Source organism: Citrobacter sp. GW821-FHT07H02, assembly GCF_059418505.1.
This window is the reverse complement of sequence record NZ_JBWKPZ010000001.1, coordinates 430,935-488,605: the sequence shown is the minus strand read 5'-3', so window position 1 is coordinate 488,605 and position 57,671 is coordinate 430,935. Positions and strand designations below refer to the sequence as shown.

49 protein-coding genes (1 of these 49 only partly in view) are annotated in these 57,671 nt (G+C 54.0%); 32 read left to right on the top strand and 17 right to left on the bottom strand.

Annotation, left to right across the window (positions count from 1 at the left end; all coding sequences use genetic code 11):
- Positions 1-587: 587 nt before the first annotated feature.
- Complete coding sequence (locus AC07NP_RS02265; protein WP_494659440.1) at positions 588-1,097, top strand: GNAT family N-acetyltransferase; 510 nt, start codon at positions 588-590, stop codon at positions 1,095-1,097.
- A 35-nt stretch (positions 1,098-1,132) separates the two neighbouring features.
- Here the strand turns inward: AC07NP_RS02265 and gsiD are convergent, their stop codons facing one another.
- From gsiD to iaaA, 5 genes are read right to left on the bottom strand one after another with little or no spacing between them, the layout of a single operon-like run.
- The gene (gsiD, locus tag AC07NP_RS02260) at positions 1,133-2,044 is read right to left on the bottom strand and encodes a glutathione ABC transporter permease GsiD (RefSeq protein ID WP_494659439.1); all 912 of its coding nucleotides are present in this window, start codon (positions 2,042-2,044) and stop codon (positions 1,133-1,135) included.
- A gap of 2 nt (positions 2,045-2,046) precedes the next feature.
- Positions 2,047-2,967: a glutathione ABC transporter permease GsiC gene (gene gsiC / locus AC07NP_RS02255; protein ID WP_192611691.1), complete on the bottom strand. Its 921-nt coding sequence runs from the start codon at positions 2,965-2,967 to the stop codon at positions 2,047-2,049.
- Positions 2,968-3,014: 47 nt separating this feature from the next.
- Positions 3,015-4,553 (bottom strand): glutathione ABC transporter substrate-binding protein GsiB, encoded by a 1,539-nt coding sequence (gsiB, locus tag AC07NP_RS02250; RefSeq protein ID WP_494659438.1) that lies wholly within the window; start codon positions 4,551-4,553, stop codon positions 3,015-3,017.
- A gap of 32 nt (positions 4,554-4,585) precedes the next feature.
- Entirely contained in the window at positions 4,586-6,457 is a 1,872-nt protein-coding gene (gsiA, locus tag AC07NP_RS02245; RefSeq protein WP_494659437.1) for a glutathione ABC transporter ATP-binding protein GsiA, read from the bottom strand.
- The gene (gene iaaA / locus AC07NP_RS02240) at positions 6,444-7,409 is read right to left on the bottom strand and encodes a beta-aspartyl-peptidase (protein WP_494659436.1); all 966 of its coding nucleotides are present in this window, start codon (positions 7,407-7,409) and stop codon (positions 6,444-6,446) included. Before iaaA ends, gsiA begins: the two co-directional genes overlap by 14 nt.
- A gap of 189 nt (positions 7,410-7,598) precedes the next feature.
- Here iaaA and moeA point away from each other — a divergent pair, with 189 nt between their 5' ends.
- Together moeA and moeB are read left to right on the top strand one after the other, a co-directional pair.
- Positions 7,599-8,834, top strand: coding sequence for a molybdopterin molybdotransferase MoeA (gene moeA / locus AC07NP_RS02235; protein WP_494659435.1), 1,236 nt, complete (start codon positions 7,599-7,601; stop codon positions 8,832-8,834).
- Positions 8,834-9,583 carry a molybdopterin-synthase adenylyltransferase MoeB gene (gene moeB / locus AC07NP_RS02230; protein WP_494659434.1) on the top strand — a complete coding sequence of 250 codons (750 nt, stop codon included), beginning with the start codon at positions 8,834-8,836 and terminating at the stop codon, positions 9,581-9,583. The genes moeA and moeB overlap by 1 nt, the downstream gene beginning before the upstream one ends.
- A 40-nt stretch (positions 9,584-9,623) precedes the next feature.
- Here moeB and fsa read toward each other — a convergent pair whose 3' ends face one another.
- Positions 9,624-10,286 carry a fructose-6-phosphate aldolase gene (gene fsa / locus AC07NP_RS02225; RefSeq protein ID WP_301696285.1) on the bottom strand — a complete coding sequence of 221 codons (663 nt, stop codon included), beginning with the start codon at positions 10,284-10,286 and terminating at the stop codon, positions 9,624-9,626.
- Positions 10,287-10,420: 134 nt separating this feature from the next.
- On the opposite strand from fsa, the gene AC07NP_RS02220 reads away from it, so the two are divergent.
- The 4 genes from AC07NP_RS02220 to AC07NP_RS02205 all read left to right on the top strand — a co-directional run bounded on the left by AC07NP_RS02220 (position 10,421) and on the right by AC07NP_RS02205 (position 16,747).
- On the top strand, positions 10,421-11,320 hold the full coding sequence (locus AC07NP_RS02220; RefSeq protein WP_494659433.1) for a glycyl-radical enzyme activating protein: 900 nt from the start codon (positions 10,421-10,423) through the stop codon (positions 11,318-11,320).
- Positions 11,321-11,325: 5 nt separating this feature from the next.
- The gene (locus tag AC07NP_RS02215) at positions 11,326-13,758 is read left to right on the top strand and encodes a glycyl radical protein (protein WP_203358373.1); all 2,433 of its coding nucleotides are present in this window, start codon (positions 11,326-11,328) and stop codon (positions 13,756-13,758) included.
- A gap of 207 nt (positions 13,759-13,965) precedes the next feature.
- The gene (locus AC07NP_RS02210) at positions 13,966-14,781 is read left to right on the top strand and encodes a Cof-type HAD-IIB family hydrolase (protein ID WP_494659432.1); all 816 of its coding nucleotides are present in this window, start codon (positions 13,966-13,968) and stop codon (positions 14,779-14,781) included.
- A gap of 703 nt (positions 14,782-15,484) precedes the next feature.
- A complete protein-coding gene (locus AC07NP_RS02205) occupies positions 15,485-16,747 on the top strand; it encodes a DUF1479 domain-containing protein (RefSeq protein WP_494659431.1) in 1,263 nt (420 codons plus the stop codon).
- Here the strand turns inward: AC07NP_RS02205 and AC07NP_RS02200 are convergent.
- Positions 16,744-17,817, bottom strand: a complete 1,074-nt coding sequence (locus AC07NP_RS02200) for a LacI family DNA-binding transcriptional regulator (protein ID WP_494659430.1) — start codon at positions 17,815-17,817, stop codon at positions 16,744-16,746. The genes AC07NP_RS02205 and AC07NP_RS02200 overlap by 4 nt on opposite strands.
- Positions 17,818-18,107: 290 nt before the next feature.
- Here AC07NP_RS02200 and AC07NP_RS02195 point away from each other — a divergent pair, with 290 nt between their 5' ends.
- From AC07NP_RS02195 to AC07NP_RS02185, 3 genes are all read left to right on the top strand, one after another.
- Positions 18,108-19,409 carry an MFS transporter gene (locus AC07NP_RS02195; RefSeq protein ID WP_203358377.1) on the top strand — a complete coding sequence of 434 codons (1,302 nt, stop codon included), beginning with the start codon at positions 18,108-18,110 and terminating at the stop codon, positions 19,407-19,409.
- Positions 19,410-19,426: 17 nt separating this feature from the next.
- Complete coding sequence (locus tag AC07NP_RS02190) at positions 19,427-21,820, top strand: glycoside hydrolase family 31 protein (RefSeq protein ID WP_494659429.1); 2,394 nt, start codon at positions 19,427-19,429, stop codon at positions 21,818-21,820.
- 108 nt (positions 21,821-21,928) lie between these two features.
- The gene (locus AC07NP_RS02185) at positions 21,929-23,221 is read left to right on the top strand and encodes a glucuronyl esterase domain-containing protein (RefSeq protein ID WP_494659428.1); all 1,293 of its coding nucleotides are present in this window, start codon (positions 21,929-21,931) and stop codon (positions 23,219-23,221) included.
- A 102-nt stretch (positions 23,222-23,323) separates the two neighbouring features.
- Here AC07NP_RS02185 and AC07NP_RS02180 read toward each other — a convergent pair whose 3' ends face one another.
- Positions 23,324-24,916 carry an ABC-F family ATPase gene (locus tag AC07NP_RS02180; RefSeq protein ID WP_203358380.1) on the bottom strand — a complete coding sequence of 531 codons (1,593 nt, stop codon included), beginning with the start codon at positions 24,914-24,916 and terminating at the stop codon, positions 23,324-23,326.
- Between the two features lie 233 nt (positions 24,917-25,149).
- On the opposite strand from AC07NP_RS02180, the gene ldtB reads away from it, so the two are divergent.
- Complete coding sequence (ldtB, locus tag AC07NP_RS02175) at positions 25,150-26,070, top strand: L,D-transpeptidase (protein WP_276292309.1); 921 nt, start codon at positions 25,150-25,152, stop codon at positions 26,068-26,070.
- A 72-nt stretch (positions 26,071-26,142) separates the two neighbouring features.
- Here the strand turns inward: ldtB and AC07NP_RS02170 are convergent, their stop codons facing one another.
- A complete protein-coding gene (locus AC07NP_RS02170; protein WP_494659427.1) occupies positions 26,143-27,255 on the bottom strand; it encodes an anion transporter in 1,113 nt (370 codons plus the stop codon).
- Positions 27,252-27,725: a manganese-binding transcriptional regulator MntR gene (gene mntR, locus AC07NP_RS02165; protein WP_203358383.1), complete on the bottom strand. Its 474-nt coding sequence runs from the start codon at positions 27,723-27,725 to the stop codon at positions 27,252-27,254. The genes AC07NP_RS02170 and mntR overlap by 4 nt, the downstream gene beginning before the upstream one ends.
- A gap of 186 nt (positions 27,726-27,911) precedes the next feature.
- Here mntR and mntS point away from each other — a divergent pair, with 186 nt between their 5' ends.
- Both mntS and AC07NP_RS02155 read left to right on the top strand, forming a co-directional pair.
- Positions 27,912-28,040, top strand: coding sequence for a manganase accumulation protein MntS (gene mntS / locus AC07NP_RS02160; RefSeq protein ID WP_494659426.1), 129 nt, complete (start codon positions 27,912-27,914; stop codon positions 28,038-28,040).
- A 267-nt stretch (positions 28,041-28,307) separates the two neighbouring features.
- Positions 28,308-29,891: a phosphoethanolamine transferase gene (locus AC07NP_RS02155; RefSeq protein WP_494659425.1), complete on the top strand. Its 1,584-nt coding sequence runs from the start codon at positions 28,308-28,310 to the stop codon at positions 29,889-29,891.
- Positions 29,892-29,989: 98 nt separating this feature from the next.
- On the opposite strand, the gene ompX is transcribed toward AC07NP_RS02155, so the two are convergent.
- Positions 29,990-30,505: an outer membrane protein OmpX gene (ompX, locus tag AC07NP_RS02150; RefSeq protein ID WP_192611671.1), complete on the bottom strand. Its 516-nt coding sequence runs from the start codon at positions 30,503-30,505 to the stop codon at positions 29,990-29,992.
- 354 nt (positions 30,506-30,859) lie between these two features.
- On the opposite strand from ompX, the gene rhtA reads away from it, so the two are divergent.
- The 6 genes from rhtA to ybiO all read left to right on the top strand — a co-directional run bounded on the left by rhtA (position 30,860) and on the right by ybiO (position 37,521).
- Positions 30,860-31,747: a threonine/homoserine exporter RhtA gene (rhtA, locus tag AC07NP_RS02145; protein WP_494659424.1), complete on the top strand. Its 888-nt coding sequence runs from the start codon at positions 30,860-30,862 to the stop codon at positions 31,745-31,747.
- 301 nt (positions 31,748-32,048) lie between these two features.
- Entirely contained in the window at positions 32,049-32,552 is a 504-nt protein-coding gene (dps, locus tag AC07NP_RS02140; protein WP_162383360.1) for a DNA starvation/stationary phase protection protein Dps, read from the top strand.
- 365 nt (positions 32,553-32,917) lie between these two features.
- A complete protein-coding gene (gene glnH / locus AC07NP_RS02135) occupies positions 32,918-33,664 on the top strand; it encodes a glutamine ABC transporter substrate-binding protein GlnH (RefSeq protein ID WP_192611669.1) in 747 nt (248 codons plus the stop codon).
- 126 nt (positions 33,665-33,790) lie between these two features.
- The gene (gene glnP, locus AC07NP_RS02130; RefSeq protein WP_276292317.1) at positions 33,791-34,450 is read left to right on the top strand and encodes a glutamine ABC transporter permease GlnP; all 660 of its coding nucleotides are present in this window, start codon (positions 33,791-33,793) and stop codon (positions 34,448-34,450) included.
- Positions 34,447-35,169 carry a glutamine ABC transporter ATP-binding protein GlnQ gene (glnQ, locus tag AC07NP_RS02125; RefSeq protein ID WP_192611668.1) on the top strand — a complete coding sequence of 241 codons (723 nt, stop codon included), beginning with the start codon at positions 34,447-34,449 and terminating at the stop codon, positions 35,167-35,169. Before glnP ends, glnQ begins: the two co-directional genes overlap by 4 nt.
- A gap of 120 nt (positions 35,170-35,289) precedes the next feature.
- A complete protein-coding gene (gene ybiO, locus AC07NP_RS02120) occupies positions 35,290-37,521 on the top strand; it encodes a mechanosensitive channel protein (protein ID WP_494659423.1) in 2,232 nt (743 codons plus the stop codon).
- 5 nt (positions 37,522-37,526) lie between these two features.
- Here the strand turns inward: ybiO and rlmF are convergent, their stop codons facing one another.
- The gene (gene rlmF / locus AC07NP_RS02115; RefSeq protein ID WP_494659422.1) at positions 37,527-38,453 is read right to left on the bottom strand and encodes a 23S rRNA (adenine(1618)-N(6))-methyltransferase RlmF; all 927 of its coding nucleotides are present in this window, start codon (positions 38,451-38,453) and stop codon (positions 37,527-37,529) included.
- A 287-nt stretch (positions 38,454-38,740) separates the two neighbouring features.
- Here rlmF and mcbA point away from each other — a divergent pair, with 287 nt between their 5' ends.
- The 5 genes from mcbA (at position 38,741) to ybiJ (ending at position 43,208) form a co-directional block, all read left to right on the top strand.
- Positions 38,741-39,001: a DUF1471 family periplasmic protein McbA gene (gene mcbA, locus AC07NP_RS02110; protein WP_203358393.1), complete on the top strand. Its 261-nt coding sequence runs from the start codon at positions 38,741-38,743 to the stop codon at positions 38,999-39,001.
- 303 nt (positions 39,002-39,304) lie between these two features.
- Positions 39,305-41,590, top strand: coding sequence for a catecholate siderophore receptor Fiu (locus tag AC07NP_RS02105; RefSeq protein ID WP_494659421.1), 2,286 nt, complete (start codon positions 39,305-39,307; stop codon positions 41,588-41,590).
- A gap of 45 nt (positions 41,591-41,635) precedes the next feature.
- Positions 41,636-42,313 carry a PKHD-type hydroxylase YbiX gene (gene ybiX / locus AC07NP_RS02100; protein WP_494659420.1) on the top strand — a complete coding sequence of 226 codons (678 nt, stop codon included), beginning with the start codon at positions 41,636-41,638 and terminating at the stop codon, positions 42,311-42,313.
- A gap of 82 nt (positions 42,314-42,395) precedes the next feature.
- Complete coding sequence (locus tag AC07NP_RS02095; protein ID WP_494659419.1) at positions 42,396-42,662, top strand: DksA/TraR family C4-type zinc finger protein; 267 nt, start codon at positions 42,396-42,398, stop codon at positions 42,660-42,662.
- Between the two features lie 285 nt (positions 42,663-42,947).
- Positions 42,948-43,208: a DUF1471 family protein YbiJ gene (gene ybiJ, locus AC07NP_RS02090; protein WP_203358397.1), complete on the top strand. Its 261-nt coding sequence runs from the start codon at positions 42,948-42,950 to the stop codon at positions 43,206-43,208.
- 108 nt (positions 43,209-43,316) lie between these two features.
- Here the strand turns inward: ybiJ and ybiB are convergent, their stop codons facing one another.
- The 3 genes from ybiB to rhlE all read right to left on the bottom strand — a co-directional run bounded on the left by ybiB (position 43,317) and on the right by rhlE (position 47,957).
- Entirely contained in the window at positions 43,317-44,285 is a 969-nt protein-coding gene (gene ybiB / locus AC07NP_RS02085) for a DNA-binding protein YbiB (RefSeq protein ID WP_494659418.1), read from the bottom strand.
- 30 nt (positions 44,286-44,315) lie between these two features.
- Entirely contained in the window at positions 44,316-46,460 is a 2,145-nt protein-coding gene (dinG, locus tag AC07NP_RS02080; RefSeq protein ID WP_494659417.1) for an ATP-dependent DNA helicase DinG, read from the bottom strand.
- Between the two features lie 105 nt (positions 46,461-46,565).
- Positions 46,566-47,957: an ATP-dependent RNA helicase RhlE gene (rhlE, locus tag AC07NP_RS02075; RefSeq protein ID WP_494659416.1), complete on the bottom strand. Its 1,392-nt coding sequence runs from the start codon at positions 47,955-47,957 to the stop codon at positions 46,566-46,568.
- Positions 47,958-48,186: 229 nt separating this feature from the next.
- On the opposite strand from rhlE, the gene cecR reads away from it, so the two are divergent.
- From cecR to AC07NP_RS02050, 5 genes are read left to right on the top strand one after another with little or no spacing between them, the layout of a single operon-like run.
- The gene (gene cecR, locus AC07NP_RS02070; RefSeq protein WP_494659415.1) at positions 48,187-48,864 is read left to right on the top strand and encodes a transcriptional regulator CecR; all 678 of its coding nucleotides are present in this window, start codon (positions 48,187-48,189) and stop codon (positions 48,862-48,864) included.
- The gene (gene hlyD / locus AC07NP_RS02065; protein ID WP_203358402.1) at positions 48,861-49,856 is read left to right on the top strand and encodes a secretion protein HlyD; all 996 of its coding nucleotides are present in this window, start codon (positions 48,861-48,863) and stop codon (positions 49,854-49,856) included. The genes cecR and hlyD overlap by 4 nt, the downstream gene beginning before the upstream one ends.
- A complete protein-coding gene (locus tag AC07NP_RS02060) occupies positions 49,849-51,585 on the top strand; it encodes an ATP-binding cassette domain-containing protein (protein WP_203358403.1) in 1,737 nt (578 codons plus the stop codon). The genes hlyD and AC07NP_RS02060 overlap by 8 nt, the downstream gene beginning before the upstream one ends.
- The gene (locus tag AC07NP_RS02055) at positions 51,578-52,711 is read left to right on the top strand and encodes an ABC transporter permease (RefSeq protein ID WP_276292329.1); all 1,134 of its coding nucleotides are present in this window, start codon (positions 51,578-51,580) and stop codon (positions 52,709-52,711) included. The genes AC07NP_RS02060 and AC07NP_RS02055 overlap by 8 nt, the downstream gene beginning before the upstream one ends.
- 10 nt (positions 52,712-52,721) lie before the next feature.
- On the top strand, positions 52,722-53,828 hold the full coding sequence (locus tag AC07NP_RS02050) for an ABC transporter permease (protein WP_192611653.1): 1,107 nt from the start codon (positions 52,722-52,724) through the stop codon (positions 53,826-53,828).
- Here the strand turns inward: AC07NP_RS02050 and AC07NP_RS02045 are convergent.
- Positions 53,790-54,200 carry a YbhQ family protein gene (locus tag AC07NP_RS02045; RefSeq protein ID WP_203358405.1) on the bottom strand — a complete coding sequence of 137 codons (411 nt, stop codon included), beginning with the start codon at positions 54,198-54,200 and terminating at the stop codon, positions 53,790-53,792. The genes AC07NP_RS02050 and AC07NP_RS02045 overlap by 39 nt on opposite strands.
- Before the next feature lie 133 nt (positions 54,201-54,333).
- Here AC07NP_RS02045 and AC07NP_RS02040 point away from each other — a divergent pair, with 133 nt between their 5' ends.
- Genes AC07NP_RS02040 through AC07NP_RS02030 form a run of 3 tightly spaced genes read left to right on the top strand, consistent with a single transcriptional unit; the run spans position 54,334 to position 57,295 of the window.
- On the top strand, positions 54,334-55,095 hold the full coding sequence (locus AC07NP_RS02040) for an endonuclease/exonuclease/phosphatase family protein (protein ID WP_494659414.1): 762 nt from the start codon (positions 54,334-54,336) through the stop codon (positions 55,093-55,095).
- On the top strand, positions 55,092-56,333 hold the full coding sequence (gene clsB, locus AC07NP_RS02035) for a cardiolipin synthase ClsB (RefSeq protein ID WP_494659413.1): 1,242 nt from the start codon (positions 55,092-55,094) through the stop codon (positions 56,331-56,333). The genes AC07NP_RS02040 and clsB overlap by 4 nt, the downstream gene beginning before the upstream one ends.
- Complete coding sequence (locus AC07NP_RS02030) at positions 56,333-57,295, top strand: lysylphosphatidylglycerol synthase domain-containing protein (RefSeq protein ID WP_494659412.1); 963 nt, start codon at positions 56,333-56,335, stop codon at positions 57,293-57,295. The genes clsB and AC07NP_RS02030 overlap by 1 nt, the downstream gene beginning before the upstream one ends.
- A 48-nt stretch (positions 57,296-57,343) precedes the next feature.
- Here the strand turns inward: AC07NP_RS02030 and AC07NP_RS02025 are convergent, their stop codons facing one another.
- Positions 57,344-57,671, bottom strand: the 3' portion of a protein-coding gene (locus AC07NP_RS02025; protein ID WP_203358409.1) for a Bax inhibitor-1/YccA family protein. Its footprint extends 377 nt past the window's final position; the window shows 328 of its 705 coding nt (coding positions 378-705); its start codon lies off the right edge, out of view — the gene reads right to left on this strand; the stop codon is at positions 57,344-57,346.

The window sequence follows — 57,671 nt, the reverse complement described above, 5'->3', positions numbered from 1 at the left end:
GCATAAACACGACGCCAGCGTTGTCCTGATGAATTACATAGCGCGGCGATACACATGTTTGCTGGCTGAGCTTTTGGTGAAACAGCGACTTCCTGACACCTGGGTTAAAGATGTTAGCATTACGCTTGACTTCGACACTATTGCTGAAGCTACCCAGTTACTTGACAGCCCAACACTGGGTGAGCCTTTCAAATGCCTTTGTCAGATAGTTGATGATAATGGTCATCTCTACTCCTCCGTTATCTATGGTCGGTGCTTACCCCATTCTGCTGTGAGAGAATTGCGATCGCCCCGTGAACAGTTGCCTTAGACCATCCGATACTAAGAGGTATTAGTATTAATTCCCTCATACCCGACAGTAGCATTGCTGTTAGCAGAGTCGTGCCAACAGCGGACGCTAAAAGCATCACATTATGTTAATTATTGGGGAGCAGTCCATATTCTATCTCAACAGGTATAAGGAAAACTTCCAACCTGGTTAGATAACGCCGTAAAAATGCTTTGAAATGCCAAACGCATCTTAGCCACAAATAATGCCGCATTCGACTACATTGGAATGTAATTCACAATAGGGAGTTGACCAGAGAATGATTACAGTACGAAAAGCACATCTGGATGATGCAGCATTATTAAGTCAAATGGGTTATTCCAGCTACACTCACCACTTTGCCCACTTGTGGCATGAACACAACGAATTGCAGGCTTTTCTCTTTCAGGAGTACTCTCTGCCCGCAATACAGGAAGAATTACAAAGCGAAGCCAGTTGCTGGTTTATCGCAGAAGAGACTGCTCCGGTCGGATTCGCCAAAGTATCCTGGCACTGCCCCGTGGATGAAAACGGCCCGACAGGTACATTGCTGCATAAACTCTATCTGTTACCTGGTGAAACCGGCAAGGGCTACGGTGAGACTCTGCTTGCAGAAATAGTGCGTATGGCGCAATACCGTGGTGAAACCTTTTTCTGGCTGGAAGTTTTAGACGCTAACCCGCGGGCGTACCGCTTTTACACCCGCCAGGGGTTAACACATATCAAAGATACAACGTTCAGCACCTCAACCCAGCAAAGCACATTGCATATCCTGGGTAAACGTATCTGAGGGATCTCCTTACCGTTCAATTTGGCCTGCCGCAGCTACCCTTTAATCTTCGGATCCAGCGCGTCGCGCAGCCCATCGCCCAGCAGGTTAAACGCCAGCACCGTCAGGAAAATCGCGACCGCCGGGAACAATGCCACGTGCGGCGCAATCACCATATCCGCCCGCGCTTCATTGAGCATTGCCCCCCACTCCGGCGTCGGCGGCTGTGCGCCTAACCCGAGAAAAGACAAACTGGCCGCCGAGATAATCGAGGTGCCGATACGCATGGTAAAAAAGACCACAATCGAAGAGACCGTTCCTGGAAGGATATGGTTGAAAAGAATGGTGGCATCACTGGCGCCAATACTGCGCGCCGACTCAATAAACGTTTGCTGTTTTAACACCAGGGTATTCGCCCGCACCAGACGGGCAAACGCAGGAATGGAGAAGATTGCCACGGCGATAATCACATTGGCAATGCCGCTGCCCAGCACCGCCACCACCGCAATCGCCAGCAGGATGCCAGGAAAAGCAAACAGCACATCGCAGATACGCATGATCATTCTGTCCCACCAGCCCTCATAGTAGCCCGCCAGTAAACCAAAGACCGTACCTATCGCCGCGCCAATAAACACCGCAAATACCCCAGCCGCCAGGGAGATTTGCGCCCCAACCAGCACGCGACTGAAAATATCCCTACCCAGCGAATCGACGCCAAACCAGTGCAGCATGGAAGGACCGTCATTGAGGCGGTCGTAATCGAAGTAATTTTCCGCATCAAACGGTGTTAACCCACGGGCAAAGATCGCCACCAGGATCAGCAGCAGCACAAAAACACCGGCGATCATGGCCACATGCTGACGACGAAAACGCCGCCAGAACTCATACCACGGCGTGCGTACCCGATCCGGTTTTACCAGAGGCATGGCATTTAAAATCGCCTGACGGCGCCAGTTGAACAGTCGCATCCTTACTTGTACCTGATAGCCGGATTAATGGCGGCGTAGAGCACATCCACCACTAAATTGATAAGAATAAATTCCAGAGAAAACAGCAAGATCTCAGCCTGAATCACCGGATAGTCGCGCATTTCCACCGAGTCTACCAGCAGGCGGCCAAGCCCCGGCCAGTTAAACACTTTCTCGACGACAATAGAGCCGCCAAGCAAAAAGCCAAACTGTAGCCCCATCATGGTGACAACCGGGATCATGGCGTTACGCAAACCGTGTTTTAGCACAACCCAGGTTTCGCTCACCCCTTTCGCGCGGGCGGTACGCATGTAATCTTCACTGAGCACATCGACAAACGACGCGCGAGTGAATCGCGCCATCACCGAGGCGACCGCCGCGCCCAGCGTGACAGACGGCAAAATGTAGTGCAGCCAGGTGTCTGCGCCGACCGTGGGCAACCAGCCCAGTTCGACGGAAAAGACCTGCATTAGCAGCATGCCAAGCGCAAACGCCGGGAAAGAGATCCCCGTGACTGCCAGCGTCATGCTCACTCTGTCCGGCCAACGGTTACGCCAGACTGCGGCAATAATCCCGGCCGTCATCCCAAACATAACGGCCCAAACCATGCTGGTGATGGTCAGCCAAAACGTCGGCATAAAGCGGCTGGCGATCTCTTCTGAGACCGGGCGGCGGGAAACCATCGACGTCCCAAAGTCCCCCTGGAGAACGTGGGTGATGTAATGCCAGAACTGAACATGTAGCGGTTGATCAAGGCCAAGCTGCTGGCGCACCAGTTCAATCACCTGCGCATCGGCCTCCGGTCCGGCAATCAGCCGTGCCGGATCGCCGGGTAACAGATGGACAAATAAAAACACCAGCACCGCGACAATCAACAGGGTTGGAATTAACCCCAGCAGACGCTTGAGAACATAACTAAACATCAGACTCCCTGCGTCTGCCCCTGAACATCAGGGGCAGAATATATGGCTTACTTCAAATCCGCATCTTCAAAACTGAAACCCGTGTCCGGCATAATCCAGAAACCGGTCAAATTTTTACTGTGTGCTGAAACCAGTTTTTCGACAACCAACGGCACCCACGGGGACTCTTTCCAGATGATGTCCTGCGCCTCTTTGTACAGGCGCGCTTTCTCCGTTGGGTCATTGGTTTTCAGCGCGTCCGCCAGATCGCTGTCGACCTGCTTATTGCTGTAGAACGCGGTATTAAACAACGTTGGCGGCCAGTTTTGCGACGCGAACAGCGGCGACAGCGCCCAATCGGCTTCCCCCGTGGAGGCGGTCCAGCCGGTGTAGAACAGTCTTACTCCGCTCTCTTTTTGCCCTTTACCTTCCACTTCCGCCGCGCGCTGCCCGGCATCCATCGCCGTCACCTGCGCTTTAATGCCGACCTGCGCCAGCTGTTGTTGGGTAAACTGCAGCACTTTTTGCGCGGTACTGTGATTATGCGACGACCACAGCGTGGTGCTAAAACCATTCGGATAACCCGCTTCTTTTAACAGTTCACGCGCTTTTGCCGGATCGTACGGCCACGGCGTGTAGCTTTGCGCAAACGCAATCGCTGGAGGCAGCACACCGGTGGCAGGCGTTGCATAACCGGCAAACGCCACTTTCACCAGCGCCTGACGATTAATGGCGTAGTTGAGCGCTTCGCGCACTTTGGCATTATCAAACGGTTTCTGCGTGATATTCATGCTGATGTAACGCTGCATAATAGAGGGACTGGCGACCAACTCCAGGTTTTTGTTTTTTTCCAGCAGCGCGGCCTGCTCGTAAGGGATTGGGAAGGCGAATTGCGCCTCGCCCGTTTGCAGCATGGCCGAGCGCGTGTTGTTGTCCGCCACTGGCCGCCAGGTGATGCTGTCTAACTTAGGTAACCCTTGCTGCCAGTAACCGGTGAATTTCTTCACTTTGACGAAATCAGTCTGGTTCCAGGTATCCAGTTCATACGGGCCAGTACCGACCGGATGGAATCCAATCTCGTTACCGTATTTTTCCAGCGCCTTCGGGGAGATCATCGCCGTCGCCGGATGCGCCAGGATATTGATGAATGCAGAAAACGGTTGTTTCAGCGTGATGTTCACCGTTGCGGGATCCACCACCTCTGTTTTCGCGATGTTCTTGTACAGGTTATAGCGTTTGAGATGGCTTTCCGGATTGCTTGCCCGGTCCAGATTGGCTTTTACCGCCGCCGCATTAAAGTCGGTGCCGTCCTGAAACTTGACCCCCTGACGCAGTTTCACGGTGTAGATCAAACCGTCGTCGGACACGCTGTAGCTTTCTGCCAGCACGTTTTTAAGTTTCATATCCTTATCAAGGCCAAACAGTCCCTGATAAAACGACTTCGCCACCGCCTGCGATAAGGTGTCATTCGCGTCATACGGGTCGAGCGTCGTGAAATTGGAGCCGACCGCCACCACAACATCTTTCGCAGCAAACGCAGGCGACGCCGTCAACGCCGAGGCAACGCCTGCTGCAACCAGCCAATTACGGGCAACAAATTTTGTCATATTATTCTCCTGAAACCCTGTGTGTCTGAGTGTTATAAACGCGAAAGCGCATTTTCCGGCTGCACACGCGCAACGTAATGACCCGGCCCAACCAACTGCAACGACACGGGCGTAATCTGCTCCCCACGCTTACGAATATTACTGGGGATATCATCAGACAGCAGCACTCGTTGTGGCCGATGTCGGGAAGGATCGGCCACCGGGACGGCCGCCATTAACTTCCGGGTATAAGGATGTTGCGGATTCTCAAACAGGGCGCGGCGAGGGCCAATTTCCACGATTTGCCCCATGTACATCACCGCTACGCGATGGCTGATTCTCTCAACCACCGCCATATCGTGGGAGATAAACAGATAAGCGATCCCCATCTCCCGCTGGAGATCGAGCAACAGATTGATGATCTGCCCGCGAATAGAGACATCCAGCGCGGAGACGGCCTCATCGGCAATGATCACCTTTGGATTGAGCGCCAGTGCGCGAGCAATACAGATACGCTGACGCTGACCACCGGAAAACTCGTGCGGATAACGCCAGGCATGTTCCGGACGCAAGCCGACACGTTCAAGCAGCCAGGCCACCCGCGACGCTGCCGCATCGCCTTTTAGCACGCCATGAACGTGCAGCGGCTCCATAATGGAGTATCCCACCGTCTGGCGAGGATCCAGCGAGGCATAAGGATCCTGAAAAATGAACTGGATATCCCGGCGCAGCGGCTGCAATTTACTCGCCGGAAGGGTGTCAATACGCTGACCGTTGAAGGTAATTTCGCCGCGTTGTGATTCCACCAGCCGTAACAGCGCGCGTCCGGTCGTGGATTTGCCACAGCCGGACTCCCCCACCAGCGAAAGCGTCTCCCCCGGCCAGAGATCAAAGCTGACATTTTCTACGGCATGGACTTCCCGGGTCACCCGGTTAAAGATGCCGCTTCGCAACGAAAAACGCGTCACCAGATTACGCACCTGCAAGATAGGTTCGCCTGCGACGACCGTATCCTGCGCTGTCTGCGGTTCGCGCTGTTGTGGATCGTTGGGTGAAATGAGCGGGAAACGACGCGGAAACGCCTGCCCGTTCATCGCCCCCAGTTGCGGTACTGCCGCCAGTAACGCTTTGGTATACGGGTGTTGCGGCGCATGAAAAATCTGCTCAACGCTGCCGGTTTCCACGGCCTCGCCCTGATACATCACCAGTACCCGATCGGCGACGTCAGCCACTACCCCCATATCATGAGTGATAAAAATCACCCCCATCGACATATCCTGCTGCAACACTTTGATCAATTGCAGGATCTGCGCCTGAATCGTGACGTCCAGAGCCGTCGTCGGCTCATCCGCAATCAACACGGCCGGGCGACACGACAGCGCCATCGCGATCATCACACGCTGGCGCATACCACCGGAAAGCTGGTGCGGATAACGGGATAAAATGGCGTTTGCCTCGGGGATACGCACCTGGTCGAGCATCCGTTTGGCTTCCGCCATCGCCTCTTCGCGACTGGCGCCCTGATGCAAGCGGATCGACTCGGCGATTTGCTCTCCCACGGTAAAGACCGGGTTGAGCGAGGTCATCGGCTCCTGAAAGATCATGGCGATATCCGCACCGCGCACGCTCTGCATCTGAGACGCATTTTGCTCGCCCAGCTCAATCACCTGACGATTACGCCGGCGCAGAAGCATTTCATCACACTGAATCTCCCCTCCGGCCTGCTCAATCAGGCGCATCAACGACAGCGCGGTGACCGATTTTCCCGACCCCGACTCGCCGACAATCGCCAGCGTCTCTCCACGCTTGAGGCGAAACGAAAGATTGCGCACCGCGCTTACGCGTTGCTGCTCTTGTGAAAACGCAATATTCAGATTGCTGACGGCCAGTACATCGCTGGCGTCCAGTTCGTCACTGTGTGGCAACGGTGTCCCCTTTTTCCCGGTAGATCCCCGTGGTTGGCGTATCCCCGGCATATCCCCAGGCACGATACATGCCTTCGCAGTTAAACGGCAGGGCGACATTTCCTTCATGATCGATGGCGATTAATCCGCCGCTACCGCCCAGCGCCGGTAATTTTTCCATCACCACCCGCTCGCAGGCGTCGGCAAGGCTGAGTCCGCCGTAATCCATCAGCGCCGCAATATCGTAGGCCGCCAGCGTGCGGATAAACACCTCACCGGTTCCCGTACAGGACACCGCGACGCTGGCATTATTGGCATAGCACCCCGCGCCCACCAGGGGGCTGTCGCCGACGCGTCCAGGCAATTTATTGGTCATGCCGCCGGTTGACGTCGCCGCCGCCAGATTGCCGTATTGATCCAGTGCAACTGCACCGACAGTGCCCATTTTTTTCATTTCATCCAGCGGCGCGCCGCTGTGGTCGAGCGCCGTTTCGCCTGCGGCACGTGCCGCCAGCAACTGTTCGTAACGTTGGGGAGTCGAAAAAATATCAGGTGAAACGCGTGCCATCCCCTGCGAAAACGCAAAATTTTCCGCCCCTTCGCCCATCATCATGACATGTGGGCTATGCTCCATCACCAACCTGGCGGCAAGCACCGGATTACGCAACTGGCTCACCCCGGCGACGGCACCGGCTTTTAGCGTGTTGCCATCCATGACGCTGGCATCCAGTTCGTGGGTTTCATCCCGGGTAAACACCGCGCCAATACCGGCATTAAATAAAGGGCACTCTTCGAGCAAGCGCACCGCTTCCGTCACCACATCAAGCGCGTTTTCCCCCGCTTCGAGCATCCTTTGCCCTGCTTCAACAATATCGGACAGCGCCCGGATGTAGCGCTGCTCTTGCTCCTGGCTCAATTGCGCGCGGGAAATGGCGCCTGCGCCGCCGTGAATCGCAATGACTGCTTTGCCCATTTTTGTCGTCCATTAACGGTGGCACACACTTTTGCTATAAATATCAGAATTATTGTGAATTCTTCATTCGATTTTTGAATATAGAAAGATGCAAGCAGCATGTAAAGGTTAAGCCCGAGGTGGCATACAGTCTGCTGGCATTTTCTGACATAATAGACGGATTCGAATTTGCCCCGCAGGAGTATTTCCATGGAATTTACCGCCGGATTAATGCCGCTTGAATCGGCACTCACGCAAATGTTATCGCGCATTACCCCTCTTACTGCTGTCGAAACGCTGCCGCTGGTTCAGTGTTTTGGTCGCATTTTGGCAAACGACGTTGTCTCTCCCCTCGATGTGCCGGGATTTGATAACTCGGCGATGGACGGCTATGCGGTTCGTTTAGGCGATCTGGCCTCCGGTAAGCCGCTTCCTGTGGCCGGTAAAGCCTTTGCCGGGCAGCCTTTTCAGGGTGAATGGCCTGCACATACCTGTATCCGTATTATGACTGGCGCTCCCGTCCCCGCAGGCTGCGAAGCGGTGGTAATGCAGGAACAAACAGAACAAACGGACGAAGGCGTACGCTTTACGGCGGAAGTCCGCGACGGGCAAAACATTCGCCATCGCGGAGAAGATATTACCGCTGACGCCACTGTATTTGCGGCGGGAACGCGCCTGACCACCGCAGAACTGCCGGTACTGGCCTCGCTGGGTATCGCCGACGTCCCGGTGGTACGTAAAGTGCGCGTGGCGCTGTTCTCGACAGGCGATGAACTGCAACTGCCGGGTCAGCCGCTGGGCGACGGGCAAATTTATGACACCAACCGTTTAACGGTGCATCTGATGCTGGAACAGCTCGGTTGCGACGTTATCAACTTAGGCATTATCCGCGACGACCCGCACGCCTTACGCGCCGCATTTGCGGAAGCGGACAGCCAGGCAGATGTGGTGATAAGCTCCGGCGGCGTCTCCGTTGGCGAAGCGGACTACACCAAAACGATTCTGGAAGAGCTGGGCGAAATTACGTTCTGGAAACTGGCCATTAAGCCCGGTAAACCGTTCGCCTTTGGCAAACTCAACAATAGCTGGTTCTGCGGTCTGCCGGGAAACCCGGTCTCCGCCGCGCTGACGTTTTATCAACTTGTTCAGCCACTGCTGGCCAAACTCAGCGGCAATACCGCATGCGGACTGCCCGCGCGCCAGCGGGTGCGCACCGCCTCTCGTCTGAAGAAAACCCCCGGGCGTCTCGATTTTCAGCGCGGCGTGCTACAGCGCACCGCCGAGGGCGAACTGGAAGTCACCACCACCGGACATCAGGGTTCGCATATTTTCAGCTCCTTTAGCCTGGGGAACTGCTTTATTGTACTGGAGCGCGATCGCGGCAATGTTGAAGCGGGCGAATGGGTGGAAGTCGAGCCGTTTAACGCGCTGTTTGGAGGTCTGTAATGGCTGAGCTCAGCGACCAGGAGATGATGCGCTATAACCGGCAAATCATTCTGCGTGGCTTCGATTTTGACGGGCAAGAAGCCTTAAAAGCGGCGCGCGTGCTGGTGGTCGGGCTGGGTGGACTGGGATGTGCGGCCACGCAATATCTGGCAAGTGCAGGGGTCGGCAATCTGACATTGCTCGATTTTGATACGGTGTCGGTCTCCAATTTGCAGCGTCAGACGCTGCACAGTGACGCGACGGTCGGGCAACCCAAAGTCGAATCCGCCCGTGACGCGCTGATGCGTATTAATCCGCATATCATTATCTCCCCGCTTAACGCCCTGCTGGAGGATGAAGCCCTCCATGCGCTGATCGCTGAGCATGACCTGGTGCTGGACTGTACCGATAACGTCACGGTGCGTAATCAGCTCAACGCAGGTTGCTTCGCCGCAAAAGTGCCGCTGGTTTCCGGCGCGGCTATCCGCATGGAAGGCCAAATTACCGTCTTCACCTGGCAAGACGGTGAACCTTGCTATCGCTGTCTGAGTCGTTTGTTCGGCGAGAACGCGCTGACCTGCGTGGAAGCGGGCGTTATGGCGCCGCTGATCGGCGTGATTGGCTCGTTGCAGGCCATGGAGGCGATTAAATTACTGGCGCAGTACGGAAAGCCTGCTTCCGGCAAAATCGTCATGTATGACGCCATGACCTGCCAGTTCCGCGAAATGAAGTTGATGCGCAATCCGGGCTGTGAGGTGTGCGGGAAGTAAATAAGACCGGGTGAGCATGACGCCCACCCGGTATCAGAACTTACAGAGAGGTCCGCCCGAAGGCTCCCTGCCAGTCGTGCTCAAATTTCTTCACCGCAGCATCCACCGCCGGAGAGCTGATCAGCTGCTGGGCGACATCCAGTGGAAGAGTAATAGACTCACACCCTACCAACAGGCAATCCAGCGCCTGACGCGGCGTTTTGAAGCTGGCCGCCAGGACTTTAGCGTGCGGCGCATGCATGTGCAGCAGTTGCTGAAGTTCATTGACCGTCTGAATACCATCACCGCCCTGCGCATCGAGACGGTTCACGTACGGCGCAACGTAATCCGCTCCAGCCAGCGCTGCCAGCAGCCCTTGCGCAGCACTGTAAACCGCCGTACCCAGCGTAGGGATACCTTCAGATTTCAGCAATTTAATGGCGGCCAGACCTTCTGAGGTGACCGGGATCTTCACCACGATGTCAGGGATAATCGCCCGCAGCAGGCGCGCATCGCTGACCATTCCTTCTGCCGTGGTGGCCATCACCTGGGCAAACAAACGTCCTTTACCGCCCATCGCTTCATATAACTCAGGCAATAACACGTCCAGCGACGTTTTACCTGCGGCCACAATGCTGGGGTTGGTGGTGACACCCGCCAGCGGAAAAACGCGCGCCAGGGCTTTCACGGCATCGACATCAGAAGTGTCCAGATAGAGTTCCATAATCATTCCTCAAACTGTGAGATTTAGCATGGATTCACGATACCACGGCAAAACTGCTCAGTTAGTTGACCTGCGTCAATATAACTTTCATTCGAAAGTAATTTAATCTTTATACGAAACAAGAGGGCCGTTTTATGATTTTCAACATTCAGCGCTATTCCACTCACGATGGCCCAGGTATACGAACCGTGGTGTTCCTCAAAGGCTGCTCCCTGAGCTGCCGCTGGTGCCAGAACCCGGAGAGCCGCGCACGTACGCAGGATCTTTTATACGATGCGCGTTTGTGCCTGGAAGGGTGCGATCTTTGCGCTCAGGCAGCCCCAGGTGTGTGCGAGCGTACGCTGAATGGCCTGCTGATCCACCGTGAAAAACTGAACGACGCCCATATCAATGCGCTCACCGACTGCTGCCCGACACAGGCGTTAACCGTGTGCGGCGAGATGAAAAGCGTGGAAGAGATCATGGCCACCGTGTTGCGCGATAAACCCTTTTACGATCGCAGCGGCGGTGGAATTACCCTCTCCGGCGGCGAACCGTTTATGCAGCCGGAACTGGCGGCCGCGCTTTTCAAAGCCAGCCATGATGCAGGCATTCATACTGCCGTTGAAACCTGCCTGCATGTGCCCTGGAAATACATTGCGCCCTCATTACCGAATATCGATCTGTTTCTGGCAGACCTGAAGCATGTAGCCGACGCGCCGTTCAAACAATGGACCGATGGCAACGCCGCCCGGGTGCTGGAAAATCTGAAAAAAGTGGCTGCCGCAGGGAAAAAAATCATTATTCGCGTGCCGCTGATTCAGGGCTTTAATGCCGATGAAGAGGCGATAAAAGCCATTACCGATTTTGCCGCCGACGAGCTGCACGTCGGTGAAATCCATTTTCTGCCCTACCACACGCTGGGCATCAACAAATACCACTTACTCAGTCAACCCTACAACGCCCCAGACAAACCGCTTGATGCGCCTGCGCTGCTCGACTTTGCGCAACAGTACGCCAGCACGAAAGGTTTGACCGCGACTTTACGAGGATAATTCCCATGACCACACTGAAACTGGATACACTCAGCGACCGCATCAAGGCACACAAAACTGCGCTGATCCATATTGTGAAACCGCCGGTATGTACCGAACGCGCCCAGCACTACACCGAGATGTACCAGCAGCATTTGAATAAGCCTATCCCGGTTCGTCGTGCTCTGGCGCTGGCGCATCATCTGGCGGAACGTACCATCTGGATCAAACACGACGAGCTGATCATCGGCAACCAGGCAAGTGAAGTCCGCGCTGCGCCTATCTTCCCGGAATACACCGTCTCGTGGATTGAAAAAGAGATCGATGACCTCGCCGATCGTCCGGGTGCGGGTTTTGCGGTCAGCGAAGAGAACAAACGCGTGCTGCATGAAGTCTGCCCCTGGTGGCGCGGACAGACCGTTCAGGATCGCTGCTACGGCATGTTTACCGATGAGCAAAAAGGTCTGCTGGAAACGGGGATCATCAAGGCCGAAGGCAACATGACCTCCGGCGATGCGCATCTGGCGGTCAACTTCCCGCTGGTGCTGGAAAAAGGGCTCGATGGCCTGCGCCACAAAGTCGACGAACGTCGTTCCCGCATTAACCTCACCTGTCTGGAAGATCTGCACGGCGATCAGTTCCTGAAAGCGATTGATATCGTTCTCGACGCGGTGAGTCTGCACATCGAGCGCTTTGCCGACCTGGCGCGCGAAATGGCGGCCACCGAAACGCGCGAAAGCCGCCGCGACGAACTGCTGGCCATGGCGGAAAACTGCGATGTGATCGCTCACGAACCGCCAAAAACCTTCTGGCAGGCGTTACAACTGTGCTACTTCATCCAGCTCATTCTGCAAATTGAGTCTAACGGCCACTCCGTCTCGTTCGGTCGTATGGACCAGTATCTCTATCCGTACTACCGTCGCGACGTCGAGCTGAACCAGACGCTGGATCGCGAGCACGCCATTGAACTTCTGCACAGCTGCTGGCTGAAACTGCTGGAGGTGAACAAAATCCGCTCCGGCTCCCACTCCAAAGCGTCTGCCGGTAGCCCGCTGTATCAGAACGTCACCATTGGCGGTCAGAATCTGGTTAACGACCAGCCTATGGATGCGGTTAACCCGCTCTCCTACGCTATTCTGGAATCCTGTGGTCGTCTGCGTTCAACGCAGCCAAACCTCAGCGTGCGCTACCACGCCGGGATGAGCAATGACTTCCTCGACGCCTGCGTACAGGTGATTCGCTGTGGTTTTGGGATGCCAGCCTTTAACAACGACGAAATCGTTATTCCGGAATTTATTAAACTCGGCATCGACCCGCAGGACGCCTACGACTACGCGGCAATCGGCTGTATCGAAACCGCCGTTGGCGGCAAATGGGGTTACCGCTGCACCGGGATGAGCTTTATTAACTTTGCGCGCGTGATGCTGGCGGCGCTGGAAGGCGGTCGTGACGCCACCAGCGGGAAAGTCTTCCTGCCGCAGGAAAAAGCGCTCTCTGCCGGTAACTTCAACAATTTCGACGAGGTGATGGAAGCCTGGGATACCCAGATCCGCTACTACACCCGTAAATCGATCGAAATTGAGTATGTGGTCGATACCATGCTGGAAGAGAACGTACATGACATTCTCTGTTCGGCGCTGGTCGATGACTGCATCGAGCGGGCGAAAAGCATCAAGCAAGGCGGCGCGAAGTATGACTGGGTTTCGGGTCTGCAGGTGGGTATCGCCAACCTGGGCAACAGCCTGGCCGCAGTGAAAAAACTGGTCTTTGACCAGGGTGCGATTGGTCAACAACAGCTGGCGGCGGCACTGGCTGACGATTTCGAAGGGCTGACCCACGAGCAGCTGCGTCAGCGTCTGATCAACGGCGCGCCGAAGTACGGTAATGATGATGATAGCGTCGATACTCTGCTGGCCCGTGCTTACCAGACCTATATCGACGAACTGAAACAGTACCATAACCCGCGTTACGGTCGTGGCCCGACGGGTGGCAACTACTACGCCGGTACGTCCTCTATCTCTGCCAACGTGCCTTTTGGCGCCGCGACAATGGCAACGCCGGATGGCCGCAAAGCCCACACGCCGCTGGCGGAAGGTGCAAGCCCCTCTTCTGGTACTGACCACCTCGGACCTACGGCGGTGATTGGATCCGTCGGCAAACTGCCGACCGGCTCCATTCTCGGCGGTGTGCTGCTCAACCAGAAGTTGAATCCAGCCACCCTGGAAAACGAGTCCGACAAGCAGAAGCTGATGATCCTGCTGCGCACCTTCTTTGAAGAGCACAAAGGCTGGCATATTCAGTACAACATCGTTTCGCGTGAAACCTTGCTGGAAGCGAAAAAGCACCCGGACCAGTATCGCGACCTGGTCGTGCGTGTGGCAGGCTATTCCGCCTTCTTCACCGCACTCTCTCCGGATGCCCAGGACGATATCATCGCCCGTACCGAACATATGCTGTAAACGGACGATGGCATAAGAGTTGTAGGCCGGATTAGGCGTTCACGCCGACATCCGGCAGCCACTCCTCACGATTGCCGGATGGCGCTGACGCTTATCCGGCCTACAGCGTCTGTACCCCTCTCACTTTCATTCGTAATTAAATTTGTGCTTCAGGTCACATTGTTATTAGAATGTTGCTAGTCGCAGTAATATTCTGGAGAGTAATGTATGACCGTAAAAGTTATCGTCACCGATATGGACGGGACTTTTCTCGACGACGCCAAGCAGTACGATCATGCGCGTTTTATGGCGCAGTATCAGGAACTGAAAAAACGCGATATTGAATTTGTCGTCGCCAGCGGCAATCAGTATTACCAACTCATCTCCTTCTTCCCCGAGCTCAAAGATGAAATCTCTTTTGTCGCCGAAAACGGTGCGCTGGTTTTTGAGCATGGCAAACAGCTGTTTCACGGCGAATTGACCCGCCACGAGTCGCGCATCGTGATTGGTGAATTGTTAAAAGATAAACAGCTCAATTTCGTCGCCTGTGGTTTGCAAAGCGCGTACATCAGCGAAAACGCCCCCGACGCCTTTGTGGCGCTGATGTCAAAACACTATCACCGCCTGAAACCGGTGAAGGATTATCACCACATCGATGACGTGCTGTTTAAATTCTCACTGAATTTACCGGATCAGCAGATCCCTATGATGATCGACACGCTGCATACCGCACTGGACGGTATTATGAAACCGGTCACCAGCGGATTCGGCTTTATAGACCTGATCATTCCGGGTCTGCATAAAGCCAACGGCATTAGCCGCCTGTTAAAACGCTGGAATTTGTCACCGCAAAATGTGGTCGCCATCGGTGACAGCGGCAACGACGCGGAAATGCTGAAAATGGCACGCTACTCGTTTGCCATGAAGAACGCCGCAGACAGCATCAAAGCCCTCTCTCGCTATGCAACTGACGATAATAATCACCAGGGCGCGTTGAACGTTATTCAGGCCGTACTGGATAAAACCGCCCCGTTCAATGAATGACTCATCAATCCGGAGCGTTGTGATTTAATGCTGGTTGGTTCAGCACTGACCAACCAAAAAGCAATAAGGCATTTACCCTGCAGATTCAACATGCTGGTTTTGCGAAGGGTTCCGTTCACTTTATGTTCCTCGCTTCTCTGGCATTTCATGTCCCGTGAACGGGTTAAGGGTGCTATCGCCGCACCCTTAACAATCCCGGCTCCCGGCAGGAAAATTGCCGCTTCGCGGTGTACCTCCGCTTATTCCTCCAGGCTACCGGGTCGGGCGCGAGGTAACGTCCGTGTAAAACGCGCCCTGAACCCGCATCCCTGCGGGTTCCCCGGCCTTACGGAAACACGTCGACAATTTTCGGCCGGACTCTCCCCACACCTGACCATCTGAGTTGTTGTTTAAACAGCCAGACGGAAACCACTGAAAGTCAGAATGCTGAAGCGACACCACGGTCCGGCTGAAAATCGATGCGACGTTGACGACTGGCCGGGGCGGCCCGCAGGGAGGCGGCGGTGAGTCACCATTCACCAGAGTAAAAGGTTCTCCCTAATTCCAGAACGCCCCCCCTTAGCGTATTGCGCTCAAATTTTTCTTCCTCTCTCTGCATTCTTTTCACACTGTCGAAAATTTCAACTTGCATTAACTTATTTTTAACTTAAAGTATCATTTGTAAGTTACATTTCTTTCGAATGAAAGTTTAAGTGAGGTGTTTATGGCTCTTACCTTTACCAGCGATACGTTACCCGCCGACCACAAATCCGCTATCCGGCAGATGAAAAAAGCGCTGCGAGCACAAATCGGTGATGTTCAGCAGGTTTTTGACAAACTCAGTGATGTGATTGCAACCCGCGTGGCGGACATTAATGCGCGTAAAGCATGCGGCGAAACTGTCTGGCCTGAACTCACTTACGCCGACATGAAAGCAGGTCGCATCACAAACGCCCAGCGAGAAGAGATTAAACAACACGGCTGCGTGGTCATTAAGCAGCATTTCCCGCGGGAACAGGCGCTGGACTGGGATCAGTCCATGCTCGACTACCTGGATCGCAACCATTTTGACGAGGTGTATAAAGGCCCGGGCGATAACTTTTTCGGGACACTGTCCGCCTCCCGACCGGAAATTTATCCGATCTACTGGTCACAGGCGCAAATGCAGGCGCGTCAAAGCGAGGAGATGGCTAACGCCCAGTCGTTCCTCAACCGTTTGTGGACCTTTGAAAGCGACGGTAAGCAGTGGTTTAACCCGGATGTGAGCGTTATCTACCCGGATCGTATTCGCCGCCGCCCGCCGGGAACAACCTCAAAAGGGCTTGGCGCGCATACCGACTCTGGCGCCCTGGAACGCTGGCTGCTCCCTGCGTATCAACAGGTCTTCGCGCAGATGTTTGGCGGCAATGTCGATCAGTACGATCCGTGGAACGCTGCGCACCGTACCGACGTGGAAGAGTACACTGTAGAGAACACCACCAAATGTTCGGTGTTCCGTACTTTCCAGGGCTGGACCGCGCTTTCCGATATGTTGCCCGGTCAGGGATTGCTGCACGTGGTGCCGATCCCGGAAGCGATGGCGTATGTCCTGTTACGCCCTCTGCTGGATGATGTTCCGGAAGATGAACTGTGCGGCGTCGCGCCAGGCAGAGTATTGCCCATTTCTGAACAATGGCATCCGTTGTTGATTGAAGCGTTAACCAGCATTCCACAACTGGAAGCCGGTGACTCTGTCTGGTGGCATTGCGACGTCATTCACTCCGTGGCACCCGTTGAAAACCAGCAAGGCTGGGGTAACGTGATGTACATCCCCGCAGCGCCTTTGTGCGAAAAAAATCTGGCTTACGCGCACAAAGTCAAAGCAGCACTGGAGAAAGGCGCCTCGCCGGGCGACTTCCCCCGCGAGGATTATGAAACCAACTGGGAAGGACGCTTTACGCTCGATGATTTGAATATTCACGGTAAGCGCGCGCTGGGTATGGCTTAATCGTCATACAGCCCTTCTCTCTCTACGGCGGTGCGTCGTTTTCCCTGACGTATCCGCCGGACAGATTCGCGGATTGCCAGCGAACCATTGAGCAACAGCGTACCGACCGGCGCATCGGGGCGCATCAGCCGCTGCTGGAGCATATGCACGGCCTCTATTGCCAGCGCATCGCGCGGGACATGAACAGCAGTTAAGAGAACATCCTGAATCGTCGCCAGATTAAATCCGTCGATACTCATTACCGAGACATCCTGCGGCACACGCAACCCCTGCTTTTGCAGTGCGCTGATCGTCCCTGCGGCCATAAAATCACCGCCCACCAGAAACGCTGTCGGCAGCGCTTTGGCTGGCGTGTGCTTCAACCATTCGCTTACCTGCAGCTCCGTTTCTTTCGCGCTGAAACTGGGCACCACTAGCAAATCGCGTTGATCATTAAACGTCAGATTATGCGACTGCCAGGCATCGCGAACGCCCGCCAGCCGAAGTTCCATCGTGTAACGACGAAGACAGAACACGTTCATGATTTCCCGGTGGCCCATCTCAAACAGATAGTCAGCCGCCAGCTCGCCAATCGCGCGATGGTCAGGCGCGACCGCAGGCAAACGCTGTCTTCTGTCGCGACAGTTGATCAACATACAGGGTTTCCCGACATCCACCACCAGATCATGAATATGCGGATCATCGATACCCAGCAGCATGACTGCCTGCGTTTCCGGCTCGTTAATACGCGTCAGAAAAAGCTGGGCATCGCTGTCCAGCTCTTCCAGCGCGCAATAGCGTAGCCTGACCTCATGGGAAACCAGCCCTTTACTTAAACTTTGGAGCACCCGGTAGTAAAAGATGTCGGACCGCTCATCAAACGCCCGTTGTGGCGCAAAAACCAACAGGTTATTGAGCAGCAGCCGCCCCGCCGCCATACCGTCCATCACCCCCAGTTCCCGCGCGCAGGCCAGTACCTTACTGCGTGCTTTTTCACTGGTGTTGGCCTTCCCCGCGAGCACCCGGGAAACGGTGCTGATGGAGAGCTGCGTACGGGCGGCAATTTCGGCGATTTTGAGCCTTTTATCCATTTTGTGATCTCGCTCCATCGGGCAAATGAAAAAATTTTCATAACCCTGAGATTAAGCAGTAACGGGTGTCCGGCGCATCATGACAAATAAAAGACAATCGTTATGAGAAAGCTTGCACAAAATCCGCTATTACCCACCTCTTTTCTCCCTTAAGGTGAATTTGTTACACCACTCCCATACTAGTTGTATGTCAGCTTTAGACCATAAAACAGATACATATCAAATCGATACAAATCTGTATGACAACTGGAATGAATTTTCCCTATATCGTCCGTCTTGTGGAGAAAGAAATGAGTCAGGACATTAACAACACAGTTACGGCAAGCAAAACCCGCCGTGTCATGAAAAACTTGCGCTGGTATATGCTGGTGCTGTTTTTACTTGGCGTCACAGTTAACTACATCACGCGAAACTCGTTAGGTATTCTGGCCCCGGAGCTCAAAGACAGTCTGGGTATTACCACCGAACAATACTCCTGGATCGTTGGCGCCTTCCAGCTCGCTTACACCCTTTTCCAGCCCCTGTGCGGCTGGCTGATTGATGTGATCGGCCTGAAGCTCGGCTTTATGATCTGCGCCTGTTTGTGGGCCATTGCCTGTATCGCTCACGCTGGCGCCGGGAACTGGCTGCATCTGGCTATTCTGCGCTTCTTTATGGGCGGTGCCGAAGCCGCTGCCACCCCGGCCAACGCCAAAACCCTTGGCGAATGGTTCCCGAAAACCGAACGCCCGATTGCCGCTGGCTGGGCAGGTGTGGGTTTCTCAATTGGTGCGATGTTAGCGCCGCCAATTATTTACTTTGCCCACGCTTCTTTTGGCTGGCAGGGTGCATTTATGTTCACCGGCGTGCTGGCGCTGCTGTGGGTGATTCTGTGGTGGGCGTTCTACCATAACCCGGAAAAACACCCGAATCTCGGCAAGGACGAGCTGGCCTGGATCAAGCAGGACAACGAGCCCGCGCCCGTAAAACAGCCCTTCTTCACCGCGCTGAAAGGCGTCGCTAAAAACAAACGTTTTTATGGTATCGCCATCCCGGCATTTATGGCGGAACCGGCATGGGCAGTGTTCAGTTTCTGGATGCCGCTCTACTTCGCCAAAGAATACAATATGGATCTCAAGCAGATCGCCTTATTTGCCTGGCTGCCGTTTCTCGCCGCTGATCTGGGCAGCGTGGCAAGTGGCTATCTGACCAAACTCTATACCCGCCTGTTCGGCTACTCACGCGTTAACTCAACCATCGCCAGCTCCGTCACCGGCGCATTTATGATGATTTCGCTCGCCGCGGTGGCGATCACCCGGGATCCGATTGTTGCCGTGATCCTGATGTCCATCGGCGGCTTCGGGCATCAGATCATCTCCTGCATGCTGAGTGCGCTGGTCGTGGAGTCATTTGATAAAGGTCAGATGGCGACCGTCAACGGCATGCGCGGTTCGGCGGCGTGGATCGCCAGTTTCCTGTTCTCCCTTTTGATTGGTGTTACCGCTGACAAAATCGGCTTTAACCCACTCTTCATCGCCATGGGCTTCTTCGACCTGATTGGCGCTATTTTCCTGGTGGCATTTATTGCTGAACGTCGCGCCAAGCGCGCTTGATAGTGGATGTATTGCATATGAAAACCCTGAAGAACTGGATCGTTGATAAGCAATCAGCGCATCATCTGGAGCTGCTGGTGGATAACCAGCACCGCGTATGCCTGTATGTACTGGAAGAGAATCTGTTCCGCGTACTGATTAAGCGTAAAGGCGCGCTGGCGCTGGACAGAACCTGGAGCATCGCACCTAAACAAGATGTGCCCTGGGAGGGGCGCCATCGCGATGACCTCAGCGGCTTTAGCTGCCCGGCGTGGACCCTGGAGCAGCAGGACGAAACCGTGACGATCAGCACTGAACAGCTGCGCGTCACCGTCCACCAGCCGCTGTGGCTGGAGTGGCATTATCGCGATGAGGCGGGCGACTGGCAGCCGCTGGCGAGCGATCGCAGCACCAGCGCCTATCTGCTGAATGCCCACGGCGACGGCGTGGCGCACTATCTGAGTCGCCGAAAAGATGAACGCTTTTACGGGCTGGGTGAGAAAGCCGGTAATTTACAGCGCAACGGTAAACGCTATGAGATGCGCAATCTGGATGCGATGGGCTATAACGCCGTCAGCACCGACCCGCTGTACAAACATATTCCCTTCACCATAACCCGCCGCGACGACGTGAGCTACGGTCTTTTTTATGACAACCTGAGCAGCTGCTGGCTGGATCTGGGTAATGAAATTGACAACTATCACACCGCGTATCGCCGCTGGCAGGCGGAAGCTGGTGATATCGATTACTACATGTTTACCGGCAAGCGGGTGCTGGACGTGACCAAAGCGTTTGTGCGTCTGACAGGAAAAACGCTGTTCGGACCGAAGTGGAGTCTGGGCTACAGCGGCTCGACCATGCACTACACCGACGCGCCGGACGCGCAAAACCAGCTGATGAACTTTATTCGCCTGTGCGAAGAACACGCGATTCCGTGCGACTCATTCCAGCTTTCTTCTGGCTATACCTCGATCAACGGCAAGCGCTACGTCTTCAACTGGAACTACGACAAAGTGCCGCAGCCGAAAGTGATGTCCCGCGCATTCCATGACGCAGGGCTGAAACTCGCGGCCAACATCAAGCCGTGCTTGCTGCAAGACCATCCGCGCTATAACGAAGTGGCGGAAAAAGGTCTGTTCATTCGTGATTCAGAAACGAATGCGCCGGAACGCTCCAGCTTCTGGGACGATGAAGGGTCTAATCTCGATTTTACCAACCCGCAGACTATTCAATGGTGGCAGGATGGCGTGACGACCCAGTTGCTGGAGATGGGCATCGACTCGACCTGGAACGACAACAACGAGTTTGAAGTGTGGGACGGCGAAGCCCGCTGTCACGGTTTTGGCCAGGAAATCGCCATTAAGCACATTCGCCCGGTGATGCCTCTGCTGATGATGCGCGCCTCTATGGAAGCCCAGCAGCGCTTTGCCCCGGAAAAACGCCCGTATCTGATCTCGCGCTCCGGCTGCGCCGGGATGCAGCGCTACGTCCAGACCTGGAGTGGCGACAACCGCACCAACTGGGACACGCTGCGCTACAACACAAGAATGGGGCTGGGGATGAGCCTTTCCGGCCTGTTTAACGTGGGGCACGACGTAGGTGGTTTTTCTGGCGACAAACCGGATGCAGAACTGTTCGTACGCTGGGTACAGAATGGCGTGATGCACCCACGCTTTACCATTCACTCCTGGAATGATGACCATACGGTCAATGAACCGTGGATGTACCCGGGTGTGACGCCCGCCATTCGCGGTGCAATTGAGCTGCGTTATCGCTTACTGCCCTATTTTTATACCCTGCTCTGGCAAGCCCATGCCGACGATGAGCCGATGCTGCGCCCAACGTTCCTCGACCATGAGCATGACACGCAAACCTTCGAAGAGTGCGACGATTTCCTGCTTGGCCGCGATATTTTAGTCGCAAGCGTAGTTGAAGAGGGCCAGCGCCAGCGCCGCATCTGGTTACCGGATAACGAAACAGGCTGGTACGATTTTTACACTCATGAATGGTTCTCTGGCGGCCAGTGGATTACCCGCGATGCCCCGCTGGAAAAACTGCCGCTGCTGGTACGGGCAGGCGCCGGTTTACCGCTGAGCGAACGCATCACCCACGTCAGCGCAGAAAAAGATGATACGCGCGAGCTGAAACTCTTCCCCGTGAAGGGCACAGGTACGACGACCGGTATGCTGTTTGAAGATGATGGCGAGAGCTGGAATTATCAGCAAGGCAATGCGCTGTGGCTTACGTGGGAGATGCGTTGCAGCGCCAGCGCGATCCATGTGAACTTCACCCGTAAAGGCCACTATCAGCCCGCGTGGCACAAACTGGCCGTTACGCTGGTGGGCAATGACCCACGCACCGTGTTTATCGATGGCAAAGAAGTTTCACGAGACGATGCGCATTTTTGCCTCTCCACCTCCACATTGCAGTGACATCAACGGTGAGTTCCACCTTGTACGGTTCTTACCTGTTAACAGAGACGCCCACGACGGGCGTCTTTGGGAGAGTCGGACATGAATGGACCCCTTCACGGAGTTTTTATGAACAAGACTATCTTAGCTGTCGTTGTCTCGCTTGCCGCCTTCACCGCCCCTTCAACCTTTGCCGCCGAAGGCTTCAAACCCAATTACGATGAAAGTAAAACAGGCACCCTGTCGCTGCCGCAGGCAATTCCGGCGGGCACAAAGGATGCCAGACTCACATGGGAAACAACGCGGCGTAGTGAAATTTTAAATCTGTTTCATGACAACGTGTACGGCAAAACTTTCACGTTTAAGCAGGTGAAAGTTATAAAAACATCGGCAAAGCATCCCTTAACGCTTTCCAAAGGCTATTGGCAGACCGTGGATTTATCGCTGGACGGTCGGCCTGCGCAATTGCTGATGTATATGCCTGATTCCGCCAAACCGGTGCCGGTATTCGTCGGGTATAACTTCTGCGGCAACCACGGGGTGACGTTCAATCCTGCACTGCCTGTTTCCACGCAATGGGCGAATCCGCTGGTCTGCGGCAGCAAAGTCGACCCCACACAGGTCACGACGCTGCACAATACCTTCACCCCCGCCTCGCGCGGCGTGCGCGCCTATCGCTGGCCATTCGATGACATCGTGTCGCAAGGCTTCGGTGTCGCCACCCTGTATTATGGTGACGTCGTCGCCGATAACCCTGCTGATTTTAAACGCTTTATCCAAACCAGCCGTCCCGGTGAAGCGGTGGGAGACTATTCCGCGATTGGCGTCTGGGCCGGCGGTTTAAGCGCCGTCGCGGATTATCTGCAGACCCGTAAGGATGTCGACAGCGACCGTCTGGCGGTCATCGGTCATTCGCGGTTGGGCAAAACGGCACTCTGGGCAGGCGCCAATGATTTGCGTTTTCGCTACGTCATCGCCAACAACGCCGGTGAAGGCGGCGCGGCGCTGGCACGCCGTAACTATGGCGAAACGCTGGCGTCAATCACCACCGATTTCCCGCACTGGTTCTCGGTCAAATACGCGAGCTATGCCAATAACATTGATGCGCTACCCGTAGACCAGCATATGTTGATCGACCTGATCGCCCCCCGTCCGGTGTATGTCGCCAGCGCGAAAGAGGATCAATGGTCAGATCCCAAAGGCGAGTTTTTATCTGTTGTGGCCGCCAAAAGCGTCTATCAGCTTTATACCGATGATATTTTCACAACCGACCAACAGCCAAAAACAGGACAGCCGTTACACAGTCGTCTGAACTATCACTACCGGGAAGGGGTTCACGATCTCTTTCATTACGACTGGCAGCAGTATCTGGACGTCGGTAAGAAATATTTGCAGGAAGACACGTCGGTGTCGAAGCGTTAAGTATGGGGTTTGTCACCTTCCCCAGACCACAAGCCGGGGGAAGGTCTCAGGAAAAATGCCCAATGTTGCATTGGGCATTACTCAGGCAGTATTAGAGCCTGATTATTCGACGCCTTTGCTACGCAGGTAATCTTCGTAGTTACCGGTGAAGTCGATCACGCGTTCCGGCGTAATTTCGATCACGCGGGTTGCCAGCGAGCTAACGAATTCGCGGTCGTGAGAAACGAAGATCAGCGTGCCCTGATACATCTCCAGCGCCATGTTCAGCGATTCGATAGATTCCATATCCAGGTGGTTGGTCGGTTCATCCATCACCAGAATATTCGGTTTCTGCATCATCAGCTTACCGAATAGCATGCGCCCTTTTTCACCACCGGACAGCACCTTAGCGGGCTTTTTGATATCGTCCTGGCTGAACAGCAGACGACCAAGGAAGCTACGAACAACTTGCTCGTCGTCACCTTCCTGTTTCCACTGACTCATCCATTCGAAAACGGTCAGATCGTTTTCGAACTCATATTCGTGATCCTGCGCGTAGTAGCCAATTTGCGCATTCTCAGACCATTTAACGGTGCCATTATCCGGCGCCATGTCGCCTACCAGCGCTTTCAGCATGGTCGATTTACCCACGCCGTTCGCCCCCAGGATGGCAACCTTCTCGCCCACTTCCAGCAGTAAATTGAAGTTTTTAAACAGCGGACCGTTATCAAAGCCTTTGGCCAGCGCTTCCACTTCCAGCGCGTTACGGAACAGTTTCTTGTCCTGTTCGAAACGGATGAACGGGTTCTGACGGCTGGAAGCCTTCACTTCGTCGAGCTTGATTTTATCAATCTGACGCGCACGTGACGTTGCCTGACGCGATTTCGAGGCGTTGGCGCTAAAGCGGCTAACGAAGGACTGCAGATCGGCAATCTGCGCTTTCTTCTTGGCGTTATCGGCCAGCAGACGTTCACGCGCCTGGGTTGCCGCCGTCATGTACTCGTCATAGTTACCGGGATAAACACGCAGCTCGCCGTAGTCCAGATCCGCCATGTGCGTACAGACCATGTTCAGGAAGTGACGGTCGTGCGAGATAATGATCATGGTGCTGTCGCGGTCGTTCAGCGTCTGCTCCAGCCAACGAATGGTGTCGATGTCCAGGTTGTTGGTCGGTTCATCAAGCAGCAGGATGTCCGGGTTTGAGAACAGTGCCTGCGCCAGCAGCACACGCAGCTTCCAGCCGGGAGCGACTTCGCTCATCGGGCCGTAATGCTGTTCTACCGGAATGCCAACACCCAGCAGCAGTTCACCAGCACGTGACTCAGCAGAATAGCCGTCCATCTCGCCGTATTTCACTTCCAGATCGGCCACTTTATAGCCGTCTTCTTCGCTCATTTCCGGCAGCGCGTAAATGCGATCGCGTTCTTGTTTCACTTCCCACAGTTCAGCGTGGCCCATGATCACCGTATCCAGTACAGTGAACTCTTCGAACGCAAACTGATCCTGACGCAGCTTACCAATACGCTCATTGGGATCGAGGGAGACGTTACCCAGCGTCGGCTCAAGGTCGCCGCCGAGGATTTTCATAAAGGTGGATTTACCGCTACCGTTCGCGCCAATCAGGCCGTAACGGTTGCCGCCGCCAAATTTGACGGAAATATTTTCAAACAGCGGCTTACTGCCGAACTGCATGGTGACGTTGCTGGAAACTAACACTGGCGTATCCTGAGAAAAATATGTGACAAACCGCATATTATGCCACAAGTCTTAAATAAGATCGCGTATTGTCAGGAGCAGGAATGCAGAACAAAAGGTCAGATCAAGGGAAAAATGTGATTTCGTACACATCTGATTTCCCTGTGAACCCGAATGCACATATAATGCGCTCCCAACACTACAGAATTCTCAACCCAATAGCCTGCCTGGCACTGAATCTCGCATAAATGAATATGAATATGAAATTGACAACGTTTTTCGCGGCGGCACTCGCAGTTGTTGGCTTTTGCAGCACTGCTTCAGCCGTTACGTATCCACTTCCGACAGACGGTAGCCGGGTGATTGGTCAAAACCAGGTCATCACTGTCCCGGAAGGCAACACCCAGCCGCTGGAATATTTTGCAGCCCAATACCAGATGGGTCTTTCCAACATGCTGGAAGCGAACCCTGGCGTGGATACCTTCCTGCCGAAAGGCGGTACGGTGCTGAACATTCCGCAGCAGTTGATCCTGCCGGATACCGTGCATGAAGGTATTGTCATCAACAGTGCTGAAATGCGTCTGTACTACTACCCGAAAGGCACCAACACCGTTATCGTGCTGCCGATTGGTATTGGCCAGTTAGGTAAAGATACGCCGATCAACTGGACCACCAAAGTGGAACGTAAAAAAGCAGGCCCGACCTGGACGCCGACGGCAAAAATGCACGCCGAATACCGTGCTGCGGGTGAACCGCTGCCTGCGGTCGTGCCTGCCGGCCCGGATAACCCGATGGGTCTGTACGCACTGTATATTGGCCGTCTGTATGCTATCCACGGGACTAACGCCAACTTTGGTGTTGGTTTGCGCGTGAGCCACGGTTGTGTGCGTCTGCGTAACGAAGACATCAAATTCCTGTTTCAGAATGTGCCGGTCGGTACGCGCGTTCAGTTCATTGATGAGCCTGTGAAAGCCACCACCGAGCCAGACGGCAGCCGCTACATTGAGGTGCATAACCCGCTGTCGACCACTGAAGCTCAGTTTGAAGGCGGTGAGATCGTGCCGATTACGCTGAACAAGAGCATTACAAGCATCACCGGTCAGCCTGACGTCGATCAGTCCGTCGTTGAACAGGCAGTACAGAACCGTTCTGGTATGCCGGTTCGTCTGAACTAATTCCATGAAAAAGGCCCGATAGCACTATGCTTATCGGGCCTTTAACACGCCAGCCAACATCCTGCCTAAGCGCTATCTCAACAGCAACAATCCATACCCTACCAACGCCGCCCATACCAACATCGGTAACGAATACAGATGGAAACGCCACCAGATGCGTCGGTCGTTTGCCATGCGTAATGCAATCAGATTTGCCAACGAGCCCGGTAACAGACCGAAACCGCCGACATTAACAGCCCATGCCAGCAACAGCGTAGGCGGTACATAGTTCAACAGTAAAATCGTCGTGGGCACGTTGCTGATAAATTGCGACAGTCCGATAGCCGTCAACCAAAGTCCCGGCCCGGAAAGCGTGCCGATATGGCCTGAAATTGCCTGCAACGCGGGAAGCTGCGTTAATAAATGCACGTCGATAAACATCGCCATAAACACCAGCAGCAACGTCCAGTCAACGCTGAGCACTACCCGGCGCGCCAGTACCAGAAATCCTGCCGCCACAATCGCCAGTCCCCACAGTTCCTGCTTCAGCTCCAGCGAACTCAGAAAGACGATGTACAGCCCGAGACAGCACCACACCAACCGCGGCTGCCAGTCTGGCGAGCGCGTCCCGGTATGGTATTGCAGCGCTTTCGCCGGAAAACAGAACCAGCACAGCACCAGTAAGGTCAGCATCATTGCGACAGCGAGCGGCAGCATCTGCCAGGTAAAGGCGGTAAATGACAGGCCAGAACGTCCCCACAACAGAATATTTTGCGGGTTGCCAATGGGGGTGAGCAGTGAACCGGCATTCACCGCCAGCGCTTCAAAAATGATCAGCCGATTAACCGGAATCGCGCACAGTTTTTTGAGGGTAATGGTGAGAGGGACCACGATAAACAACGCCACATCGTTGGTCAGAAATGTCGACAACCCTGCGGCCGCCAGCACCATGAACATCGCCAGACGACGCTCGGTGGCAAACCTGCGGGTCATTCTGCGCCCCAGCACATCGAAGTAGCCGCTCAGTTCAACCCCTTTTGTCAGCAGCATTAAACCGCTGAGGGTAATAATGGTATGCCAGTCAATGGCAGCGAGCCAACGACGAGGCGCAAACGGTACACAAAAACTTAAGCCAATCCCAATAATCATCAACAACTGAAAAAAGCGATCGCGCCTGAGCGCGCGCAAAAAAAAGGGAAGACTCATTCAGATGCGGTTCCGTTCTTTTGTGTAAACAGTCGAAAAGCCTCCAGCGTTTCCTGACTCACGTGATGCTCCATTCCCTCTGCATCACGGCGCGCGATATCCGCACTCACACCCAGCACCAGCAGAAAATTTTCAACGATCTGATGCCGCTCACGGGTCTCTTGCGCCAGTTTCTCCCCTTCCGGGGTCAGGAACACCCCTCGCCAGGGGATCATTTCAATCAGCCCGACCGAGGCCAGCCGTTTAAGCATTTTGGCGACGGTGGGTTGCGAAACACCGAGTCGGGCCGCCATATCGACCTGACGCGCCTCCCCGACCTCGATGATTAAGTCGGAAATCAGCTCGATATAGTCATCAATCAGTTCACGACGGTGCGCTTCCCTGACCTGACGAAACCCCTCGACATGTTCCTCGACATTCACTAATTGCGTCACTTTTTTTGTTGTTGGCGTACCTGCGCGACGACTCATTCTGCTTCCCCATGACTGTGACGTGTTGACTGTATCTGATGTAAGAGAAGTCATTGTAAACCAGAGTTGTCCTGGCACAAAAAATTAACGTTTTAGCAATAGCTATATAATATAGCCTGTGCTATATCTGTATGTAATACAGTCATCCCTCACGGATTGATGGGATCGAGAAGTCAGGAGGTTTATATGAACGAATTCAAGAGGTGCATGCGCGTGTTTAGTCACTCCCCCTTTAAGGTACGGTTAATGCTGATCTCAATGCTGTGCGAAATGATCAACGGCAAACCAGAGCAGGATAAACCCTCCTCACGCTAACGCGGCGTCGCGGTACGCCGCATCATTTTCTTATCTCCACTACAGATCATTTTATCGTTTCAGCGCAAATACCCCTTCTTTTTGTCTGATTTGTTATCCCCTTCGCAAAACATTTTCGCTGTAGTAGTTGACCTAAACATGAGCAAGTTCTATCTTCTTGCAGCCCTGCATATATTGCGGCACGCAGATACCCTCTTCACGCACTCTCAGGCAGGCATTAACCCTTTGCGCCAGGGTAAGCACATGGCGTTTTTGTAATAGTGGCATATGAATTTAACCCTCAAAGACTCGCTTATTGCCCGCAGCCGGGTCATTACCCCGTGGACGGCCTTTTACTTTTTACAATCTTTGCTGATTAACCTCGCACTGGGTTACCCCTTTAGCCTGCTTTATAGTGCAGCCTTTACCTGCATATTGCTGCTGCTATGGCGCAGCGCGCCGCGTACGCAAAAGGTATTGGTCGGCGTATGTTCATTGATCGCCGCAATGTATTTCCCGTTCGGCCAGGCATACGGTTCGCCCAACTTTAATACCCTGCTGGCGATGCATTCGACCAACGTGGAAGAGTCGGCCGAGATCCTGACGATCTTCCCGTGGTACAACTACCTGGTGGGCGTCTTCATTTTTGCGCTGGGCGTGATTGCTATCCGCCGCAAAAAAGAGACCGAAAAGAAGCCCTGGAATACGCTCAACAGCCTGTGCCTGCTGTTTAGCATCATCGTGTTCTTTGTTACCCCCGTACAAAACCTGGCATGGGGCGGCGTCTTTAAACTGAAAGATACGGGTTATCCGGTGTTCCGCTTCGTCAAAGACGTTATCGTCAATAACAATGAAGTGATTGATGAAAAGGCGCGGATGGCGAAACTGGCCGGTATGAAAGACACCTGGACTGTGACGGCGGTCAAACCCAAATACCATACCTATGTGGTGGTGATTGGCGAAAGTGCACGCCGGGACGCGCTGGGGGCGTTTGGCGGTCACTGGGATAACACCCCCTTCGCCAGCACGGTCAACGGCAATATTTTTATGGATTACGTTGCTGCGAGCGGATCCACACAAAAATCGCTTGGCCTGACGCTTAACCGTGTGGTGGACAATCAACCGCAGTATCAGGATAACTTTGTGACGCTGGCCAACCGCGCCGGTTTCCAGACGTGGTGGTTCTCTAATCAGGGGCAAATTGGCGAGTACGACACCGCTATCGCCAGTATTGCGAAACGTGCTGACGAAGTGCATTTCCTGAAAGACGGTAACTTTGAAGCGAACAAAAATGCGCGTGACGAAGCGCTGTTAAAAATGACCGCCCAGGTACTCGAAACCGAGCATACGCAGCCGCAGCTTATTGTCCTGCATTTAATGGGATCTCATCCGCAGGCCTGCGATCGTACGCAAGGTAAATACGCGGAATTCGTGCAGTCAAAAGAGACATCCTGCTATCTCTACACCATGACGCAAACTGACGACCTGCTACGCCAGCTGTACGACCAGCTGCGCAATAGCGGCAGCAGTTTCTCGATGGTCTATTTCTCCGATCACGGTCTGGCGTTTAAAGAGCGTGGAAAAGAGGTGCAATATCTGGCGCATGATGATCAGTTCCAGCAGAACTTCCAGGTGCCGTTTATGGTGATCTCCAGCGATGATAAAACCCACCGCAAAATCAAAGCGCGCCGTTCCGCTAATGACTTCCTGGGCTTTTTCGCACAATGGACCGGGATCAGCACAAAAGAGATCACTACCAAATACCGTTTCATCTCTGAGCAGAAAGCCGGGCCTACCTTCATTACCAACTTCAAATTACAGAAGGTGGATTACAACCACCTTGGCACTGACATCTTCGACACCAAATCGTGATAACCGAACGGGGGGATGAGATATCCCCCGTCGCTTTCGCCATTTTCAGACAAAAAAAATCCGCCCCAAGAGGCGGATTTTTCATATCACCGTAGTGATTAGAAGCGGTAACCAACACCCGCGATCCAGGTACCAACATCAACGCTACGAATACGGCTCTGCTCGTAGGAGAAGTCCAGAGCAACGTTTTCGATCGGGTTGAACTGAACACCGGCACCGTAGGAGAAACCGTAGTCACTGGTGTCGTGTTTGTCAGTCGGTAAATTCGTTTCCTGGAATTTACCGTAGCCAACACCCACTACACCGTAGATGCTTGCCCAGTCGTTCAGACGGTAAGCCGGACCAGCGGTGAGGCCGTAATACTGGGTTTTGTTGTAATCGCCTGCACTGTTGGTACGACTTTTTTCGGTGTAGGTGAAGGAACCAATTACGCCCAGCGGGTTGTTGTCCTGCTCGTAACGATACTTCAGGTTAAAACCGCCCATTTTGTTGGCCTGGCCCTGAGCATCGCTCTGAGCGTAACCACCAGTAACGGTAGAAGTAGCAGCTACAGCAGTACCTGCGGAGATAGCCAGTACAGCGGCCAGTGCTGAAAGACATGCAATTTTTTTCATAACCACCTCAAATGTGCTTCAAGTAAATCCTAAGCTTTAAATATATCAAATATTGATGAGAAACTCTTTGTGATTCGCGATGTCTAACGAAGCCTTTCATGTAACAGAACGTTTCCAAAGCTCGCTATCTCTTTCAAATAACATCACTTTTCCGCATGATTGCACCATTATTACGCGCAAAATATGGCACGTTCATCCAGATTAATCCTAATCACGCAGATTATTAATCCATCAACAAACACCCATTTTACGGATTTTCTGGATTTTTTTTTCAACGAATACTCAACCGCCAGAGGGTTATTTCCTTTACACTCCCCCTTTTACTTTTCTACACACTTATTGACAGGAGAAAGGATGCCGGGGTCGTCACGAAAAACGCCAGTCTGGTTACCCATCTTGGTTTTACTTATTGCCATGTCCTCTATTCAAAGCGGGGCTTCACTGGCGAAAACGCTCTTCCCTCTCGTTGGTGCGCCGGGCGTTACTGCGCTGCGCCTTGCGTTGGGTACGTTAATCCTTATCGCGTTCTTTAAACCCTGGCGTTTGCGTTTTGCAAAAGAACAACGTCTTCCTCTGGTGCTTTATGGACTGTCGCTGGGGGGAATGAACTACCTCTTTTATCTGTCGATCCAGACGGTGCCATTGGGTATCGCCGTTGCGTTGGAATTCACCGGTCCCCTTGCGGTGGCCCTGTTTTCTTCACGACGTCCCGTTGATTTTATTTGGGTGGCGCTGGCCGTCCTCGGGCTCTGGTTTCTGTTACCGCTGGGACAGGATGTCTCTCATGTTGATCTCACCGGCGCGTTACTGGCGCTTGGAGCAGGCACCTGCTGGGCGGTTTATATTCTCACCGGACACCGCGCGGGAGAGGAGCACGGTCCCGCCACCGTCGCAGTCGGCTCACTCATTGCCGCAATGGTTTTTGTCCCGCTTGGCGTCCTCCAGGCGGGTGATGCCCTGTGGCACTGGTCGATTATCCCAATAGGCCTGGCTATCGCTGTCCTTTCCACAGCACTGCCCTACTCGCTGGAGATGATTGCGCTGACACGCCTGCCCACGCGCACCTTTGGCACGCTGATGAGTATGGAGCCTGCCCTGGCCGCCGTGTCCGGGATGATCTTCCTGGGAGAGACGCTGACGTGGGTACAGACGCTGGCCTTATGCGCCATCATTGCGGCATCCATGGGTTCAACGCTCACCCTGCGTCGTGAAACCAAAATAGAGCAAGTCGATATTAATTAACGTCGCCGTTCTGCATGATGTGCATCATCATGCAGAATATTCTCCCCTGCTGAACCGTCTGATATCCTTTTATTTTTGGCGTTCTCGTTGGCATATTTATTCTCATTTTCAATCCCTGTTTAAAATAAGTAACAAATACGCAACAAAACAACTATATGATTGATTTTTATCTGTTTTTATATTTCCCATCATCGACACTATTAATGCAATAGGCACAACCAAAAAAGCAGGGGTTAAATCTGCTGCTATACTTAGTTTCGTTAATTACCTGGGACACAAAACATCAAGAGGATATGAGATTATGAGTACCGCTAAATTGGTAAAAACGAAAGCGTCTAATCTGCTTTATACCCGTAACGATGTCTCTGACAGCGATAAGAAAGCGACAATCGAGCTGTTGAATCGTCAGGTGATCCAGTTTATTGACCTGTCACTGATAACCAAGCAGGCCCACTGGAACATGCGCGGCGCCAATTTCATTGCCGTACATGAAATGCTGGATGGCTTCCGTACCGCATTGACCGATCACCTTGATACGATGGCTGAACGCGCAGTACAGCTGGGTGGCGTGGCATTAGGCACAACGCAAGTCATTAACAGCAAGACGCCGCTGAAAAGCTACCCCCTGGATATCCATACCGTACAGGATCACCTGAAAGAGCTGGCCGATCGCTATGCAATAGTCGCTAACGATGTGCGTAAAGCCATCAGCGAAGCGAAAGATGAAGACACCGCAGATATCTTCACCGCCGCCTCTCGCGATCTCGACAAATTCCTGTGGTTCATTGAATCCAACATCGAATAAGCACGTCATAAGTAATCCCTCTAATAACCCTCGCTCTGGCGGGGGTTTTGCACTTTTATGGTGCACCAAAGGATCCTCCCGTCCTACCAAAGTGAATAAATTGTAATAATCACTTCACACAATCGTTAACGAGAGATTGTTTTAGCAACAATTTTTACGCTAAATAGTCGTACCGTTTGCACCAGGACAATTCTGCACTAATTCAGTGCCCCAAAACGGTGCGAAGCGTCGACTTTGCCCTGCTTATTGTGCAACGACATAAAACACATGCCTGTTAAAACAATGAGTTGCAAAGTTGGCATGTTTTTTTCATTACATTATCTGTTCTCGCAGGGGATCGCCCCGTGGATATAAAAGGAAATGCTATGAAGTCTGTATTAAAAGTTTCACTGGCTGCACTTACCCTGGCTTTTGCGGTGTCCTCTCACGCCGCGGATAAGAAACTGGTTGTCGCGACCGACACGGCCTTCGTTCCGTTTGAATTCAAACAGGGCGACAAATACGTTGGCTTTGATGTGGACCTGTGGGCTGCCGTAGCAAAAGAACTGAAGCTGGATTATGAACTGAAACCGATGGATTTCAGCGGCATCATCCCTGCGCTGCAAACCAAAAACATCGATCTGGCGCTGGCAGGCATCACCATTACAGAAGAACGTAAAAAAGCGATCGACTTCTCTGATGGCTACTACAAAAGTGGTCTGTTAGTGATGGTGAAAGCGAACAACAACGACGTCAAAAGCGTAAAAGACCTGGATGGTAAAGTCGTTGCCGTGAAGAGCGGAACCGGTTCTGTTGATTACGCGAAAGCCAACATCAAAACCAAAGATCTGCGTCAGTTCCCGAACATCGATAACGCGTATATGGAGTTGGGCACCAACCGCGCAGACGCTGTTCTGCATGATACGCCGAACATCCTGTACTTCATCAAAACTGCGGGCAACGGCCAGTTTAAAGCGGTTGGTGAGTCTCTGGAAGCGCAGCAGTACGGTATTGCTTTCCCGAAAGGCAGCGATGAACTGCGCGAGAAAGTGAACGGCGCGCTGAAGACGCTGCGTGATAACGGCACCTATAACGAAATCTACAAAAAATGGTTCGGTACTGAACCTAAATAAAACAGCCTGAATATCGGCTCGTCGTGCCCGGTGGCGCTCACGCTTACCGGGCCTACGTTTTAGCCCCTGTCCACATCCGGCAACATGGGCATTTGAATAATTTCACCACGGTAACAGGAACGACATATGCAGTTTGACTGGAGTGCCATCTGGCCCGCCATTCCGCTTCTTATTGAAGGTGCCAAAATGACCTTGTGGATCTCGATCCTTGGTCTGGCCGGCGGTTTGGTTATCGGGTTGGCAGCAGGGTTTGCGCGCACCTATGGCGGTTGGATTGCCAACCACGTTGCGCTGGTCTTTATTGAAGTTATCCGCGGTACGCCTATCGTCGTACAGGTAATGTTTATCTACTTCGCATTGCCAATGGCGTTTAACGATCTGCGGATTGACCCGTTCAGCGCCGCCGTCGTCACCATCATGATCAACTCTGGCGCCTACATCGCCGAGATTACGCGTGGGGCCGTGCTCTCAATACATAAAGGTTTCAGCGAAGCCGGACTGGCGCTTGGGCTCTCTCGCACAGAGACCATTCGTCATGTTATTTTACCACTTGCGCTGCGCCGCATGCTGCCGCCGCTGGGTAACCAGTGGATCATCAGCATTAAAGATACCTCACTGTTCATTGTCATCGGCGTGGCTGAACTCACCCGTCAGGGCCAGGAGATCATTGCCGGTAACTTCCGCGCACTGGAAATCTGGAGCGCCGTTGCGGTGTTCTACCTGATCATTACGCTGGTATTGAGCTTTATTCTGCGTCGTCTGGAAAGAAGGATGAAAATCCTGTGATTGAATTTAAAAACGTCTCTAAGCATTTTGGTCCAACCCAGGTGCTGCATAACATCGATCTGAACATCCGTCAGGGCGAAGTGGTCGTCATTATCGGGCCTTCCGGCTCCGGTAAATCCACCCTGCTGCGCTGCATCAACAAGCTGGAAGAGATCACCTCTGGCGATCTGATCGTCGATGGCCTGAAAGTGAACGATCCGAAAGTGGACGAGCGCTTAATCCGCCAGGAAGCCGGGATGGTGTTTCAGCAGTTCTACCTCTTCCCACATCTGACGGCGCTGGAAAACGTCATGTTCGGTCCACAGCGCGTACGCGGCGCGAAAAAAGAGGACGCGGAGAAACTGGCCAAAGAGCTGCTGGCGAAAGTCGGGCTGGCGGAACGCGCTCATCACTACCCGTCTGAGCTTTCCGGCGGCCAGCAACAGCGCGTGGCGATCGCCCGTGCGCTGGCGGTGAAGCCCAAAATGATGCTGTTTGATGAGCCGACCTCCGCGCTCGATCCGGAACTGCGCCACGAAGTATTGAAAGTGATGCAGGATCTGGCGGAAGAAGGCATGACGATGGTGATCGTGACGCACGAGATCGGCTTCGCCGAGAAAGTGGCCTCACGTCTGATCTTTATCGACAAAGGCCGCATTGCGGAAGACGGTAACCCGCAAACCCTGATTGAAAATCCACCCAGTCAGCGTTTACAGGAATTTTTACAGCACGTCTCCTGATCCCCGCTCTTACCTCCCTTCTTTCGGAAGGGAGGTTCCCTGCGAATTGTCCCATTTCAAATCCCTCCTCCCCCATCCTCTATACTTATCCTTTTGTTTTACTTTCTCACTGGAGGAGTCATGCGGTGGATTCTGTTCATCCTCTTCATTCTACTGGGCGCTCCCGCCCATGCAGTCGCGATACCCGGCGTAACGACGGGCACACCGTCTCAAGCGGGCGCGGCACCCACAACGGAACCTGATGTCGAACAAAAGAAAGCGGCCTATGCAGCGCTCGCGGACGTGCTGGAAAACGAGACGTCGCGCAAAGAATTGATTACGCAGTTACGGTCAGTCGCGAAGACGCCTCCCGCAGAGCCGGTGCCTAAAATCACGCCCCCTACGCTTGCTGAAGAAAAAACCGTGCTGGAGAATGTCACTGACATCAGTCGCCACTACGGCGATGCGCTCTCCGGGAAGTTTGCCCAACTCTATCGCAATATTACCGACGCCCCGCACAAACCCTTCAATTCACAATCGTTTACAAATGCTCTGACCCATTTTTTAATGCTGGCGGCCTCCGTCTTCACCTTTTACTGGGTCATCCGTCTGTGTACGCTGCCGCTGTATCGCAAAATGGGTCAGTGGGCGCGTAACAAAAATCGCGATCGCAGTAACTGGCTACAGCTACCCGCAATGATTGTCGGCGCGTTTATTATCGACCTGCTGCTGCTGGCGCTGACATTATTTGTCGGGCAGATCCTGAGCGACAAAATGAACGCCGGTAGCCGCACCATCGCATTTCAGCAGAGTCTGTTCCTCAATGCGTTTGCGCTGATTGAATTTTTCAAGGCTATCCTGCGCCTGATATTTTGCCCTGGCGTGCCAGAGCTACGCCCGTTTAATCTTCAGAATGCCGGAGCACGCTACTGGAACCGCCGTTTAAGTTCGCTCAGCAGCCTGATTGGCTATGGATTGATTGTCGCCGTCCCCATTATCTCCAACCAGGTGAATGTCCAGGTTGGGGCGATGGCCAACGTCATCATCATGTTGTGCATCACCTTATGGGCACTGTATCTGATCTTCAAAAACAAGCAGGAGATCACTGAGCATCTGCTGGATCTGGCGGAACGTTCGCTGGCGTTTTTTAGTCTGTTTATCCGCGCCTTTGCCCTGGTGTGGCACTGGCTGGCCAGCGCCTATTTCATCGTGCTGTTTTTCTTTTCTCTGTTTGATCCCGGCAATAGCCTGAAATTTATGATGGGTGCCACGGTACGCAGTCTGATCATTGTTGGTGCCGCCGCGTTTATCTCCGGGGTCTTCTCTCGCTGGATAGCCAAAACCATCACCCTGTCTCCTGAAACGCAGCGAAACTACCCTGAGCTGCAAAAGCGGCTCAATAACTGGATTTCTATGGCGCTGAAAGTGGCGCGATTCCTGACGGTCTGTATCGCCGCGATGCTACTGCTGAATGCCTGGGGATTATTCGACTTCTGGAACTGGCTGCATTACGGGGCAGGCGAAAAAACGGTTGATATCCTGATCCGCATCGCGCTGATTCTGTTTTTCTCTGCCATTGGCTGGACTGTACTGGCCAGCCTGATAGAAAACCGTCTGGCCTCCGATGTCCACGGGCGTCCGCTGCCCAGCGCCCGCACGCGCACGTTACTCACGCTGTTTCGTAATGCGCTGGCGGTGATCATCAGTACCATCACCATCATGATTGTGCTCTCGGAAATCGGGGTCAATATCGCGCCGTTACTGGCAGGCGCCGGGGCGTTGGGGCTGGCGGTTTCATTTGGCTCGCAAACGCTGGTGAAAGATATTATTACCGGGATCTTTATTCAGTTTGAAAACGGCATGAACACCGGCGATCTGGTGACGATCGGCCCGTTAACCGGGACGGTGGAACGGATGTCTATTCGCTCAGTGGGCGTACGTCAGGATACCGGGGCTTACCATATTGTTCCGTGGTCATCGATTACCACCTTCGCCAACTTTGTACGCGGTATTGGTTCGGTCGTGGCGAATTATGATGTGGATCGTCATGAAGATGCCGACAAAGCTAACCAGGCGCTGAAAGATGCCGTTGCGGCGGTGATGGAAATAGACGAAGTGCGCGGCCTGATTATTGGCGAGCCGTCATTCTCCGGCATTGTGGGCCTAACCAATACGTCATTTACGCTGCGCGTATCGTTTACCACATTGCCGCTGAAGCAGTGGACTGTCCGCTTCGCGCTCGACGCTCAGGTCAAAAAACACTTTGACCTCGCCAATATCCGTACCCCGGTGCAAACGTATCAGGTTCTACCGGCACCGACCGGAGGGACTGCGGCGGCGCAACCTCTGCCGCCAGACGAACCGACGCTCTAGGCCGGTCAGCGTTTCTGCGTCATAAAGCGGCGACGCTGATCGTTATCCATAAAGGTCCAGGCGATAAAGCGACTCTGCTTTTGCCCCTGGGCCATCTCTTTTTTAACGACTTTGACCGCGCCAACATCCGTTAGGGCACGATACAGCGGGGGTAAATTCTCACCGCGCGAGACCAGCGTGGTAAACCACATCACCTGATGGCCAAACGCCTGGCTCTCCGCGATCATTTTTTTGATGAACGCCACTTCGCCGCCTTCACACCATAACTCCTGCTGCTGCCCGCCAAAATTCAGCGCATCGTCTTTATCCTGCCCGAGGTTACGGCGTTTACGCTCGCTGCCGGCACGCGCAGAAGCGGCCGAGTCATGGAACGGCGGGTTACACAGGGTGGCTTCAAACTGTTCATTTTTATGAATAATGCCGTTGAAAATCGCCGTAGGATCTTTTTGTCGACGCAAACGGACTAACCGGGTTAACCCCGGATTACCCTTAATAATCGCCTGAGCGCTGGCGAGCGCCTCATCACTGGTTTCGCTTCCGGTAAAGCGCCAGCCATATTCATGCGCCCCAATCAGCGGGTAAATACAGTTCGCCCCCACGCCCACGTCCAGGATGCTCGCCGTGGTTGGAATGGTTCCCGTCGTCTCACCGAGCAGATCGGCAAGATGGTGAATATAATCCGCACGCCCCGGTACCGGTGGACACAAAAAACCGTCCGGAATATCCCAGCTCGTCACGGCGTAGAAATGCGCTAACAGCGCTTTGTTCAACGCCTTTACTGCCAGCGGGTTGGCAAAATCAACGCTTTGTTCGCCGCCTAGCGTGCGAACGAGGAATTGCGTCAGCTCTGGCGTGACCTGGCATAATGTCGCGAGATCGTAACGACTGTGGTGACGGTTACGGGGGTGTAATCCCGGTTTCTGGGGGGACATGGCATTCTCCTTTTAACAGCGGCGTAAGATACCCGTATAACGCAACGCGGTAAACATGCTTAAGCGGCGAAAACCTTTATGACGCCAGAAGGTTATCAACAAAGCACATAAATTTTACTGCCAGAGCTCCCCAAATAAGCAATATTTATGTCCTTGATTTGTCAATATTCGTCAATATATATTGTTCAAAAAATGAGCAGATCTTCATCGATTTTTTGCGTTAATTGTCGTCCTCTGACGTCCTAAACTTATCAGGCACTACCTGTTGTTTCTCAGAGGAAGTCATCATGAAAAAATGCCTCACTTTACTTGCAGCCACCGTACTTACCGGCCTGACGTTTGCCTCATTTGCCGCACCGCCAATCACCAGTCCAGAAACCGGACAGCTAAGAGCGTCTGGTACCGTTTCCGCTTCAGGGGCGACTAACCTGAGCGATCTGGAAGATAAACTGGCTGAAAAAGCGCGTGAGCAAGGCGCTAAAGGTTTTGTGGTTAACTCCGCTGGCGGTAATAATCAGATGCACGGCACTGCAACCATCTACAAATAACGCTGTTACCTGCTCAACTGCATTCATCCTGGATGCAGTTTCCTCCTCTCCTGTCGCTCTTTCGCTTCTTCAATATCCGCTTAATTTGTAAACACTATGTGTGAAATTTGAGAGCCATGTAAATAAATGTATTTATTTTTTTACGAATGAATGATAGAAAGTCGCGCCAAGTGATAATCCTTATCAAAATCATTATCACTTACGATTCCACACCGACGAGACCTGCAGTGGCATGACATCCGCAGAGATGTCCCCTTCGCGGCGTGGAAATATCAATCAAATAATAAAAAGTCGCTTATTAACATGGATAAAAATCGCAACCTGCCTTCCAGTAGCTTCCATTCGCTCACGTTTTTTGCCGGTCTGTGCATCGGACTTTCACCCGTTGCACACGCTGTCGCCGCAGATGAACAGACAAAGAAACAGGATGATACGTTAGTCGTGGAGGCCTCCACCCCGTCGCTTTACGCCCCGACGCAATCCGCCGATCCGAAATTCTCACGCCCGGTGGCGGACACCACACGCACAATGACGGTGATTTCAGAACAGGTGATCAAAGATCAGGGCGCCACCAATTTGACCGATGCTCTGAAAAACGTGCCCGGCGTTGGCGCTTTCTTTGCAGGCGAGAACGGTAACTCCACCACCGGCGATGCGGTTTATATGCGTGGCGCCGATACCTCAAACAGCATCTATATTGACGGCGTGCGTGACATTGGCAGCGTCACGCGCGATACCTTCAATACCGAACAGGTTGAAGTGATAAAAGGCCCGTCCGGGACCGACTACGGCCGCAGCGCGCCGACGGGCTCAATCAATATGATCAGCAAACAGCCACGTACCGACTCGGGTATTGATGCTTCTGCCAGCGTGGGGAGCGCATGGTTTCGCCGTGGTACGCTGGATATTAACCAGGTGATAGGCGAAACCACCGCCGCGCGCCTGAACCTGATGGGCGAAAAAACGCACGATGCGGGCCGTGATAACGTTAAAAATGAACGTTACGGCGTCGCCCATTCCGTCGCTTTCGGTTTGAGTACGCCGACTCGTCTGTATCTGAACTATCTGCACGTGACCCAGCACAACACGCCAGACGGGGGTATCCCGACCATTGGTTTACCTGGCTATTCTGCGCCTTCTGCTGGCACATCCGCGCTCAACAGTTCTGGCAAAGTGGATACGCACAATTTTTACGGCACGGATTCTGACTACGACGATTCCACGACCGACACCGCCACCATGCGTTTCGAACATGATCTGACCGACAGCACCACCCTGCGTAACACCACACGCTGGTCGCGCGTCAAACAGGATTATCTGATGACCGCCGTGATGGGCGGCGCATCGAACATCACACAGCCTGACAGCAACGTTGACTCCTGGACCTGGTCCCGTCTGGCGAATACCAAAGATGTCAGCAACAAGATCCTGACCAACCAGACCAACCTGACGTCGACGTTTTATACCGGCTCCATCGGGCATGACATCAGCACGGGTGTTGAATTTACCCGTGAAACCCAGACCAACTACGGTGTAAATCCTCTGACGCCGCCTCCGGTCAATATTTACAACCCCAATAGCAACGTCCACATTGGCGGGCTGACCCGTAATGGCGCAAACGCCAATGGCCAGACCGACACCTTCGGCATCTACGCGTTTGATACCCTGCAAATCACCCGCGACATTGAACTCAACGGCGGTATTCGACTCGATAATTACCGTACCGAGTACGATAGCGCCACCGCCTGTGGCGGCACTGGTCGCGGCGCGGTGGCGTGCCCGGCGGGCGCAGCGAAAGGTTCCCCGGTCACGACAGTGGACACCGCGAAATCGGGTAACCTGGTGAACTGGAAAGCAGGCGCGTTGTACCATCTGACGGACAACGGCAATATTTATGTTAACTACGCCATTTCTCAGCAACCGCCAGGCGGAAATAACTTTGCCCTCGCCCAGAGCGGCAGCGGCAACAGCGCTAACCGTACTGACTTCAAACCGCAGAAAGCGAAAACCAGCGAAATTGGCACCAAGTGGGAAGTGCTGGATAAACGTCTGCTGTTAACCGCCGCAATATTCCGCACCGATATCGAAAATGAAGTTGAACAGAACGACGACGGGACGTACTCCCAGTACGGGAAGAAACGCGTAGAAGGGTATGAACTTTCCGTTGCCGGGAACATCACGCCGGAGTGGCAGGTTATCGGCGGCTACACCCAACAGCACGCTACCATTCGCGACGGTAAAGATGTGGCGCAGGATGGTTCCTCTTCCCTGCCGTATACGCCGGAACACGCCTTTACGCTGTGGAGCCAGTATCAGGCCACCAGCGATCTCTCCGTCGGGGCTGGCGCGCGCTATATCGGCAGCATGCACCGGGGTTCCGACGGTGCGGTAGGCACGCCGTCTTATACCGAAGGTTATTGGGTCGCGGATGCAAAACTGGGATACCGCGTGAACCGCACTCTCGATTTCCAGTTGAATGTTTACAACCTGTTTGACACTGACTACGTCTCCTCAATTAACAAGAGCGGATACCGTTATCATCCGGGTGAACCCAGAACCTTCCTGTTCACGGCCAATATGCATTTCTGATTTGCATCGCGTGGGGCCCCGGCCCCACTTTTCGGAGAATCGCACATGATGTATCACATTCCGGGCGTTTTAACGCCGCAAGGCGTCGCGCAATGTCGACAACAACTCGAGCAGGCTGACTGGATCGATGGCCGGGCAACCACTGGCGCTCAGGGTGCTCAGGTCAAAAATAACCAGCAGGTTGATACCGGAAGCGAGCTGTATATCGCCTTACAGAAGGCGGTACTGTCAGCCATCAACCAGAACGCCCTGTTTTTCTCGGCCGCCTTGCCGAAAACAATTTCCATGCCGTTGTTTAACCGCTATCAGGATAATGAAACCTATGGTTTTCACGTTGATGGCGCAGTACGCAGCCACCCGGAAAGCGGCTGGATGCGCACCGATCTTTCTGCCACCCTATTCCTGAGTTCGCCGGAGAGCTATGACGGTGGGGAACTGATTGTTAACGATACTTACGGGCAGCATACGGTGAAGTTACCGGCTGGCGATGTGGTGCTGTACCCCTCCAGCAGCCTGCATTGCGTCACCCCCGTGACGCGGGGAGTCCGCGTTGCATCATTTATGTGGGTCCAGTCGATGATCCGCGATGACAAGAAACGCGCCATGCTGTTTGAACTGGACAAAAATATCCAGTCGCTCAAAAGCCGCAGCGGCGAAAGTGAGGAGATCCTCTCTTTACTCAACCTCTACCATAACCTGCTGCGTGAATGGTCTGAGATCTGAGAAGACGCTGTCTTGACGGTGCGATTATTGCCCCCACATTCACTACAATTACCCTATCAAATGAATGTGGAGGTAACGGCTTATGGCATCCGGATGGGCAAATGACGACGCCGTGAATGAGCAGATCAACAATACCATTGAAGATGCTGTCGCACGCGTTCGCGGGGAATTACCCCAGGGGGAAAGTCTGCATGAATGCGAAGAGTGTGGCGATCCTATTCCCGAAGCCCGACGCAAAGCCGTTCCGGGAGTGAGGTTATGCCTCGCCTGCCAACAGGAGAAAGATTCAATAAACGAAATATTCTCAGGATATAATCGCAGAGGATCGAAAGATAGCCAGTTACGTTGACTTATCTTTACCGAAAAAATCGCGCGACGCGTTTTTCTTTACGCTCACGGTTTTTGGCGAACTGCGTAGCAAAATGTGCCGTTATCCTTTGCTCTGTAAACGGCAACAACAAGAACTGTAAATGCATAATCCGAATTTATTAATAATCAATAAGTTATTTGTCATTCAATATTTTTGATTAACGCCGTCAATTCTATTCGATTTTATCTCTCGCTAAATAACGTGATACTTATCACATCGACGGAACATCGTCTTACTAACAGAATAACCTGCGAGAAATTAACTATGAAAACCATCAAATATGCTGTTGCCGCTATCGCTCTGTCTGGACTCTCTTTTGGCGTTTTCGCTGCCGAGCCGGTAACGGCTGCACAAGCACAAGACATGAATAAAATCGGTGTAGTTTCTGCGGAAGGCGCCACTACCCTGGACGGTCTGGAAGCGAAACTGGCTGAAAAAGCCGCTGCTGCTGGCGCAAGCAGCTATAGCATTACCTCTGCATACAGCAACAACAAAATGAGCGGTACTGCGGTTATCTACAAATAATTTTTTGTCTGTATGCCAACAGACGCCCTGCTCCAACCCTCATAGACCTGTGTGTTACCCTTTGTTTGCCCGTCCACCACTGGACGGGCTTTTTTTTACCTGAATCCGTTAAAAACTCTGACCAACGCGTGCCAGACCGTCTGTCAGTGTCTCCACCTCGCCAGTTGCCACCAGACAGCAGGCCATTTGAATTTTCAACGCGTCAGGAACCGGCTCGCTACCCATCAGACAGCGCTCAATCCAACGCGCCGTGGTTTCTGGATCTTTCGCGACAGGGAGTGGCACCGGCTCCTCGGGCATCTCACGTTGGCGATCCACAATCACCTGCACTCCACGCTTATCGATCAGGCTAATTTGCGGGCAGCGCTGCGGATTGGCGTACACTTCCCCTTCGGTGCCATGCATCAGCAGACTGCGTCCGCCAATGTCACCAAAGAACTTCGCCACACGAGGGACATATTCCGGATGAGAAACGCTGGCGAGACGTAAGGCGGCATCTTCTGCAAAAGGCGTCGCCAGCTTCGCCAGCGTGTGGGCACTGTTACGCACCCCCATTCGCCAGCGCATCGCCAGCTGTTTTTCCAGCGGCGGGCACAGTGTGCCGACGGGAATGAACACCGGTTGGTGTCCGTCGAGTTTTGCCTGCGCCTGACCGACATTCAGGGTCGGCGTAATTCCCAACAGTTCAAAAATGGTTTCGGTCAATACACGAGTCGGATCTTCGCTCACCCCGTGAACCACCACCGGAAAACCCAGTTTACGCAGCAGGATAGCCAACAGCGGCGTCAGGTTCGCCTGTTTACGCGCCCCGTTATAGCTGGGGATCACGATTGGCATCGGTTTTGCCACTGGCGGCGTCAGACGAATAGTGTGGTTCTGCATCGCCTCATAGAAGCCCAGCATTTCGGCTTCGCCCTCTCCTTTAATGCGCAGCGCAATCAGTACGCCGCCCATTTCCAGGTCAGGGACTTCCCCCTTTAGCATATGGGTATACAGGCCGCGCGCGGTGTCCTGGTCCAGATCGCGGGCATGATTTTTACCTCGCCCAACCTCTTTGATGATTTTGCGGTAATCCATCGAAAACTCCTTGCGGGGGTGCACACACCATTAGCGCCGTCTGCGGCGAGTCGCTTTTGCTTTTGTTTTTACTATAACGTCTGGCACGACAGGTTGCTCTATCGGAAAAATGGGTAACGCATTCAGTAAACGCTTCCCATAATTTTTGGTCAACAGACGCTTGTCGTAAATCACCACTTCCCCCCAGCAGCTGTGGCTACGGATCAATCGCCCCACCTGTTGGATTAAATTAAACGACGCGCTGGGCAAACTCTGCACTTCAAAGGGGTAACGGTTCAGGCTTTTCAGCCACTCCCCTTCGGTGATGACCACCGGGCTGTCGATAGGTGGAAAAGCAATCTTGTGAATATGAACCTGAGTGAGCAATTCACCTTTCAGATCCAACCCTTCCGCAAAAGATTGCAGACCCACCAGCACGCTGCGTTCGCCATTTTCTACCCGCTTGCGGTGCAACTCCACCAGCCGGTATCGTGGCTGATCGCCCTGAACTAACAACAGCAGACGTAAATCCGTCACATGCTCAAGAAACCGTTGCATCGCCCTGCCACTGGCAAACAATACCAGCATGCCCTGGTGTTTTTTGCTCTCAAGCGCCTGACGAAAATAGGCCGCCATCTCCGCAATATGTTGCTCTTCGTTGTCGATAAGCGGCTCATACTGCATTTGGGGGATGACGATTTTCCCCTGTTCTACATGGTTGAAGGGCGAATCGAGGGCCACGAAACGGTCGCCCGCTTTCTCCTTCAGTCCGCTCATCTCCTGCAAGCGAGAGAAACTGTTCAGCGAACGTAGCGTGGCTGATGTCACCACAATATGCGGCACGCTGCGCCAGAGCAGCCTTTCCAGCTGATCGCTGACGCGGATCCCGACACAGTGAAACCAGACATGTATTTGCCCGTCGCGCACATCGCGGGTGGCCCATTTGGAAACCGGCGCGCCTGACGATTGCGCCAGCGAGGCCAGACGCCACAGCTTGCTTTGCGCTTCAAACATGCCCAACGCACGGTTCATCTGCAAAATCACCCGATGCAGGCGCACGATGTCGTGGGTGCCGGTTTTTTCACTGAGATCGTTGAGAAACAGTTCCGCCAGCCCACGCAACATTTCGGTGAGTTTCGCCAGCCTCTGACAAATCTCCATCACCTCTGCGGGCAATTCGCCCATTGAGAAGCGGTGCTCCGCCTCCTGGGTGGCGGGCATATAAAGATTCAGAATCGCATTCAGCGAGGCAATCAGTTCATACAGCTCTTCGCTGTGCGCGTTCAGACGCTCAGGGATAGCCAGCGGCGGCGTGGTTTTTGGCCGAAACTGTTCCAGACAGGTCGCCACCAGTTTGGTAAACAGATCGAGTTGCAGGCGATACCAGGGGGCAGTGATTTCAGCACTCATTTCCAGCGCATCGCGTGCGACATCGGGCAGATGATGCCCTTCATCCAGCACCAGCAGCAGATTTTTCGGATCCGGCAAAACCGCTTCGCTCTCCATTGCCGCCATCACCAGCGCATGGTTTGCCACCACCACTTCGGCTTCCTGGATCTCACGGCGCGCCACAAAGAACGGACATTCGCGGTAATAGTGGCAGTTACGGTTGAGGCAGCCGGCTTTGTCGGTGCTCAGACGCTGCCACAGTGAATCATCAATGGCGATATCGGTATGATCGCGTAAACCATCCCACTTGTAGCTGTCCAGATCGCCCTTCAGCCGGGCACAACGCTTTTGCTCTTCCTGATTGTTCGGTGTGAGTTCGTCGTCAAGAAACGCCAGCAGATCCTGTTGGTCAGGTTCGGTGCTGGCCAACGCCGCCAGATTGCGCGGACACACATACCGCCCGCGCCCAAAGGCGGCGGTGAACTTAAGATCGGGAATAATTTTTCGCAGCAGGGGAAGGTCTTTGCTGTAAATCTGATCCTGCAAGGCGACGTTGGCGGTACTCACCACCAGCGTTTTTTGTTCTTCGCGCGCGATGGCGATACCGGGGATCAGATACGAGAGGGTTTTCCCGACGCCGGTCGGCGCTTCGATCGCCAGATGTCGCCCGTCTTCCCCGGCCAGTGTTTTAGCGACGTCAGCAATCATCTGCCGCTGCGGCGCACGGGGAATAAAGTCGGGGATCTGTTCCTGAAGCGCCTTATACCAGGCAGCAATTTGCGCTTTTAGCGCAGCGGTCAATGCCATGAGAAAACCTGAAATACTGTATAAACAGCCACTATTGTGGCACTTTCTTAGACGGGTCGCAAAAAGAAAAACCCGACCATTCGGTCGGGCTTCCCGTTTACTGCATTACTCTGCCGAAGACAGTCTGCGCGGACGGCGTGGCGGGCGCGGCTTATCGCTCGCCGGTTTCGCATCACCTGACCGGCGCGAAGGTTTGGCCCCGGCTTTAGGCGCACTACCTTCTGAACGACGCGGTTGCTGCTGACCACGGCCTGCACCGCCCTGACCTTGCCCCTGTGGGGATCGGCCACGACCGCCGCCGCCGCCACCACCACGTTGCTGCTGGCGACCGTTTTGAATCGGCTCGGCTTTAATGGACGGGTCCGGCTCATAGCCCGGCAGCGCGATACGCGGGATCTCTTTTTTCAGCAGTTTCTCGATGTCACGCAGCAGTTTGTGTTCATCAACACAGACCAGCGACAGCGCTTCACCGGTTGCCGCCGCACGCCCGGTACGACCGATACGGTGGACGTAATCTTCCGGCACGTTCGGCAATTCATAGTTCACCACATGCGGCAGCTCTTCAATATCCAGGCCACGCGCCGCGATATCCGTGGCGACCAGCACGCGAATGTCGCCGGATTTAAAATCAGCCAGCGCACGCGTACGCGCCCCTTGCGATTTATTGCCGTGGATGGCCGCACTACGAATGCCGTCTTTATTCAACTGCTCCGCCAGGTGGTTGGCACCATGTTTGGTGCGGGTGAAGACCAGCACCTGCCGCCAGTCGCCCTGACCAATCATCTGCGACAGCAGTTCACGTTTGCGTTTCTTATCAACAAAATGGACGTGCTGCGTCACCTGCTCGGACGCCGTGTTACGACGCGCGACTTCGATTTCCAGCGGATTACGCAGCAATTTCTCAGCCAGCGCTTTGATGTCGTCGGAGAAGGTCGCGGAGAACAGCAGGTTCTGACGCTTCGGCGGCAATTTAGCCAGTACGCGACGAATGTCGTGGATAAAGCCCATGTCCAGCATGCGGTCAGCTTCATCCAGCACCAGAATTTCAATCTGATCCAATTTGACGGCGTTTTGATGTTCCAGATCGAGCAAACGGCCAGGGGTTGCCACCAGCACGTCTACGCCGCCACGCAGTTTCAACATCTGCGGGTTGATGCTTACCCCGCCGAAAACCACCAGCGAGCGAATGTTCAGGTATTTGCTGTAATCCCGCACGTTCTCGCCAATTTGCGCGGCCAGTTCACGGGTTGGAGTCAGGATCAACGCACGTACCGGGCGACGTCCCTTAGCATGCGGTTCATTGGAAATAAGATGCTGCAGCAGCGGCAGCGTAAAGCCCGCTGTCTTACCCGTACCCGTTTGCGCACTGGCCATCAGGTCACGGCCTTGCAGTACCGCAGGGATCGCCTGCTGCTGGATAGGGGTGGGTTCACGGTAGCCCTGCTCTGCAACGGCGCGCAAAATATCAGGATTTAAACCCAGGGAATCAAAAGACATAACTACTCCGAACCGCCCCGACCGTTCCCGGTGTAGTTTTCAGGGAGATACTCGCAAAAGAGATGACAAAAACCACAGTGTCATGAAGGGGCGGAGTGTAGCAGTTTTTGTGACGTACCGCATAAATTATCCCGGAGCGTACCTGAAACAAAATAAAGCGCTGGGCTGGACAAGCGTAAAAATCAGTCATAATGTTAATCAATCGATTGATTAATACTTAGGTCATGCCATGAATACCTCAACCATGACGACCAAAGGCGAGCAGGCAAAAAGCCAGCTGATTGCCGCTGCCCTTGCGCAGTTCGGTGAATATGGCCTGCATGCCACCACCCGGGATATCGCCGCGCAGGCCGGGCAGAATATCGCTGCCATTACCTACTATTTTGGCTCAAAGGATGACCTCTACCTCGCCTGCGCCCAGTGGATTGCCGACTTTATTGGCGGGCAGTTTCGTCCTCACGCCGAGGAGGCGGAACAGCTCTTCGCCCAGCCGCAGCCCGATCGCGCTGCAATGCGCGAGCTGATTCTGCGCGCGTGTAAGAACATGATCATGCTGCTGACCCAGGAAGACACGGTGAATCTCAGCAAATTCATCTCGCGCGAACAGCTCTCCCCAACGGCAGCCTATCAGTTGATACACCATCAGGTTATCGCCCCACTGCACACCCATTTGACGCGGCTGATTGCGGCCTATACCGGCAGTGATGCCGAAGATACCCAAACCATTTTGCATACCCATGCGCTGTTAGGGGAAGTGCTGGCGTTTCGTCTGGGAAAGGAAACGATCCTCAAGCGCACAGGCTGGTCGCAATTTGATGAGGAGAAAACTGCGCTGATTTACCAGACGATCACCTGTCATATCGATCTCATTCTGCAAGGTTTAACGCAAAGGAGTCTGGACTCATGAAGAAACCCGTCGTTATCGGACTGGCCGTGGCGGTGCTTGTCGCCGTGATTGCTGGTGGAACGTGGTGGTACCAAAGTCGGCAGGATAACGGGCTGACGCTGTACGGTAATGTGGACATTCGCACCGTCAATTTAAGCTTTCGCGTCGGCGGCCGACTCGCTTCACTGGCGGTTGACGAAGGCGATACCATCACCTCCGGGCAGGTGCTGGGCACGCTCGATAAAGCGCCGTATGAAAACGCATTAATGCAGGCCAAAGCGGGCGTCTTAGTCGCAAAGGCACAGTATGACCTGATGCTGGCAGGCTATCGCGATGAAGAGATTGCCCAGGCCGCCGCCGCCGTCAAACAGGCGCAGGCCGCCTTTGACTACGCGCAGAACTTTTATCAGCGTCAGCAGGGATTGTGGAAAAGCCGCACAATTTCCGCCAACGATCTGGAAAACGCCCGCTCGTCCCGTGACCAGGCGCAGGCAACGCTGAAATCGGCGCAGGACAAACTGAGCCAGTACCGCACCGGTAACCGCCAACAGGATATCGCCCAGGCGAAAGCCAGCCTTGAACAGGCGCAGGCGCAACTGGCGCAAGCCGAACTCGACTTGCAGGATACCGCACTGGTCGCCCCCTCTGACGGTACGCTGTTAACCCGTGCCGTGGAGCCGGGCAGCATGCTGAATGCCGGCGGCACGGTTCTCACCCTCTCGCTGACGCGTCCGGTCTGGGTTCGCGCCTACGTCGATGAGCGTAACCTGAGCCAGGTACCGCCAGGGCGAGAGATTTTGCTGTATACCGATGGCCGTCCCGATAAGCCCTATCACGGCAAAATCGGTTTTGTTTCTCCGACCGCAGAATTCACCCCGAAAACCGTCGAGACCCCGGATCTGCGCACCGATCTGGTCTATCGCCTACGCATTGTGGTGACAGATGCCGATGATGCGTTACGCCAGGGGATGCCGGTGACGCTGAAGTTCGGTAATGAGGCGCGGCATGAATGACGCCGTCATTACGCTAAACGGACTGGTTAAACGCTTTGCGGGAATGGAAAAGTGCGCCGTGGCTCCGCTCGACTGCACGATTCACGCGGGTTATGTCACGGGGCTGGTGGGGCCGGACGGTGCCGGGAAAACCACCCTGATGCGGATGCTGGCGGGGCTACTGAAGCCCGACGGCGGTCAGGCTTCGGTGATTGGGTTTGATCCGATTCGCGACGACAGCGCGCTGCATGCCGTACTCGGTTATATGCCGCAAAAATTTGGCCTGTATGAAGATTTGACCGTCATGGAGAACCTTAACCTCTATGCCGATCTGCGTAGCGTCACCGGTGAGACGAGAAAAAAAACCTTTGAGCGACTGCTGGAATTCACCTCGCTCGGCCCGTTTACCGGGAGGCTGGCGGGTAAGCTCTCCGGCGGGATGAAACAGAAGCTGGGGCTGGCCTGTACGCTGGTCGGCGCGCCTAAGGTTCTGCTGCTGGATGAACCCGGCGTCGGCGTGGACCCGATTTCACGACGCGAGCTGTGGCAGATGGTGCATGAGCTGGCGGGTGACGGAATGCTGATTCTGTGGAGCACTTCGTATCTCGATGAAGCCGAACAGTGTCGCGACGTGCTGCTGATGAACGAAGGTGAACTTCTCTATCAGGGCGAACCGACGGCACTGACGCAAACCATGGCGGGCCGCAGTTTCTTAATCAGCAGTCCGCAGATAAACAACCGCAAGCTGTTGCAGCAGGCGTTAAAACTGCCGCAGGTCAGTGATGGCATGATTCAGGGAAAATCCGTCCGTCTGATCCTGAAAAAAGAGGCCACGGCTGACGATATTCGCAACGGCGAAGGGATGCCGGAAATCGCGATTGATGAAACCGCGCCGCGTTTTGAAGATGCGTTTATTGATCTGCTCGGCGGGGCGGGCACGTCAGAGTCCCCGCTTGGCGCAATCCTGCATACGGTGGAGGGAACGCCCGGCGAGACGGTGATTGAAGCAAAGCAACTGACCAAAAAGTTTGGGGATTTTGCCGCGACCGACCAGGTGAATTTTGCCGTCAAGCGTGGGGAGATTTTTGGCCTGCTCGGGCCAAACGGCGCGGGGAAATCCACCACCTTTAAAATGATGTGCGGTCTGCTGGTGCCGACCTCCGGTAAAGCGCTGGTCCTGGATATGGACCTGAAGGTCAGCTCGGGCAAGGCGCGTCAGCATTTGGGCTACATGGCACAAAAATTCTCCCTCTACGGCAACCTGACGGTGGAGCAAAACCTGCGTTTCTTCTCCGGCGTCTACGGCCTGCGGGGACGTGCGCAAAACGAAAAAATTGCGCGGATGAGCGAAGCCTTTGGTCTGAAAAGCATTGCGTCGCATGCCACCGACGAACTGCCGCTGGGATTTAAACAGCGCCTGGCGCTGGCCTGCTCGCTGATGCACGAGCCGGATATTCTCTTTCTTGATGAACCGACCTCAGGCGTAGACCCCCTCACCCGCCGCGAATTTTGGCTGCATATCAATAGCATGGTCGAAAAAGGCGTGACGGTGATGGTCACCACCCACTTTATGGATGAAGCGGAATACTGTGACCGTATAGGGCTTGTGTATCGCGGGAAACTGATCGCCAGCGGCACCCCGGATGACCTGAAAGCGCAGACCGCCGACAACGACACGCCGGACCCGACGATGGAGCACGCCTTTATCACCCTCATCCACGACTGGGACAAGGAGCATACGCATGAGTAACACCGTACTCTCCTGGCGCCGGGTGCGCGCCCTGTGCGTCAAAGAAACGCGCCAGATCGTTCGCGATCCCAGCAGTTGGCTGATTGCGGTGCTGATCCCCCTGCTGCTGCTGTTTATTTTTGGCTACGGCATCAATCTCGACTCCAGCAAACTGCGGGTGGGGATCCTGCTTGAGCAACAAAGTGAAGAGGCGCTCGACTTTACGCACACCATGACGGGCTCACCCTATATCGACGCCACCATCAGCGATAACCGTCATGAGCTTATCGAAAAGATGCAGGCCGGGCGCATTCGCGGTCTGGTGGTGATCCCGGTCGATTTCGCCCAGCAAATGGCACGAGCCAATGATACCGCCCCGATTCAGGTGATCACTGACGGCAGCGAGCCGAACACGGCAAACTTTGTGCAAGGCTATGTCGAGGGGATCTGGCAGATCTGGCAAATGCAGCGGGCGGAAGATCGCGGAGAAGAGTTTAAACCGTTGATTGACGTGCAGACCCGCTATTGGTTTAACCCGGCCGCCATCAGCCAGCATTTTATTATCCCGGGGGCGGTCACCATCATTATGACGGTGATCGGCGCCATCCTCACCTCGCTGGTGATCGCGCGAGAATGGGAACGCGGCACCATGGAAGCGCTACTCTCCACCGAAGTCACCCGCGTGGAATTGCTACTGTGCAAGCTGATCCCCTATTACTTCCTCGGGATGCTGGCGATGCTGCTCTGTATGTTGGTTTCGGTGTTTATTCTCGGCGTGCCCTATCGCGGCTCGCTGCTGATCCTGTTTTTTATCACCAGCCTGTTTTTACTCAGCACATTGGGGATGGGACTGCTCATCTCGACCATTACCCGTAACCAGTTTAACGCCGCCCAGGTTGCGTTGAATGCCGCCTTTTTGCCCTCGATTATGCTGTCGGGATTTATCTTCCAGATCGACAGCATGCCTGCGGTGATCCGCGCGGTGACGTACATTATTCCGGCGCGCTATTTCGTCAGTACCCTGCAAAGCCTGTTTCTGGCCGGTAATATCCCGGTGGTGCTGATGATCAACGTCCTGTTTTTGATCGCGTCGGCAGTCATGTTTATTGGTCTGACGTGGCTCAAAACCAAACGTCGGCTGGATTAGGGAGAAGAGCATGTTTCATCGCTTATGGACGTTAATCCGCAAAGAGCTGCAATCGCTGCTGCGCGAGCCGCAGACCCGTGCGATCCTGATTGTGCCGGTGCTGATTCAGGTTATTCTGTTTCCCTTTGCCGCCACGCTGGAAGTCACCAACGCCACCATCGCCATTTATAACGAAGATAACGGCAAGCATTCGGTCGAGCTGACCCAACGTTTTGCCCGCGCCAAAGCCTTTACGCATATTCTGCTGCTCAATAGCCCGCAAGAGATCCAACCGACCATCGATACCCAAAAAGCGCTGTTACTGGTGCGCTTCCCGGCGGATTTCTCGCGTAATCTGGATACCTTCCAGCAGGCGCCGATGCAGTTGATTCTTGACGGGCGAAACTCCAACAGCGCGCAAATCGCTGCCAACTATTTGCAGCAAATCGTCAAAGATTATCAGCAGGAACTGATGGACGGTAAACCCAAACCCAACAACAGCGAGCTGGTCGTGAGAAATTGGTACAACCCGAATCTGGACTATAAATGGTTCGTGGTGCCGTCGCTGATCGCCATGATCACCACTATTGGCGTAATGATCGTAACCTCGCTTTCCGTTGCCCGTGAACGCGAGCAAGGTACGCTGGATCAACTGTTAGTTTCCCCGCTGACCACCTGGCAAATTTTCATCGGCAAAGCCGTCCCTGCGCTGATTGTTGCTACCGGGCAGGCCACTATCGTGCTGGGCATCGGCATCTGGGCATACCAAATTCCCTTTGCCGGTTCACTGGCCCTGTTCTACTTCACGATGGTGATTTACGGTTTGTCGCTGGTCGGTTTCGGGCTGTTGATCTCGTCGTTGTGCGCCACCCAGCAACAGGCGTTTATCGGTGTGTTTGTCTTTATGATGCCGGCGATTTTACTCTCGGGGTACGTCTCTCCGGTCGAGAATATGCCGGTCTGGTTGCAGAATTTAACGTGGATAAACCCTATCCGCCACTTTACGGATATCACCAAGCAGATTTACCTGAAGGATGCGAGTCTGAAGATTGTCTGGGGAAGTTTGTGGCCGCTACTGGTGATAGCAGCCACAACGGGATCAGCGGCGTATGCGATGTTTAGACGCAAAGTGATGTAACTTTTTCTCTTTCGCCAGTAACGAAACCACCGCGGGTCCGGCAAGGATTGCCAGCCCCGCAACAGCCAACAGTACGTTGTTTTGCAAAACACGAGACAGCAACCACAGCGCAATCATGGCCGCGCCGAAATACCAGGTTGTGGTCAGCTCTTCCAGTACATCCGCAACGTCACGCCAGCGCTGTTCATGGTGGCGTTGTAACGCCAGCATCAGCAACACTGTCACGCCGTAAACCACGCAAAGCCCGAGCCCTACGTGTACCAGTGTACCGCTCATCCAGCCCGTCACCAGCAACGCCACTACCAGTAAATGCAACACAATCTGCCAGCAACTTAGACCCGTTGCGACACGAACACGTTGTTGCCACCTCATGGCTAATCTCCTGAAGGATTTTTGTCTAATTACTCAGAGTACCGGACTTTACGGAAAATTCCGTAAGACCGCTTCTTTTTGTGACGACGACTACACTATTTTTATTCAGGAAAGTGATGCAAACAGGAGAATTATGCCCGGACAAACGCAGCGATTTTCATTCAACGTGCTCACCCTCAATACCCACAAAGGTTTCACGGCGTTTAACCGTCGTTTTATTTTGCCGCAACTGCGGGAGGCGGTGCGAGCCGTCAGTGCGGATATTGTCTGTTTGCAGGAAGTGATGGGCGCCCATGAGGTTCACCCCCAGCGCATTGCAAACTGGCCGGAGGCTCCCCATTACGAGTTTCTCGCCGATACCCTGTGGCGTGATTTTGCTTACGGGCGCAATGCCGTTTACCCGGAGGGGCACCACGGCAACGCCGTACTCTCACGTTATCCCATTGAATATGATGAAAATCGTGACATCTCCGTTGGCAACAGCGAAAAACGCGGCGTGCTTTATTGCCGCATTATACCGCCACAGTTGAACCACCCGATCCACGTTATGTGCGTACATCTGGGCCTGCGTGAAGCCCACCGCCAGGCGCAACTCACCCTGCTGGCCGACTGGGTTAACAGCCTCCCCCCTGGCGAACCGGTGATTGTCGCGGGGGATTTTAATGACTGGCGACAACAGGCTAACCGTCCGTTAAAGACCCGAGCGGGCCTGGAGGAGATCTTCACCCGCGCCTACGGTCGCCCGGCGCGGACGTTTCCGGTGCGCCTGCCGTTACTGCGCCTTGATCGTATTTATGTCAAAAACGCCAATGCCAGCGCCCCCACGGCGCTACCGCTGCATCACTGGCGACACTTATCTGACCATGCGCCTCTGAGTGCGGAGATTCATCTATGAAATGCGGCTGGCGTGAAGGCAATCAGATTCAGTTACTGGAGAACGGCGATAGGTATTACCCTGCCGTGTTTGACGCCATCGCCCAGGCGGAGCAGAAAATTATTCTGGAGACCTTTATCTGGTTTGAAGATGAAGTGGGAAGACAACTGCACGCGGCCCTGCTCAATGCCGCCCAACGCGGCGTACACGCCGAAGTGTTACTGGACGGGTACGGCTCCCCGGATCTCAGCGACGCTTTTGTTGAAGCGCTGACGGCGGCAGGGATTATTTTTCGCTATTACGATCCCCGCCCCCGCCTGTTGGGGATGCGCACCAATCTGTTCCGCCGGATGCACCGAAAGATTGTGGTGATCGATGCCCGGATCGCCTTTGTTGGCGGAATTAACTACTCCGCCGAACAGATGTCCGACTATGGCCCTGAGGCCAAACAGGATTACGCCGTTCGGGTTGAAGGGCCGATTGTGGAGGATATTCTGCAATTTGAGCTGGAAAACCTGCCGGGACAGCGCGCAGCACGCCGCTGGTGGCGGCGCCATCACCGCGCGGAAGAAAATCGCCAGCCAGGCGAAGCGCAGGCGTTGTTTGTCTGGCGCGATAATGACGAACACCGCGACGATATCGAACGCCATTACCTGAAAATGCTCACTCAGGCAAAACGCGAAGTGATGATTGCGAACGCCTATTTCTTCCCGGGCTATCGCCTGCTGCATGCAATGCGCAACGCTGCCCGACGCGGCGTGCGCGTAAAACTTATCGTGCAGGGTGAACCCGACATGCCGATTGTCAAAGTCGGCGCGCGGCTGCTCTACAACTATCTGGTCAAAGGCGGCGTACAGATTTTTGAATATCACCGTCGCCCTCTGCATGGCAAAGTGGCATTGATGGATGACCACTGGGGAACCGTAGGTTCCAGTAACCTTGATCCGCTCAGTCTGTCTCTCAATCTGGAAGCGAACATCATCATTCATGATCGGACATTTAACCAGACGTTACGCGACAATCTCAGCACGATCATTGCCGATGATTGCAAACAGGTTGATGAGTCGATGTTGCCTAAACGCACCTGGTGGAATCTCAGCAAAAGCGTGATGGCGTTCCACTTTTTACGTCACTTCCCCGCGCTGGTCGGCTGGCTTCCGGCCCATACTCCGCATCTGACGCGGGTTGAACCACCAGCCCAGCCTGCGATGGAAACTCAGGACCGGGTAGAAGCGCAAGATACGGGGGGCAAACCCTGATGGCTAAATCGCGTGCGCGCTGGCGGCGGGCTAAAAAAATCCTCACCTGGCTGTTTTTTATTGCCGTCATCGTGCTGCTGGTGGTCTACGCCAGCAAAGTCGACTGGAACGAGGTCTGGACGGTTGTCCGCGACTATAACCGGATTGCCATGGCAGGCGCTGTTGGGCTGGTGATCGTCAGCTACTTACTCTACGGCTGTTATGATTTGCTCGCGCGCCTCTACTGTGGGCACCGGCTGGCAAAGCGGCAGGTGATGCTGGTCTCTTTCATCTGTTACGCCTTCAATCTGACCCTCAGTACCTGGGTTGGCGGTATCGGGATGCGTTACCGACTTTATTCCCGTCTCGGCTTACCGGGCAGCACGATCACGCGAATTTTTTCACTCAGCATCGCCACCAACTGGCTGGGTTACATCGTGCTGGGGGGCGTGATCTTTACCTTCGGCGTGGTGCAACTGCCTGACCATTGGTATATCGATGAAAATACGCTGCGTATTCTGGGCATAGCGTTGCTTTTGATCATTACGCTTTACCTGTGGTGCTGCGCCTTTGCGAAGCATCGACATCTCACCATCAAAGGACAAAAGCTGGTGTTGCCCTCCTGGAAATTCGCCCTCGCGCAGATGGCCATTTCCAGCATTAACTGGATGGTGATGGGGGCGACCATCTGGCTGTTAATGGGGCAGTCCGTAAACTATTTCTTTGTCCTTGGCGTGTTACTGGTGAGCAGTATCGCAGGCGTCATTGTGCATATTCCGGCAGGGATTGGGGTACTGGAAGCCGTTTTTATCGCCCTTCTCGCAGGAGAACATACCTCTCAGGGCACGATTATCGCCGCCCTGCTCGCCTGGCGGGTGCTCTATTATTTTATTCCGCTACTGCTGGCGTTGATCTGTTATCTGGTACTGGAGAGTCGGGCGAAGAAATTGCGGGCAAAAAACGAAAAGGCGATGGCGAAGTGATTTTTGCCGGACGGCGTTCAGTACGAACGCCGTCCGGCACAACAGCAATTAACGGCGATTACCGAAAATACGCAGCAGCATCAGGAACAGGTTGATGAAGTCCAGATACAACGTTAATGCGCCCAGTATGGAGTACTTGCGCAGGTTAGCGCTGTCACGGACGTCGATCTGCTCGCCAATGTTTTTCAGCTTTTGCGTGTCGTACGCAGTCAGTCCGACAAATACAATCACCCCGATATAGGTCACCGCCCACATCAGCGCTTCGCTTTTCAGCCAGAAGTTGACCAACGATGCCAGAACGATACCAATCAGCGCCATAAACAGCATGTTGCCGAAACCGCTGAGATCGCGTTTGGTGGTGTAACCGTACAGGCTC

Excerpts from the sequence above, each read along its gene's own strand:
- cecR (WP_494659415.1), top strand. The coding sequence starts at position 48,187 with ATGAATACCTCAACCATGACGACCAAAGGCGAGCAGGCAAAAAGCCAG.
- dps (WP_162383360.1), top strand. The coding sequence starts at position 32,049 with ATGAGTACCGCTAAATTGGTAAAAACGAAAGCGTCTAATCTGCTTTAT.
- iaaA (WP_494659436.1), bottom strand. The coding sequence starts at position 7,409 with ATGGGCAAAGCAGTCATTGCGATTCACGGCGGCGCAGGCGCCATTTCC.
- gsiD (WP_494659439.1), bottom strand. The coding sequence starts at position 2,044 with ATGCGACTGTTCAACTGGCGCCGTCAGGCGATTTTAAATGCCATGCCT.
- mntS (WP_494659426.1), top strand. The coding sequence starts at position 27,912 with ATGAACGAATTCAAGAGGTGCATGCGCGTGTTTAGTCACTCCCCCTTT.
- rhtA (WP_494659424.1), top strand. The coding sequence starts at position 30,860 with ATGCCGGGGTCGTCACGAAAAACGCCAGTCTGGTTACCCATCTTGGTT.
- glnH (WP_192611669.1), top strand. The coding sequence starts at position 32,918 with ATGAAGTCTGTATTAAAAGTTTCACTGGCTGCACTTACCCTGGCTTTT.
- moeB (WP_494659434.1), top strand. The coding sequence starts at position 8,834 with ATGGCTGAGCTCAGCGACCAGGAGATGATGCGCTATAACCGGCAAATC.
- AC07NP_RS02030 (WP_494659412.1), top strand. The coding sequence starts at position 56,333 with ATGGCTAAATCGCGTGCGCGCTGGCGGCGGGCTAAAAAAATCCTCACC.
- AC07NP_RS02265 (WP_494659440.1), top strand. The coding sequence starts at position 588 with ATGATTACAGTACGAAAAGCACATCTGGATGATGCAGCATTATTAAGT.
- AC07NP_RS02055 (WP_276292329.1), top strand. The coding sequence starts at position 51,578 with ATGAGTAACACCGTACTCTCCTGGCGCCGGGTGCGCGCCCTGTGCGTC.
- fsa (WP_301696285.1), bottom strand. The coding sequence starts at position 10,286 with ATGGAACTCTATCTGGACACTTCTGATGTCGATGCCGTGAAAGCCCTG.
- dinG (WP_494659417.1), bottom strand. The coding sequence starts at position 46,460 with ATGGCATTGACCGCTGCGCTAAAAGCGCAAATTGCTGCCTGGTATAAG.
- rlmF (WP_494659422.1), bottom strand. The coding sequence starts at position 38,453 with ATGTCCCCCCAGAAACCGGGATTACACCCCCGTAACCGTCACCACAGT.
- ybiB (WP_494659418.1), bottom strand. The coding sequence starts at position 44,285 with ATGGATTACCGCAAAATCATCAAAGAGGTTGGGCGAGGTAAAAATCAT.
- ldtB (WP_276292309.1), top strand. The coding sequence starts at position 25,150 with ATGAATATGAAATTGACAACGTTTTTCGCGGCGGCACTCGCAGTTGTT.
- hlyD (WP_203358402.1), top strand. The coding sequence starts at position 48,861 with ATGAAGAAACCCGTCGTTATCGGACTGGCCGTGGCGGTGCTTGTCGCC.
- clsB (WP_494659413.1), top strand. The coding sequence starts at position 55,092 with ATGAAATGCGGCTGGCGTGAAGGCAATCAGATTCAGTTACTGGAGAAC.
- glnP (WP_276292317.1), top strand. The coding sequence starts at position 33,791 with ATGCAGTTTGACTGGAGTGCCATCTGGCCCGCCATTCCGCTTCTTATT.
- mcbA (WP_203358393.1), top strand. The coding sequence starts at position 38,741 with ATGAAAAAATGCCTCACTTTACTTGCAGCCACCGTACTTACCGGCCTG.
- AC07NP_RS02215 (WP_203358373.1), top strand. The coding sequence starts at position 11,326 with ATGACCACACTGAAACTGGATACACTCAGCGACCGCATCAAGGCACAC.
- AC07NP_RS02050 (WP_192611653.1), top strand. The coding sequence starts at position 52,722 with ATGTTTCATCGCTTATGGACGTTAATCCGCAAAGAGCTGCAATCGCTG.
- AC07NP_RS02170 (WP_494659427.1), bottom strand. The coding sequence starts at position 27,255 with ATGAGTCTTCCCTTTTTTTTGCGCGCGCTCAGGCGCGATCGCTTTTTT.
- rhlE (WP_494659416.1), bottom strand. The coding sequence starts at position 47,957 with ATGTCTTTTGATTCCCTGGGTTTAAATCCTGATATTTTGCGCGCCGTT.
- AC07NP_RS02190 (WP_494659429.1), top strand. The coding sequence starts at position 19,427 with ATGAAAACCCTGAAGAACTGGATCGTTGATAAGCAATCAGCGCATCAT.
- gsiC (WP_192611691.1), bottom strand. The coding sequence starts at position 2,967 with ATGTTTAGTTATGTTCTCAAGCGTCTGCTGGGGTTAATTCCAACCCTG.
- moeA (WP_494659435.1), top strand. The coding sequence starts at position 7,599 with ATGGAATTTACCGCCGGATTAATGCCGCTTGAATCGGCACTCACGCAA.
- AC07NP_RS02200 (WP_494659430.1), bottom strand. The coding sequence starts at position 17,817 with ATGGATAAAAGGCTCAAAATCGCCGAAATTGCCGCCCGTACGCAGCTC.
- AC07NP_RS02105 (WP_494659421.1), top strand. The coding sequence starts at position 39,305 with ATGGATAAAAATCGCAACCTGCCTTCCAGTAGCTTCCATTCGCTCACG.
- AC07NP_RS02060 (WP_203358403.1), top strand. The coding sequence starts at position 49,849 with ATGAATGACGCCGTCATTACGCTAAACGGACTGGTTAAACGCTTTGCG.
- mntR (WP_203358383.1), bottom strand. The coding sequence starts at position 27,725 with ATGAGTCGTCGCGCAGGTACGCCAACAACAAAAAAAGTGACGCAATTA.
- AC07NP_RS02205 (WP_494659431.1), top strand. The coding sequence starts at position 15,485 with ATGGCTCTTACCTTTACCAGCGATACGTTACCCGCCGACCACAAATCC.
- ybiO (WP_494659423.1), top strand. The coding sequence starts at position 35,290 with ATGCGGTGGATTCTGTTCATCCTCTTCATTCTACTGGGCGCTCCCGCC.
- ybiX (WP_494659420.1), top strand. The coding sequence starts at position 41,636 with ATGATGTATCACATTCCGGGCGTTTTAACGCCGCAAGGCGTCGCGCAA.
- AC07NP_RS02040 (WP_494659414.1), top strand. The coding sequence starts at position 54,334 with ATGCCCGGACAAACGCAGCGATTTTCATTCAACGTGCTCACCCTCAAT.
- AC07NP_RS02210 (WP_494659432.1), top strand. The coding sequence starts at position 13,966 with ATGACCGTAAAAGTTATCGTCACCGATATGGACGGGACTTTTCTCGAC.
- AC07NP_RS02045 (WP_203358405.1), bottom strand. The coding sequence starts at position 54,200 with ATGAGGTGGCAACAACGTGTTCGTGTCGCAACGGGTCTAAGTTGCTGG.
- ompX (WP_192611671.1), bottom strand. The coding sequence starts at position 30,505 with ATGAAAAAAATTGCATGTCTTTCAGCACTGGCCGCTGTACTGGCTATC.
- ybiJ (WP_203358397.1), top strand. The coding sequence starts at position 42,948 with ATGAAAACCATCAAATATGCTGTTGCCGCTATCGCTCTGTCTGGACTC.
- AC07NP_RS02155 (WP_494659425.1), top strand. The coding sequence starts at position 28,308 with ATGAATTTAACCCTCAAAGACTCGCTTATTGCCCGCAGCCGGGTCATT.
- AC07NP_RS02095 (WP_494659419.1), top strand. The coding sequence starts at position 42,396 with ATGGCATCCGGATGGGCAAATGACGACGCCGTGAATGAGCAGATCAAC.
- AC07NP_RS02220 (WP_494659433.1), top strand. The coding sequence starts at position 10,421 with ATGATTTTCAACATTCAGCGCTATTCCACTCACGATGGCCCAGGTATA.
- gsiB (WP_494659438.1), bottom strand. The coding sequence starts at position 4,553 with ATGACAAAATTTGTTGCCCGTAATTGGCTGGTTGCAGCAGGCGTTGCC.
- AC07NP_RS02185 (WP_494659428.1), top strand. The coding sequence starts at position 21,929 with ATGAACAAGACTATCTTAGCTGTCGTTGTCTCGCTTGCCGCCTTCACC.
- AC07NP_RS02195 (WP_203358377.1), top strand. The coding sequence starts at position 18,108 with ATGAGTCAGGACATTAACAACACAGTTACGGCAAGCAAAACCCGCCGT.